Below are 57,405 nucleotides of genomic sequence, written 5' to 3'. Positions count from 1 at the left end.
GTATTGTCCAGTTGATCCGTGGCACTGACCGTCATCAAGCCGGCGCCCGTTTGCGCCAGGCTGCCGGCGCGGTTATCCAGGCTGCCGGCGTGGATGGTCAGCTGGTTGGCGACAGTAACTGCATTGCGATGGTCGAAGCTGGTGGCTGTGATATCGACCTGACCATTGCCCGTCATCTTGCCGTATTGATTGTTGAATTGCCCGGCGTTAATCGCCAGCACGCCAGCACCCGCATGCTCCAGCTTGCCATTAAGATTGGTCAAGACGGTGGCGTTCAAGGCCAGGTTAGCGCTGTTGACGGCGATGCGGCCAGCCGTGTTATCGAGATTGCCGGTGCTGATCACCGTATCGCCAGTACCCGTTTGCACGATTTCGCCACTGGCATTGTTCAGATTCGCTACATTCAGCTGCAATTGCCCTGCCGTCAATTGGCCCTGGGTATTGACCAGCGATTGGGCATTATTCGCATTGGCGGTAATCGCCAGCAAGTTACTGGCTGAAATGACCGCCTTGTTCGTGATCACATCGCCGTTGTTCGCCGTAATGGCAATATTACTGCCTCCCGTCTGGCTACCCGACAGGTCGACCGATGCGCCCGTCAAGACCACGCTGCCCGCCGCCAGATTCTGGCCGCTCGCTTGCAGCACGCCATCGGCGTTGATGGTCAGGTCGCCTGCCGTGCCCAGGCTGCCGTCGGCCTTGACGCCCGCGCCCAGCAAGCCGCTGCTGGTGACTTTGCCGGCAGTAATGCTGGTGTTCTTGCCGGAAACAATCGTGCCTGTATTGTTCAGGTCGCCGCTAATCTTGGCCGTCAAATTTGTGCCGGCGCTGAGCGTGCCCTGCTGGTTCAGCAGGCTGGCCGCATCCAGGCTGAGTGCCCCCGTTCCCGCTTGCAAAACGCCGCGCGTGTTATCGAGCGCGGCGCTGCCCACATGCAGATCCTGCGTGGCAGCAATCACGCCATCGGTATTATTCAGTGCGCCCTGGCTGACGATATCGGCAGTCGCGGCCGACGTAATGCGTCCCTTGCTATTGTCCAGCACACTTGCCTGTACTTGCACCGCCCCATTGCCGGCAATCGTTCCGCTTGTATTATTCAAGCTTTGCGCGACATCTACACGCATCTGTCCGCCACCGGTCTGCTGCAAGACACCATCCGTATTGTCCAGGCTATCGGCGCTTACCTGTACCTGCTGGCCAGACGTCACCGCCTGCCGATGGTCAAGCGTTCCGGCCTCGATAGCGACCAGGCCATTGCCTGTTACCTTGCCTGCCACGTCATCAACGCTTGTCGCTGCAATATGCAAACTACCGGTTCCCGCATGCGCGATACTGCCGCCGCGGTTAATCAGGCTATCGGCATGGAGCGCCAGATTGGCGCTATTGACGGCGATACGCCCGCCGGTATTGTCCAATGTACTGCCTTGCAGCACGGTATCGCCACTCCCCGTCTGGATGATGCTGCCGCTGCGGTTGTCGAGCGAAGCGCTCTGCACGTCGAGCTGACCGGCGCTGAGGGTGCCGTGCACGTTTGACAGCGCCTGCGTGCCGCCCGCCGCCGTGGCCGACAGCAATCCCGTCGTCGTCAGCAGCGCGCCATCGGTCACGATGGCGCCCGCGCTGGTATTGAGGATGATGTTGCCGCCGCTGCTCTGGCTGCCGCTCAGGTCGATGGCAGCAGCATTCAGCGTGGCAGTACCGGCAGCCAGATTCTGGCCATGCGCGGCAATGCCCTGCGCAGCGCTCAATTGCAACTGGCCATGATTGGCCAGGCTGCCATCGGCACGGATACCCGCGCCCAGCAAGCTGCCCGCAGCGCTATCGATACGGCTGGCGTCGATACGGTTATTGCCTTGCGCCGCGATCACGCCGCTATTGCTGACGGCGCCGCTTGCCTGCAGGACCTGGTTGCCAGCCGCGTACAAGGTGCCGCTGTTGCTGATCTCGCTGGCCTGGGTGTTCAGATTAGCACCGGCGAACACGCTGCCGGCCGTATTGTTCAGTTTTGCGACCGACAGGCTGGCATCGCCCGCCGCCGCCTGGATTTGCCCCCGTGTATTATCGACATCGCCGCTAGCGAGCCGCAGCGCACCGCCGGCCGCCAGCGTGGCGCCTGTATTGTCCAGCGCAGCAGTGCTCAAAGCCAGGTCGCCGCTGGCGACGATACGTCCCTGCTGATTCTGGACCGTTGCCGCCGCCAGCGTCATCGCACCGTTGCTCTCGAGCGTGCCGCCACGGTTGTCCAGCGCCGTACGCACTTGCACGCCGGTACTGCCCTGGCCAGTTTGCGCCAGGCTGCCGCCGCGGTTGTCCAGCGCGCCCGCATCGATGCTTAATTGTCCCGCCACCGTGCGCGCGTCGCGATGATCGATCTGCTCGCCCGTCAAGGCCAGCGCACCATTGCTGAGGATACTGCCGCGCTGCAGATCGATCTGGGTCGCCGCAATGTCCAGCGCACCCGTGCCCGCATGCTGGATCAGGCCATCCTGGTTCGTCAGGCTGGCCGCGTGCAACTGCAGGGATTGGCTGTTGGTGGCGATGCTGCCGTGCGTATTGTCCAGCGTACCGGGCAACTGGATCGCCAGATCCGTGTTGCCCAGCTGCGTCAGCTGGCCACCCACGTTCGACAGGTCGTGGGCAGTCAGTGCCAGTTGCTGGGCCGTCACTTGGGCCGCATCGCTGCGCACGGTAGCCGCCGCCGTGAGCTGCAAACGTTCACGCGCCGTCACTTGCGCGTGACTGGCGTCGAGGTCGCCAGCACTGGCGCCCAGGCTGACATTGACGCCGGATATCTGAGCCGCAGTCACATCGAGCTTGCCCGCCAACAAGCTGTTATCGCCACTCGCCGCTACGGTACCGTGCACGGCGATAGTGTCGCTGGCAGCAACGGTCAAATGGCCATTGCCGGACAGCCTGTTGTCCAGGCCAAGTCCAGCCGCCAGCACGGCTCCGGCATTGCTGTCGATGCGCGAGGCCTGTACGCTGGCGTCACCCTGTGCCGCCAGCACGCCGCTATTGCTGAGATTGCCCTGCGCCTGTATGCGGCTGTCGCCGCCCGCATACACGGTGCCGCTGTTGCCCAGGTCACCAGTGACGGCGATGCTGGTCTGGCTGCCCGTGCCGGCCGACTGGATATTGCCGCTATTGCTTAACCAGCCATTCGATTGCAGCACTAGGTTGCCGGCCGTGGCCGCCAGCACGCCCGCATTGCGCACGCCCAGGCCCGCTTCCGTGCCGATCAGGGTAATCTTGCCTGCATACATGCCGCCCAGTTGCGCCACGTCCAGCGCGTAGGTAGGCGCCGGACCGGCGCCGGCCGCCGCAGCGCTGACCGCGTGCGTCGCATCGAGCTGGTTGGCGCCCGTCACCACCTTCAATTCCTGCGCCCAGATGCCGCCATTGATTTGTGCGGCGCGCGCCAGGATGGCCGTATAGTCGCTCAGCGACGTATCGAGTCCGCGGCCATTGATGCTGACCAGGCCGCGCTGCACCATATAGCCGTCCAGGCTGCCGCCATTGAGGATCGGCGTGCCCGTCGTCAGCACCACCCGGCTGGCATTGATAAAGCCGCCGCCGTCGACACTCACCCCGGCCGCATTGGCAATCACCACTTCGGCGCGCTGGCCCGCCACCTCAACGTAACCGCGCAGCTGGCTGGGGTTCGACGAATTGACTTCGTTCAGGATCACGCGCGCGCTGCCGCCCGCCAGCCATGGATTGCCCTGCACCCAGCCGCCCGTCTGCGTCTGCACATTGCCACGGCTATTGTTCAGAATCACGCCATTGGCCTGCACATCGAACTGGCTATAGGTATTGCGCGATACGCCAGCCGAACTAGGCGTCTGGATATTGACTTGCGTGACGCCATTGGCGCTTTGCAACACTGTCGGACGCTGCCCGCCCGGTGCATTCGGATCGGCAATAATCTGCCCCATGACCGGTGTAGTAACAAACATCACCATGCCAAGCGCACCAAACACGGCCAGCGCCAGCGGCCTCAGCCGGGCATGTACACTATCAGCCGCACTGCCTGCCTCTGCCCCCTGTGCTGCACCTTCTCCCCTGGCTGCCTTGCCTTGCGAACTGGCATGCTCGGCCACCACCATCAGTTGACCACGGCGTTTATTGAAGATGATGCGGTACAGGTTCTTGTTCATAATTATCCTAATGACAACTAAGTGAGATGCAGGGAAACAGGCGCGGCCAGGCGGCGCCTTTGGTCTTTAGTAACTGGCGTTCAGGCTGAAGCCAGCCGTATGGCTGGCAGTACGGAATAGTTCGGGTTTATGCACGGGCCAGCCGACAAAGGTGTCGTACTGCACGCCCAGCCACTGGCCACGCAGGCCCAGCACCGCGCCCGTGAGCTTGCGCGCGATCAACCATTCGGCAGATGGCCCCGACACTTGGCCGTGGTCGAGACCGGCATAGACTTGCTGGCCACTGGCGCCCAGGGGCATGCCAATTTCATTGCGCAGCAGCCAGCCACGCTCGGCCGACAGGCTGCTGTCACCATCGTAACCGCGCACCGTGTAGCGCCCGCCGATGGCAAAGCGGTCTTGCGGCACCAGCGGCGTACGGTTGTGCTGCATGCGCCAGTTGCCCGTGTATTGCAATGGCTGGCCAGCCAGCTTGAAAGGAGCAGACAGGGCCGCATCAGCCAGGATCAGACGCATACGTGAAGTGCCTTCGCCGAACGCTTCTTCGGGCGCGGCCATCGCACCCAGCGCCCCCGTGCCGCGCCGGTATTGCAGATTCATATCCAGCGTTGCCTGGCCCATGAATTCGCGGTGGCTCAGGCCCAGCTCCCAGCCGGCCATGCGACGGCGCTGTACCTCCACTTCCGTGTCATCGATAAAGTTGCGCGACGCGCGCTGCCAGCCGCGCAGCGATACGGTGGTCTTGCGCGAGGCATCGCGGTACACCAGGCGCGACAGTTTGACTTCCTTGTTTTCACTGCTGCCGCTGTAGTTGTAGTCCTGGTTGATACCGGCCACCGATTGCTGATAATGGCTGTCGCTGGCCGTAAATGCCAGCAGCCAATAGGCGTAGGGAATCGAATAATGGGCCACCAGGCCACCCGTGCCGCGCGGACCGTTGCGCTCGCCGTCGACGTTCTGGTTGATGCTCAGGTAAAACAAGTCATTCAGGGTCAGCCAGTTGTCATACGACACCGTCACACTGCCTTGCAGCTTGCCCGTCGAGCGTGCACCACTATCGTCAAGCCCCAGCGCCAGGCGAAACGGCATGTTTTGTTGCCACTGGATCGACAGATCGCTTTCACCGGGCTGGGCGTTGCCGCCCTCGGCCGGCTTGATCTGGATATCGGCCTCCGCCGTCGGCACCCGCTTGAAATTTTCCAGCGCCTGCTCCGTATCGCGCACATTGAGCAAGTCGCCGGGACGGGACGGCAGCGCGTTCCACCAGTTGGCACGGCTGGACGTACCTGGCGCAAATGCAATCTGGCGTATGCGCCCCGGTATGACGGTCAACGTCAGCCTGCCCTTGCTCAAATCCTGCGGCTCGGCCAGCACGCGCGTGGTGACATAACCACGTGCAATGATGGCGTTCTGCATGCGCCCCATCACCGCATTGATCGCCTGGGTGCCCAGGCAACGGCCCAGCGGCGTGTCGGCAGCGCCCAGGTCATCGCGCCCGGCGGCCGCCAGCGCCCACTGGAATTGTTCATGCGCGTCGCCCTGCAAGACGAGCTGGTCGATCACAAAACAGGGTGATTCGCCGTCCGGCAGGCGATGGGCGGCCACTGCCGCCGGCGCATCCTGCAGACGCACATCGGGATGGCGCTCCTGCTGCTGGCGCAACAGGCGTTCACGTTCTTGCTGGCGGATCAATTCTTGGCTGGCATCGTCGCGCTGGCTGACGCCAGCTGCAACAGGAATCGGCGGTGCAATGTCAGGACGGGTTTGCGCGGACACGGCCGCGCATAAAGTAGTACTCAACAAAAAAACACCGCACCGTGGCGTCAAGCGCAGGTGCATAAAATCGCCTTAAATAATTATTTATATAAGTAAATTATAAAATAACTATTTCCATATGGCAATTTTATTATTTTTTTGGAACTTTATTTTTATGATAGCTATTTTTAGCAATGAAAAGATGGCGATATGGCTATCTTGATATAGCTTTTATGGCAATTTCGAGAATAAAAAAACCCTGTAAAAACAGGGCTTTAGTGGCTTACTTATTTAGGAAGGCAAAGTTTCCGTTTGAAAACTCACTCCCACTCAATCGTCGCCGGTGGCTTGCCCGAGATATCGTAGACCACGCGGTTGATGCCGCGCACTTCGTTGATGATGCGGTTCGACACTTTGCCCAGCAGGCTGTGCGGCAGGTGGGCCCAGTGGGCCGTCATGAAGTCTTGCGTTTGCACTGCACGCAGGGCCACCACGTATTCGTAGGTGCGGCCGTCGCCCATCACGCCTACCGATTTGACGGGCAGAAACACGGCGAAGGCCTGACTGGTCGCTTCGTACCAGTTCGCTGGCAAGGCTTCCGGGTCGACGGCCTGGCCGGCAACGAATTCGTATGGCGTGTTGCGCAGTTCTTCGATGAAGATGGCGTCGGCGCGGCGCAGCAGGTCGGCGAACTCTTTTTTGACTTCACCGAGGATGCGCACGCCCAGGCCTGGGCCTGGGAATGGGTGACGGTAAACCATGTCATGCGGCAAGCCCAGGGCCACGCCCAGTTTGCGCACTTCGTCCTTGAACAGTTCGCGCAGCGGCTCCAGCAGTTGCAGCTTCATGGTGTCTGGCAAGCCGCCCACATTGTGGTGACTCTTGATGGTCTGGCCTTTCTTGCCTTTGCCTGCCGACTCGATCACGTCCGGGTAAATCGTGCCTTGCGCCAGCCATTTGGCATTGACCAGCTTGCCCGATTCGACCTGGAACACTTCGACGAATTCGCGGCCGATGATCTTGCGCTTTTGCTCAGGATCGGTGACGCCGGCCAGATGGCCCATGAACTGGTCTTCTGCATCGACGCGGATGACTTTTACGCCCAGGTTCTTGGCGAACATGTCCATCACCATCTTGCCTTCGTCCAGGCGCAGCAGGCCATGGTCGACAAACACACAGGTCAGCTGGTCGCCGATGGCGCGGTGGATCAGCGCGGCAGCCACGGAAGAATCGACGCCACCGGACAAGCCCAGGATGACTTCGTCGGTGCCCACTTGCGCGCGGATTTTTTCCACCGCTTCGCTGATGTAGTCGGGCATGTTCCAGTCCGATTTGCAGCCGCAGATTTCATGCACGAAACGGCCGATGATGGCCTTGCCCTGCACCGTGTGGGTGACTTCCGGGTGGAATTGCACGCCGTAGAACTGGCGCTCTTCGTCGGCCATGGCGGCGATCGGGCAGCTAGGCGTATTGCCCATCAGTTTGAAGCCTGGCGGCATGTCCAGCACCTTGTCGCCGTGGCTCATCCACACTTTCAGCATGCCGTGGCCTTCGTCGGTCACGAAGTCGGCGATGCCGTTCAGCAATTTGGTGTGGCTGCGGGCGCGCACTTCGGCGTAGCCGAATTCGCGCACCAGGCCGTTTTCCACCTTGCCGCCCAGCTGGGCCGCCATGGTTTGCATGCCGTAGCAGATACCCAGCACAGGCACGCCCAGTTCGAACACGGCTTGCGGCGCGCGTGGCGAATCGCCTTCCAGCGTCGAATTATGGCTGCCCGACAGGATCACGCCGGCGGCGCCATAGTTGCGCACGAATTCGTCGCTGACGTCATACGGGAAGACTTCGGAAAACACGCCAGAATCACGCACGCGGCGGGCGATCAGCTGGGTGACTTGGGAACCGAAATCGAGAATGAGGATTTTAGAATGCATGGTCGGAGCTTTATTCAGGGTCAATTGCAAAACCGGCGCACTGGGCGCCGGTCTGGACTTTCGTTACCGCTTACTCGGAACGGTAGTTGGGAGCTTCTTTGGTGATCTGCACATCATGGACATGCGACTCGCGCATGCCGGCCGAAGTGATTTCCACGAATTCCGCTTTTTCGCGCAGTTCGTCGATGGTGGCGCAACCGCAGTAACCCATCGATTGACGCACGCCGCCCACCAGCTGGAAGATGATCGCCAGCACGCTGCCTTTGTAGGCAACGCGGCCTTCGATACCTTCAGGCACGAACTTGTCGGCCTTCATGGTGGCGTCCTGGAAATAACGGTCAGCCGAACCATCGGACATCGCGCCCAGGCTACCCATGCCGCGGTAGGATTTGTAGCTACGGCCCTGGTACAGGATCACTTCGCCTGGTGCTTCTTCCGTACCGGCAAACATGGAGCCCATCATGACGGTCGATGCACCGGCTGCCAGTGCTTTCGAGATATCACCCGAGAAGCGGATGCCGCCGTCAGCGATACATGGCACGCCTGTGCCTTCCAAAGCTTCAGCCACGTTCGAGATGGCCGTGATTTGCGGCACGCCCACACCGGCGACGATACGCGTGGTGCAGATCGAGCCAGGACCGATGCCGACCTTGACAGCGTCAGCGCCGTATTCGACCAGTGCCTTGGCGGCAGCAGCGGTAGCAATATTGCCACCGATAACTTCCACTTGCGGGTATTTGGTCTTGATCCACCTTACGCGGTCCAGAATGCCTTGCGAGTGGCCGTGGGCGGTATCGACCACCAGCACATCAACGCCAGCGGCGACCAGCAGGTCGATGCGTTCTTCATCCTTGGCGCCCACGCCGACGGCAGCGCCGACCAGCAGTTTGCCCTGGCTGTCTTTCGACGCGAACGGGTGCGAAGTCGACTTCTGGATATCTTTTACGGTGATCAGGCCGCGCAATTCAAAGTCGTCGTTGACCACCAGCACGCGCTCGAGGCGGTGCTTGTTCATCAGGCGCTTGGCTTCATCGCGGTCGGCGCCTTCGGTGACGTAGACCAGCTTGTCGCGTGGGGTCATCTTGGCGCGCGCTTCGGCGTCGAGTTCCTGTTCAAAACGCAAGTCGCGGTTGGTAATGATACCGACCACGATCTTGCCTTCGACCACAGGGAAACCGCTGATGCCGTATTGCTCGGTCAGGGCGATCACGTCGCGGATTTTCATTTCTGGCGGGATCGTGATCGGATCGCGCAGCACCCCGGCTTCGAAACGCTTGACGCGGGCTACTTCACGTGCCTGGTCTTTCGGATTCAAATTCTTGTGGATGATACCGATGCCGCCTTCCTGGGCCATCGCGATCGCCAGACGGGCTTCCGTCACCGTATCCATGGCTGCGGACAGCAAGGGAATATTCAGGGTGATGTTGCGGGTCAAGCGAGTTTTGAGGGACGTATCGGCAGGCAGAACGTTGGAGTAGGCTGGGACGAGCAGCACGTCATCGAATGTGAGTGCTTTTTGAAGTAGACGCATAGCATTTCCTATTGGCGCAAAAGCAGATTATACAGAAAAAAGCGACTGCCGTCCTTGCAGCATAGAAAAGATATTTGTAGATGGCAAAAAAATATTGTATAAGCAGGGTAGCAAAGTAGCCGCCCTGCCACGCATCTAGGCCTTGGCAGGCTTGCTGCCAGCCCGGCGCCGGCGCGCCTCTTTCGGGTCCGCCAGCAAGGGGCGGTAGACTTCCACTCTGTCATGCTCGCGCAATACGGTATCGAGGGCCTTCTTCTTGCCATAGATACCGACCATATTCACGGCCAGGTCGATGCCGGGCACTGCCTGCAGCAAACCGCTCAGCTCGACTGCCTGCTCCACGGTCGTGCCCACAGGCACGTTTAATGTGCGCAGGAAGGCGCTGTCAGGCAAGGCATGGCATATCTGCACCTGGATGCTGGCCTCAGCCATAGACGGTCTCCGCGCGCTTGCAGAAGGAATCGACCATGCTGTTGGCGATCATGCCGAACACGGGGCCGATGATTTGCTCCAATACGCGGCTGGAAAACTCGTAATGCAGGTCCAGCTCAATCTTGCAGGCGTCGTCGCGCAAGGCTTTGAAGGTCCAGACGCCGTCGAGGGTCTTGAAAGGACCGTCAACCAGCTTCATCTTGATGGACGATGGCGGCACGTTCTCGTTCGACGTGGTGAAGCTTTGGCGCACGCCGTGGTACTGTATACCAACGCTGGCGACAACCGTGTTTTCGCCGCGCTCGCGCACTTCCACCGCGCCGCACCAGGGCAGGAATTTGGGATAATCTTCCACCGCCGCCACCAGCGCGAACATTTGTTCGGCGCTGTAGCCGAGAAAAACTGATTTATGTACTACTGCCATTGAAGAACCATTTGCTATGATGTTGGATACATTGGATTTTATCGCGCTTGCGCGAGACAGTAGTTTAACCGACCCGCGCACATTTACCATCTCATGACCATAGCAGACAACAGAAAAGCATTCCACGACTACTTTATCGAGGATCGCTACGAAGCCGGCATCGTGCTCGAAGGCTGGGAAGTCAAAGCCATCCGCGACGCCCGCGTTCAAATCAAGGAAGCCTACGTCGTCGTCCGTGGCGACGAATTATTCCTGTTCGGCGCCCATATCAGCGCCTTGCCGACCGCCTCCACCCATATCCACCCGGAAGCCGTGCGCACGCGCAAGCTGCTGCTGCACCGCGCGGAAATGGATAAACTGATCGGCAAGGTCGAGCGTTCCGGCTTTACCCTGGTGCCGTTGAACCTGCATTACAAGGGCGGCCGCGTGAAATGCGAAATCGGCCTGGCCAAGGGCAAGAAGCAGCACGACAAACGGGCCGCTGAACGCGACCGCGATGGCGCGCGCGAAGTCCAGGCCGCAATGAAGACGAACCGCCGCTAAATCGGCTTGCCCATGCGGGCATTGCAATACCCCAACCAACCCGGCTGCATGCCGGGTTTTTATTTTGGCCACGCCATAAGGGCTACCGGAATCAGATAACAGGACAATAAAGAATGGGATATAAGGAGCGCCATAGCTGCCGATAATACGGGCAGATAGCTGAAATGCAGGAGTGATGGCTCTGGCGTGGGCGCCAACTCATCAAAGGGGGGGGGAGTTCCGGATGCTTGCGTGCTGCTTTAAGTACATGCTGCAGGACTACAGGACAAGCATCCGAATGAACGGTATTTAAACCTTCAGAAGATCACGTGATTTGCCCGAATCGGTCCATTCCTTGACCCATTTCGGTTGACGGCCACGGCCCGTCCATTGTTGCGACGCATCGTCCGGATTGCGATAACGCACAGCCACGGTACCGGTTTTTGCACGGATACCCGTACCCACCAGATCTTTTACCGAAACGCCGACGCTTTGAGCGATCGCCAGGATTTGCTCGCGCGCTTTGGACAGGTCGTCCTGTTCGCGTTTTTTCATTTGTTTCTTGATGTCGTCTTGCAGCGTGCGCAGTTCGGACAGGGATAAGCTGGACAGATCCATGATATTTCCTTTGCCTGGGTTGAGATTGCGTTAAAAAATATAACTCTACAGTTAAATTCTATCCAATTGTAACGCGCCTGGGGAGATTTTTTTGGAATTTTAATGTTTTTTACAATTATTTTTGCTTAAAACAGTCATTTTCAGCCGATATACGCAAACACCCCGAATCACAGGCAGGCAACAAGTGGTCAAACCTGCAAGCGAACTCCTATCCATCGACAGGCCAGGATTCAACTGCAGTACACCATCATGCCGTTTATTGTCTATCAATTTTTATTTAATTGCAATTTATGGATTTTATAAATTCAAATCCATGAAAAACATTGGGGCAATACGCGAAACAATACATTGGACCAATACTATCTTGTTTCACATCTCATTATCGGAGACATTCTACTGCAGAGTTACGACTGCTTAATCTCCCCCATACGGCCGCCACTTTAATCGAAAACAAAAACAAGCGCCGCACGCCACGCATAATACCCTCATCATGCCCGCCATACGATGAATTAAAAATCCAATAGCGCGCCATCGATCACACACAAGTCATACTGTGAGAATACTGCCGCACTATGCAAACCGCCCGCTATCAAGCGGGCGGAAGTTGCTATTAACTGCGTAGTAAGGCTTGCGCTCAAGGCGAATTACAGCACTTTGGGCTTTTGCGTTTTAACTACCTGCATGGCGGTAGCGATCAAGCTGCTCATGTCACCCAGATTGGCCGGGACGATAATCGAGTTATTCGTCTTGGCCAATTGCGCAAAAGCGCCCACATACTGCTCCGCCACCTTCAGATTGACGGCATCCTCACCACCGGGCTCGCGGATAGCGGCGCCCACCTGGCGCAGCGCCTCGGCGCTCGCCTGGGCCAGCGCCACGATGGCAGCCGCCTGCCCTTCGGCACGGTTGATCGATGCCTGCTTCTCGCCTTCCGAGCGGGCAATTGACGCTTCGCGTTCACCGCTGGCGATATTGATCTGCTCCTGCCTGCGCCCTTCCGAGGCCGCGATCAGTGCGCGCTTTTCGCGTTCAGCCGTGATTTGCGCCTGCATCGCATGCAGGATCTCCTTCGGTGGCGTCAAATCCTTGATCTCATAACGCAAAACCTTGACGCCCCAATTCGACGCCGATTCATCGATGGCATTCACGATGGCTGTATTAATATGGTCGCGCTCTTCAAACGTCTTGTCGAGCTCCATCTTGCCAATCACGGAACGCAAGGTCGTTTGCGCCAGCTGCGTAATGGCGGCGATGTAATTCGACGATCCGTACGAGGCGCGCATGGGGTCGGTAATCTGGAAATACAGGATACCGTCAACCTGCAGCTGCGTATTGTCACGCGTAATACAGACCTGTGGCGGCACATCGAGTGGAATCTCCTTGAGTACATGCTTGTAAGCGATGCGGTCGACGAAAGGCACGACGATATTCAGGCCAGGGCCCAATACCGCATGAAATTTACCCAGACGCTCGACCACCCAGGCGTGCTGCTGCGGCACCACATTGACCGTCTTGAATACAAAGACCAGGGCCAGCAATAACAAGATCAGCGTGACGCTTCCGATGTTTACTTCCATAATTTACTCTCCAGGTTATCCAACAATCAAACGACTGCCGCGTACGGCGCGTATTGTGTACTGGCCCGCTTGCGTATCGCTGCCGGGGGCTAATTCAACATCCCACAGCGCACCGCGATACATCACGCGCGCCACACCATCGACCCAGTGCGCCACTGCCACACTTTGGCCTATATCCAGATTCACATTCGGGTCCTGCGCCGCATCACGGCGCGACGCCTTGCCAAATCGGCTGCGGCGCAATAACAGGGTCGCCACCACGCCAACCACGGCCGCTGCCAGTGCCTGCCAAACGCCATTTGCGCCGGCCAGTGCCACCAATCCGCCCGCACTAATGCCAATGGCGATCATCAGCAAATAAAATGTGCCAGTAAATAACTCCAGGATCAATACCGCACCCGCTGCCACAAACCAGCCTATCCAATCGGCCATGATACTTTCCTTTACTGTATATATTCCCGAAAATATAAAAACCCCCGTAGCCCATATAGGCGACGAGGGTTTTTACGATGACAAACTGAAGATATTTATTTTGCCAGACACCTATATACAAGCAGTCTAACGCAATTCCCGCCTGCGTCAATAGCAAATCAGGAGTTTCTCATTTTATAGCGTTTATTCTTCCAGCAGGCTACGCAGCATCCACGCCGTTTTCTCATGCAGATCCAGGCGTTGCGTGATCAGATCTGCCGTCGGCTGGTCATTGGCCTTTTCCAGCAACGGGAACAAACGGCGCGCCGTGCGTGCGGTGGCCTCTTGCGCGGCCACCAGGTGGCTGACCATTTCCAGCGCCGGTGGCACACCGTCGATTTCCTTGATGCTCGCCAGCTTGACGAATTCCTTGTAGGTGCCTGGCGCCGGATAACCGAGCGCGCGGATGCGTTCTGCGATCAGGTCGAGCGCGCCCCACTGCTCGGTGTACTGGGTCATGAACATCAGATGCAGGGTATTGAACATCGGCCCCTTGACGTTCCAATGGAAATTATGCGTCATCAGGTACAAAGTGTAGCTGTCGGCCAGCAGGCCTGAGAGGCCTTCCGCGATCTTTGCGCGGTCCGTTTCGGAAATGCCGATATCGATTTTCGTTGCCTTGGTCGGTTTCTTGCTTGCCATACGAACTCCTGTCGATTTGTAAGTGAGTGGATTCATTTTAGCTGATCTTGCGCCACCTCATCGCCGGCTGCCGTGCGCCGCTTGCTCCATATGCCGCAGGCGTAAAAAAACCCGCTGCCATGCTCCGGCAGCGGGTTTTTCAGAGAGCTAAAAAGCGCGCTTACGCTTTCAGCGCAGCCAGTTTTTGCCAGGTATCGATCACCGAGTCCGGGTTCAGCGACATCGATTCGATGCCCTGCTCCATCAGCCAGACGGCAAAGTCAGGATGATCGGAAGGACCCTGGCCGCAAATGCCGATGTACTTGCCGCGTGCCAGGCAAGCCTTGATGGCCAGCGACAACAGCGCTTTCACGGCAGGATCGCGCTCGTCGAAATCGGCGGCCAGCAAGGCCATGCCGGAATCGCGGTCCAGGCCCAGGGTCAGCTGGGTCAGGTCGTTGGAACCGATCGAGAAACCATCGAAATGGTCGAGGAACTGGTCGGCCAGGATGGCGTTCGACGGCACTTCGCACATCATGATGACGCGCAAATCGTTTTCACCGCGCTTCAAGCCATTCTTGGCCAGCAGGTCGATGACTTTCTCGGCCTGGCCCAGGGTGCGCACGAATGGCACCATGATTTCCACGTTCGTCAGGCCCATGTCGTTGCGCACGCGTTTCATCGCTTCGCACTCCATGTTGAACGATTCGGCAAAGTCGGCCGACAGGTAGCGCGCCGCGCCACGGAAACCCAGCATCGGATTTTCTTCGTCCGGCTCGTAGCGCGAACCGCCGATCAGTTTTTTGTACTCGTTCGACTTGAAGTCGGACAGGCGCACGATGACTTTTTTCGGCCAGAAGGCGGCAGCGATGGTGGCGATGCCTTCGGCCAGTTTGTCGATGTAGAAAGCCTTCGGCGAAGCGTGGCCGCGGGCCACCGATTCCACCGCTTTTTTCAGGTCGGCGTCGATGTTCGGGTATTCCAGGATCGCTTTCGGATGCACACCAATATTGTTATTGATGATGAATTCCAGGCGCGCCAGGCCCACGCCGGCGTTCGGCACGGACTGGAAGTCGAACGCCAACTGCGGATTGCCCACGTTGAGCATGATCTTGGTATCGAGCTTGGGCAATTCGCCGCGCGACACTTCCGACACTTCCGTTTCCAGCAGACCGTCGTAGATCTTGCCTTCGTCGCCTTCCGAGCACACCACGGTGACAAAGGTGCCGTCTTTCAGCACTTCGGTCGCGTCGCCGCAGCCAACCACGGCTGGCACGCCCAACTCACGCGCGATGATCGCTGCGTGGCAGGTACGCCCGCCACGGTTGGTGACGATGGCCGAAGCGCGCTTCATGACCGGTTCCCAGTTAGGGTCCGTCATGTCGGCCACCAGCACGTCGCCCGGTTGTACACGTTCCATGTCGGCCGGATCGTGGATCACGCGCACGGGACCGGCGCCGATCTTCTGGCCGATGGCGCGGCCCGAAGTGAGCACGGTGCCGGTGCTTTTCAGCTTGAAGCGCTCTTGCACATCGGTGGCTTTTTGCTGCGACTTGACGGTTTCAGGACGCGCTTGCAGGATGTACAGCTTGCCGTCGCGGCCATCTTTGCCCCATTCGATGTCCATCGGACGGCCGTAGTGGTTTTCAATGATGACGGCGTATTTCGCCAGTTCCACCACTTCGGTGTCGTTCAGCGAGTAGCGGTTGCGCATTTCTACCGGCACGTCGACGGTTTTCACGGAACGGCCGGCTTTCGCTTCATTCGTAAATTCCATCTTCAGCAGCTTGGAGCCGATATTGCGGCGGATCACGGGCGACTTGCCCTTTTCCAGCATCGGCTTGTGCACATAGAATTCGTCGGGATTGACGGCGCCCTGCACCACCGTTTCGCCCAGGCCGTAGCTGGAGGTGACGAACACCACATCCTTGAAGCCCGATTCCGTATCGATGGTAAACATCACGCCGGCGGCGCCCAGGTCCGAGCGCACCATGCGCTGCACGCCGGCCGACAGGGCCACTTCAGCGTGGGTAAAACCTTTGTGCACGCGGTAGGAAATGGCGCGGTCGTTGTACAGCGAAGCGAACACTTGTTTCATGGCGTCGAGCACATTGTCGATGCCGACCACGTTCAAAAAGGTTTCTTGCTGACCGGCAAAAGATGCGTCCGGCAAGTCTTCGGCGGTGGCCGAAGAACGCACGGCAAACGACATTTCGGTGTCGGAATCGGCTACCAGCCTGGCGTAGAACTGGTCGATTTCAGCGGCCAGGCGTGGCTGGAATGGGGTTTCCACGATCCACTGGCGAATCTCGGCGCCAGCTTGCGCCAGGGCGCGCACGTCGTCGATATTCAAGCCTTCCAGGCGCTGAGCGATGCGCTCGGCCAGCGGCAAGCCGCCGTTGGCGCTGTACGACAGGAAGTCGCGGAAAGCCTGCGCCGTGGTGGCGAAGCCGCCCGGCACGCGGACGCCCGCTTCAGCCAGCTGGCTGATCATCTCGCCCAGGGAGGCGTTCTTGCCGCCGACGGATTCAACATCCGTCATGCGCAAAGTTTCGAACGAGGCGACGTAGACTGCGTCTGCGTTCCCCTGCTCCTGCTGTTGCAATGCTGCGTTGGTCATAATGACACCCTTACTGATGATAGAAATCTGTAGGCGAGGCGCACCGAACGCTGTTCTTGTTATTCTGGGCGTCGTGCAGCACAATCATACCGTTCCAACCATTTTACCTTGTGCAGCGCAAAATGACGACGCACAATCTTGATCCACAGAAGGAAGACCATGACACAAGAACCACGCCCACAGCTTCCTTCCGCAGCCCGCACCGTTTTCTTCGTTTCCGACGGCACCGGCATTACCGCGGAAACCTTCGGCCATTCAGTACTGACGCAGTTCGAACTGCGCTTTCGCCAGATCCGCCTGCCCTTCATCGACACCATGGACAAGGCGCATGATGCAGCGCGCAAAATCAACGAAGCTTTCGCCGCCGATGGCCAGAAACCCATCATCTTTTCAACACTGGTAAAAAGCGATCTGTCGGCCGTGATCCGCAAGTCCAGCGGCATGCATATGGACTTGATCCAGACTTTTGTGGCACCGCTGGAGCAGGAACTGGGCGTGATGTCGACCCACACCATCGGCCGCTCGCACAATATCGTCGACAGCGAGGAATACAAGAACCGCATCGAGGCGATCAATTATTCGCTGGCGCACGACGATGGCCAGTCGCACAAGAATCTGTCGTCGGCCGACGTGATACTGGTGGGCGTATCGCGCTCGGGCAAGACTCCGACCAGCTTGTACCTGGCCATGCAATACGGTATCAAGGCGGCCAACTACCCATTGATCCCCGATGACTTCGAGCGCGAAAAGCTGCCGACGGCGCTGCACGTCTTCAAGAGCAAGATTTTTGGATTGAGTATCACGCCCGAGCGCCTGTCAGAAATCCGCAACGAGCGCCGCGCCGGCAGCAAATACGCAGCGATTGAAAACTGCCGCTATGAAGTCAACGAAGCAGAAAAAATGATGAAGCGCGAAGGCATACGCTGGCTGTCGTCGACCACCAAGTCGATCGAGGAAATCTCCACGACGATTCTGCAAGAGATCAAGCCGAACCGCCGCGAGTATTAATTGTTACTTGGCTTCGCCGGCCAGAACCGTCAGCGCAGCCACCAGCTGATCGAGGTCGCTGGTAGTCGTTGTCGTGGCCACGGTAGCGCGCAACACGTCGGTATAGCCAATATTGCGGGCGACGGTAAAAATGCCAAAACGCTGCAGCAGCGCCTGTTGCAGCGCTTGCGCAGTCATGCCGTCGATGGCGAACGCCACCAGCGCCGTGCCTTCATCCGCGTCCAAGGGCGACAATAGCTGCAAGCCCGGCAAGTGGGCGACGCGGCTGACCCAGTAGTTGCGCAGCCACGCCAGGCGCGCCGTCTTGGCGGCAGTGCCGCCCACACGATCATGGAAGTCAAATGCAGCCGGCGCCGCCAGGATCGCCCCAACAGCTGGCATGCCCGCATGCAGGCGGCAGCGGATATCGTCTGGCGGATAATCGCGGTCGCCGAAATGCGGCTCGATCTTGTCCAGCTGCGAGGCGCGGATATACACGAAGCCGATACCGGGCGGCGCGCCCAGCCATTTATGCAGGTTGAACCCGGCAAAATCCGCACCCAGCTCTTGCACATCGACCGCCACCTGCCCCAGCGCATGCGCGCTATCGAGCAGCACATCGATGCCGTGCTCGCGTGCCAGGGCCATGATGTCGCGCACGGGCGCCTGCTGGCCGTTGGCCGGATACACCTGCGACAAGAGCAGCAGCTTGGGCCGCACCGCAGCACGCATGGCTAGCCCATAGCGGGCAATCAGCTCATCGCGGCTGATCGGCAAGGTCAAAGGGATTTCTACGGGCACCACGCCGCGCCGCTGCTGCAAGGAATGCATGGCGTAGCGCATGGCGGGATAATCGAGGTTACTCCATAACACGGTATCGCCAGGCTGCAGGCCGTGATACTGGCCGATCAGCACCTGCATCGATTCGGTAGCGCTACGCGTTAATAGTATCTCGTGCGGTTGCGCATGGATCAACTCAGCCAGCTTACAGCGCAACACTTCCACATGCTGGTGCACGAATTCACCGCGCAGAAAAGGACTCAGCTGCTCATTTGCATAGCGTATGCCCTGCTCGTACGCGGCATGCACGGGCGCGGCCATGGCGCCGAAATAACCGTGTTCGAGGTTGATCACGTCCGCTGGCGGGATGGGATACAAGGCCGCGATGTCACGCCACCAGACTTCGTCTTTCAGTTCATATTGAGAAGCAAGTTGCTGCGGCATGGCGGACCTTGTTGTGGAAACAAGGCGATAGTTTAGCACCGTGATTCATTTTGAATAGCCCTGCATATCGTCGGCCGCATCATGGCGGATACCCCACCAGGGCAAATAAGCGTGATTTTCTCCACGCGCGCGGAACCACGGTTTGTCGTGGTCGATGGGGCGCACCTTGGCCGGCGGCGACACCAGCACACCGGTCACGCTGAGGGCGTCGCTGGTGCCGGCCACCAGCACCTGTTTGCCAAGGTGGTTCGCCTGCGCGATGGCCAGCGCCACATTGGTCAAGGCCGTGCCCGCGCCCATTTCGCCCAGCAGCGCCGGCGTATTGAAAGTTTGCGGTATAAAGTCGAATTCCGGCACTTCCAGTGTCAGCGCGTGGGCCAGGTGGGCCAGGCGATCCGACGAGGTAGGCAAGTTCTTGTTGGCGTCGTGGATGACATAGCTGATATCGGTTTCCGTCTTGCCGCCATTACGCGCCGCTTGCGCAAATGCCGCTTGCCATGCCTGCACGGCGCGTGGCGGCTTGCCCTTGGCCAGTGCAAAGTCGCTGATATTTTGGGTAGCCGGATAGCCTATCCACGCCAGCGCCGCCCGCTCGGTCTTGTAGTGCGGTCCGGCCAGCACCAGCAGCACCAGGTTTTCATTGATCTGCATGTCTTTGGGCCGGCTGGGCGCATCCCAGTTCATGACCCACACGGTTTCATTCGGATGCGCTTCCAGGTAGCCGAGCGCCGCCTTTAAAGAAACGAAACCGGCGTTATTGCCACCCATGGTGATGCGCACGTCGGGCGGGGTAGCGCGGGTCCAGAGGGTGGGGAAATGCGTATTGCCGATGTCGAAGGTGCTGATGAGGGTCTGCCGTATAGTTTGCTGCGCTTCTTCGGCATCCAATTTCCCCTCAGGTAGAGCATATTCCACACGTATGCCTGCCAGTTCGCGCCAGTTTTTCTTATCGTCGCGAGGATAGACGTGGTAAAAATACATGGGGCTGGAAAAATAGATGTCGTGAAAATGGGTCATCAATTCTTCCAAATACTTGTAGTGATAACCTTTGAAGGTTTCCCTTCCTTCGTTACCGCCAGCAACGGAAGCCACGGCTTGCAAAGTGGTAAAACTTCTGGGATCCGTGCGCACCATATCGTCATTCTTGTTGGGTTTTGCCAGTCCCAACGTCCATAACAATTGCCATTCGGTCGGATAATCGCGCCGCTGAAGGGGGTTGAGCCATTGCAAGCCGACGACTTGCGCCATGAATGGCGGCTGGGGACTGTTTGCTTGAGGCGCGGTAGCCACGTCATTATGTGTGGCCGTCGTTGTGCATGCCGTCAGGAAGGCAAAGAGGGCCACGCCGGCAAACAAAGGGATAGCAATAAAGCGCTTCATGACTTCTCCATTCGATAAGGTGCTGGAATGCCCGCTTCCTGCTTGCCATGTCAGCCACAATGCGGCGCCGACAAGCAAACTGAAGATCAAACTGAAAAAAAGGTGCTGGCCTGCTTTTTTACTTGCATCACGCATCGTCTGTCCCCAATGCAGAAATACCAGTCGGCGCCGCGCGCACCACAATATTCTGGCGCTCATCCATGATCTTTGCGGGTTTTCTGGCTGGACTGTTTTCAGCGTTTGCCCATTTGAATAAAAATTGCCCCTTGAATTTCCCATTGTTGAAATATTCGAAAAACTCCCTGTGAACGTTAGTCAGTTCCAGGTCTTTTAACAACTGCCAATCCGCAGCTTTTCTCAAAGTATGCAACTCCTCCTGCCTGATCGTGCACACCCCCACCGCCACGTCATACGCCAGCGCCTTTTCCGCATGCATGGCGTTGCTCATGATGGTCGAGTGGTCGGTGGCGTGGGTATCGACATTGGCGGCCAGGTAGTTGTGTATCTCTTTCGTGCGCCAGGCCTTGAATTTGTCTGACGCCGCTTCCGGCTTGTCCACCCCGGTCACAGAGCCGTCTTTTTCAGCCAGTTCGTCACGCCTGGCTTGCATGCGCAGCATGCCATTGAGTTCGTAGCGCAGGGCTGCTTCGTCCTGTGCGCTGCCTTTACCCTGGGCACGGTAAGGCGCATACACATCATCGGCATCAAAAGGGCGCGCGCTGTGCAGGGAATCGGCCGGCGAGGCGCAGCCTTCGTCGAACTGCTCGCTGTGCTTGTCACGACGCTGCGATTGCGGCGGGAATTTCTCGGGCAGTTCGGGCGCCTTCATCGGCAGCTTCCAATCCTTGGGTGGCAGGGCGTTGATGCGCGTGCCTGCAAGTTTGCTGCCGACGATCACGATGGGCGCGAACAGAAAGGTCAGGATCTTGCGGCCGAAACCTTTGCTGGCCCGCAAACCCTTCTTGATGGAATATTCCGCCACCTGTGACAGCGGAAGCCAGAAATCCAGGCTGCCAGGTGTCAAGGGCTGGCCATTGCGCTGCCAGATATCGTAGTCCTCTTCATCCCCTTTCCCCACCAGGTGGTTTTGCGCAAACACGCGCTGGGTAAACACGCCGTCGCCGCCCGTATCAGCAATTTCCTGGGCCGACATGCCACGCCAGCCTATGCCTTGCACGGGCGTGGCGGAAATCACCTGGTCGTGCGGATTGAAATACAGCGTCACCCGCCCATAGCTGGAGCCGTGCAAGCCGTACGCTGCGCGGTCCAGCGCCGCCGTGTAACTGTGCTTGGGGTCAGGTTTTTGATTGGCGGAGAATTCGTCAACAAAGGCGGCGTCCTGCTGCAAGGCTATGCGCGTGCGCAAGATGTCGAAGAAGGCTTTCAGGGTTTGCGTGCGCGCCGCATATTTTTGCCGGCCCGTATTGCCATGTTCATCTTTCAGATTGCCGCTGACCCAGTTCTCCGTGAAATTCCTGTCCAGCAGGCTGTAGGGCGGATTGCACAGCACATAGCTGTCGGCCACGGCGGACGGCCCCAGGGTTTCCCCCAGAAAGGCGGCGGCCATGGAGACCATATTGCCCTGGCTATGGCAAACGATGGTGACGGGCGCGTCCTTCTGGCAAGCGCGTATGGATTGCACCAGCCGCGCCAGGCGCCAGGCGGCGAACACAAAATACGGGCGCGGCGGGCAGGCGTACACTTGCCGGTCGTTGGTCGGGTTCATGTGCTGGATGTGCATCCACAGGAATAGCTCTTCCGACAAGCCATTGCCCCATAAATCGGGCAAGGCGCTGCAGCCATTGGCAAACGGGCCGCCGCCCCAATAGTTTTTTTCGTTCAGGTAGATACCCTCGCCGAATTCCTGCAATTCCTCGCCGTTGGCCTTGTAGCCCCAGCGAAAGCGGATCACGGGTGAATTGGCGTCGTCCGCCAGTAAAAAAGTGGCGGCGTTGCGTTTGGGATTGAGGAAACCGTCATCGGTGAGCTCGCGCTCGTAAGACGCCGCTTTCATCTGTCCGGCGGCCGGCCCGGGGATGGTCAAGTCTTCATCGCGGCGCTTGAGGCGGGTATTGAGCCCGGCGCACAATCCCTGTTCGGCCTGCTCATACCATTCGCCATCGGAGTTCACGCCATGCACGAAGATGATGATGCCGGGACGCGGCAAGCGTTTTACTGCATCGAGCAGGCTGTGGCTGAACAGCGTCGTGCCTTCCGGTTCGGCCAGCAAGATGCAATCGGCCTCAGGTTTGTAGTCTGTCCACATGCAGGCGCTCCATCAGGGGATAGCAGGGAAAAGCTGCGCCAGAGCGAACTCAGGCAATCTGCACTGTATGCGGATTGCCTGGAGTGGGAATTGCGGGGAATCAAGAAGGGAGGTGCGGAAGCAAGGGGGCGCCAGCGCCCCGCCGCCTTACTGCTGGTTCTGGCGTACCTGCTCAAAGAAGCAGACGGCGGCGCAGGCGGCCACGTTCAGCGATTCGATCTGGCCCAGATGGGGAATCACCACCTGGTGGGTGGTCATCGACAGCAAGTCGTCGGCGACGCCCTGCCCTTCATGGCCAAATACCCAGGCCACGGGCTGGCGCAGGTCGACATCATATACGCGCTGGGTGGCGTAGCCACTGGTGGCCAGGGTCGCCACTGTCGAGGCCGATATCAGGGCGGCCAGGTCGACGTTTTCAAAAATATCAAGCACGAAATGGGCGCCCATGGCGGCGCGCAGCACTTTCGGTGACCAGCAAAACGCCGTGCCGGCGCTGCAATACACTTGCGTGATGCCGGCGGCGGCCGCGCTGCGTAGAATCGATCCCACGTTGCCCGGATCTTGCAGATTATCGAGCAGCACGGCCGACACGCTCACCGGCTGCGTGACGGCGTGCTCGGGCGTGTCGATCAAAAACATCACGCCCACGCCATGCTCGACCTGGCTGACGGCCTTATACAACGCGTCGGGCAGACCCAGTACGTGGGCACGCTGTGCTTCGAGCTGGCCGATGATGTCAGCCACTTCCGGGTTTTGCAGCGCGCTTTCGCTGACGATGCATTGCTCCGGCAGGCCCCGCAGCTGCAGATACGACTGGCACAGATGCACGCCGTCGAGCAGGGTGCGGCCGGCCTTGCGGCGCGCCTGCGAACTGCCCGCCAGTTTCAGCAGGTCCTTGTATTGGGCGTTGTCGCGCGAAGTGATGGTCTTCATGCCACCACCTCTTGTCCGCCAAACAGTGCGATCACATTGCGTACCGGTGCGAACGAGCGGCGGTGCACGGGCGAGGCGCCGTGCAGATGCAAACGTTCCAGGTGCAGCTTGGTGCCATAGCCCTTGTGCTGGTCGAAGCAGTATTCAGGGTAAGCCGCGTGCAGATGCACCAGGGCCGCGTCGCGCGCCGTCTTGGCCAAAATAGAAGCAGCGGAGATGGCATCGACCTTGTCATCGCCACCGATAATCGCCAGGCCGCGTATCGGCATCACGGGACAGCGGTTGCCATCGATCAGGGCCAGGGTCGGCACGGTGGCCAAGGCTTCGACGGCGCGGCGCATGGCCAGCATCGACGCCTGCAAGATGTTCAGGCTATCGATTTCTTCTTCTGACGCTTCGGCAATCGCCCACGCCAGGGCCTTGGCCTTGATTTGCGGCGCCAGCAAGTCGCGCTTGGCTTCAGTGAGTTTTTTCGAGTCGCGCAAGCCCTCGATGGGCTGCGCAGGGTCGAGGATCACGGCGGCGGCAAACACGGGGCCGGCCAGCGGGCCGCGCCCTGCTTCGTCGACGCCGCAGATGATTTCATCGAGCGAGAATGGCAAGTCGTCAAACAGGCCCGGATAGAGATTTTTCACGTTGAATCTTTTTACTTAAATGTATCACTACTTGTTGGCGGCGATGACTTGCATCACCGCGTTGGCGCTGTCGTGCGCGCTGTCGCGCAGCAGGCTGTGGTGCATATCCGTGAAACGCTGGACCAGGCGCAGACGGCCAGGCACATCGCTCAATTGCTGCCACATGGCGTCGGCCAGCGCTTGCGGGCTGGCAGCGTCTTGCAGCAGTTCCGGCACCAGGTAATCGCGCGCCAGGATATTCGGCAAACCTATCCACGGCTGATAGCCGAAATGGCGCAGGATTTGCCACTCGGCGGCCATCATTTTGTAGGCGATGACCATCGGCTTTTTGAACAGCGCCACTTCCAGCGACGCCGTGCCCGACGCCACCAGCACCGCATCGGCAGCGCAGATGGCCGTGTGCGAGCCGCCGTCGGTCAGCAAAATCTCGACATCCTGCAGCCCCGCTTGCGCGACCAGCTGCAGGAAATACTGGCGCTGCTTTTCGCCGGCCATGGGCGCCACGAAGCGCAGCGAACGGTCGCGTTCGAGCAGCAATTGACAGGCAGTGACAAAGGCGACGGTATTGTATTTGAGCTCACTCATGCGGCTGCCCGGCATCAGGGTCACCACGTTCGCATCCTCGGGCAAGCCCAAGGCGCGACGCGCTGCCGCTTCGTCAGGCTGCAGGGGAATGATTTCAGCCAGCGGATGGCCCACATACGTGACGGGCACGCCAGCCTTGCGGTAGATTTCTTCCTCGAACGGGAAAATCACCAGCATGTGCGAGACCGCCTTGATGATTTTCTTGATGCGGCCACCGCGCCAGGCCCAGATCTGCGGCCCGATGTAATGCACGGTGGGGATGCCGGCTGCTTTCAGCTGCATTTCCAGGCCCAGGTTAAAGCCTGGATAATCGGCGCCGATGAAGACGGCAGGACGCTCGGCGATCAGCTGGTCGCGCAGCGCGTTCTGGATGCCCTTGATTTCGCGGTAGCGGGGAATGATTTCAAACAGTCCCCGCACCGTCAATTTGTCGAGCGGCCAGTCGGAAATGAAGCCTTGCTGCGCCATATGCTCGCCGCCGATACCGTGGAAGCGCGCGCCGGGCAGCTGCGGCGCCAGGCCAGACAGCAGCCGGCTGGCCAGCAGGTCGCCCGACACCTCGCCGGCGACGATGGCGACCGACAGGTCAGCGGACGATGCCACGCGAGGCCACACCGAGGAATTCGCGCATGGCGCGGATATGCTGCGCCGCTTCCGGCGAGGCCACTTCTTCTTCGAACAGCGCTGCCTTGGCTTCTTCCAGGGTCAGACCTGAACGGTAGATCAGCTTGTAGGCGGTGCGGATGCCGTTGATCTGCTCGCGCGTAAAGCCGCGGCGTTTCAAGCCCTCGATATTGACGCCGTGCGCCTGCGCCGGATTGCCGTTCAAGAGCACGAAGGGCGGCACGTCCTGCGTCAGGCTGGTGCTCATGCCGACGAAGGCATGCGCGCCGATCTTGCAGAACTGATGCACATTCGAAAAACCGCTCATGATGACCCAGTCGCCGATCTCCACGTGGCCCGCCAGTTGCGCGTTGTTCGAGAAAATCGTGTTGCTGCCGACCAGGCAGTCATGCGCCAGATGCACGTAGGCCGAGATCCAGTTGTCATTGCCCAGGCGCGTCACGCCGCCGCCCTGCACCGTGCCGGTGTTAAAGGTGCAGAATTCGCGGATGGTGTTGCGGTCGCCGATTTCCAGGCGTGTGGGCTCACCGGCCCATTTCTTGTCCTGCGGCGCAGCGCCTATCGACGAGAACTGGAACAGCTTATTATCCGTACCAATGGTGGTATGGCCCTCGATCACCACATGCGGGCCGACCTTGGTGCCAGCGCCTATGCGTACATGCGGGCCAATGATGGAATACGGGCCCACTTCGACCGAGCTATCGAGCTCGGCCTTGGGGTCGATGAGCGCCGTGGAGTGGATGGCCGCCATCTTACTGCCCCGCTGGCTGGCTCGCATCGAGCGTACTGCGGATGGTGCACATCAGTTCCGCTTCCAGCGCCACCTTGCCGTCGACCGTGCCGACTGCCTTGTATTTCCAGATGCCACGCGATACGCGCAGGATTTCCACATCCATCTTCAGCTGGTCGCCCGGCTCGACCGGACGCTTGAAGCGCGCATTGTCGATACCGACGAAATACACCACCGAATTTTCATCAGGCTTGACGCCCATGGTCAGGAAGGACAGCAAGGCGGCCGTTTGCGCCAGCGCTTCTATCATCAGCACGCCCGGCATGACCGGTTTGTGCGGGAAGTGGCCCTGGAAGAATTCTTCATTGACCGTCACGTTCTTGATGGCCGTGATGCTCTTGCCCGATTCCCAATCCAGCACGCGGTCAACCAGCAGCAGCGGATAGCGGTGCGGCAGCAGGGATTTGATGGCCAGGATGTCGAGGGTCTTTTTTTCAGTAGTCATTTTTCGTCTTGCTTGGTCAGTGTTTTAATTGTTTTTTCAAGCGCGCGCAGCTTCTCGCGCATGCTTGAGAGGTTGCGCACGATGGCGGCGCTCTTTTCCCAGTCGGCGTTCTTCGCCAGCGGGTAAAAGCCGGTGTACTGGCCCGGTTCCAGGATAGACCGCGACACCATGCTGCCCGAAGAGACATGCACCTTGTCGGCGATCGTCAAATGGCCCAGCACCATGGCCGCACCGCCAAACGTGCAGTACTTGCCGATGATGGCGCTGCCTGCCACGCCGACGCAGCCGGCCATGGCCGTGTGCGCGCCGATATGGCAGTTATGGCCGATCTGGATCTGGTTGTCGAGCTTGACGCCATCCTCGATCACCGTATCGGCCAGGGCGCCACGGTCGATGGTGGTATTGGCGCCGATATCGACATCGTCACCGATCACCACCCTGCCCGTTTGCGGAATCTTGATGTAAACCCCGCCCTCATTGGCGAAACCGAAACCATCGGTGCCGATCACGGCGCCCGAATGGATGATACCGCGCTGGCCGATCACGCAGCGCGCGTGAAACGTCACATTGGCCAGCAACTGCGTAGCGGCGCCGATGACCGCGTCACGGCCTACCACGCAGCCAGGGCCGATCACGCAGCCGGCGCCAATAGTGGCGCCCGCTTCGATCACCGCGTTGGCGCCGATGGACGCACTGGCGTCGACCTGCGCGCCGGCATCGACCACGGCGCTGGCATGGATGCCGGCGGCCGGTTTGATTTCATGCAGGGCGGCGAAAAACTGCGCCGCGCGCGCGAAATACACATAGGGATTCGGTGTGACGATGCGCGCGCCGGCGTATTCATCGCCGATCAGCGCGTTGTCCGCCGGCGTGAGTATCAGCGCCGCGGCGCCGCTGCTGGCCGCCTGCGCGCGGAATTTACTATTGCTGAGAAAGCTGATGTGCGAAGCACCGGCGTCCGTCAGCGGTGCGATGCCTGTCACTTCCAGGTTGGGCTCGCCCGCCAATTGTCCGCCGAAGCGTTCGACCAATGCTCCTAGTCGAGTGCCCATCTGATTACCTTTACTTTATTGCTATTGTTACTATTGTTTATCCAGCGCCTTCAAGACCTTGTCGGTAATGTCGATGCGCGGGCTTGCCCACAGGGCTTCCTGCAGGACGACGTCATAGCCTTCGACATGCGCCATCTGCTGGATGATGGTGTTGGCCTTTTCCGCGATGGCGCTGCGCTCTTCGCTGGTGCGCTGGCTCAGGTCTTCGCGGAATTCACGCTGGCGGCGCTGCAATTCCTTGTCCAGCTCGAAAAATTCGCGCTGACGCTTGGCGCGGTCCGCCTCGCTCAGGGTCGGCATGTCTTTTTCCAGCGCCTCGTTGGCCGTCTTGAAGCGGGCTGCCAGTTCCTGCACGGCTTTTTCGCGCGAGCGGAACTCTTCCGCCAGCTTGGCGCTGGCCAGCTTGGCCATCTTCGATTCGTTATAAATACGTTCGCTGCTGATCCAGGCGATCTTCGACTCTTGAGCCTGCGCCTGCACCGGCAACAGCGCACTCCAGCACAATGCGATCACGGCAAGGGACTTGGGCAGGGTAGCGGATGCGGTATTCATGATACTCCATGGTCAAAAAGTAAATGCTGGCGCCCCTGTTCGAGATGGCCGGTCAGAAACCGGTACCCATCTGGAACTGGAAACGCTCCAGGCGGTCTGTCGGCTTGGCGTTCAGCGGTTTGGCGTAGCTCAGCTTGAGCGGGCCCACCGGCGAAATCCAGCTAATCCCCAGACCAGTAGAATAACGCAATTGCGAGACACGCATTTTTTCGCCTTCCTGGTAGACCTGGCCGCTATCGACAAAACCGAACCAGCGCAAGCTGCGGTCATTGCCCGAACCGGGGAATGGCAGTTGCAGCTCGGCGCTACCGATCATGCGCGACGCGCCGCCGAGTGCATCGCCGGTGGTCGGATCGACCGCGCCCAGCGAGGAGCTCAGGTAGCCGCGTACCGAACCGATACCACCACCGTAGAAGTTCTTGAAGACAGGATACACATGGTCGCCAATACCGTGGCCGTAATCGAATTCACCCTTCAGCGCCAGGGTCATCTTGCTGGTCAGCGGACGGAAATACTGGTGCTCATAGACCGCGCGGAAGTATTTCTGGTTACCGATCACGTCGAATTCCAGGTTGACGCGCTGGTAGCGGCCTACCGACGGCGTCAAGGCGCTGTCACGGCTGTCGCGCTGCCATGCCGCCGTCAGCGGAATCGAGTTGGTGGTAGCGGCGCCGATACCATCGGACGGGCCGCCATTGTCGATCACATACTGGCGGAAGCGCGACGGACTGGTCTGGTCGGTTTCGACGCGGGTACGCTCGGCACCGATACCGAAGAAAATGGTATCAGATTCCGAGAATGGCACGCCGTAACTGACGCGGCCACCGGTTTGCTTGATCTTGTAGCTACCGATGTTCAGCGCCGGCGGTTCGGTCGTACGCAGATACAGTTCGAAGCTGCGCGAGATGCCGTCATCGGTGTAATACGGATTGGTTTGCGACACGGCGATGGTGCGGCTGTAATGGCTGGTATTGACTTCCAGGCCCAGGGTATTGCCGCTACCAGCGAAGTTGGCCTGCGAAATCGACGCCGACAGGGTGAATTTTTCCGATTGCGAGAACGCGCCGCCGATCAGGAAGTTACCGGTTGGTTTTTCCACCACCGTCATGTTGACGTCAACCTGGTCGGTCGTGCCCTGCGCTTCCGGCGTATCGACGGTCACGTCCTTGAAGTAGCCAAGGCGGTCGACACGGTCGCGCGACAGCTTGATCTTGTTGCTGTCATACCAGGACGATTCGAACTGGCGGAATTCGCGGCGGATGACTTCATCACGCGTGGTGGTATTGCCGGCGATATTCATGTGGCGCACGTAGACGCGCTTGCCCGGATCGACGACAAAAGTAAACGCCACTTCGTGCTTTTCACGGTTGATATCCGGATTCGCATTGACGTTGGCGAAGGCATAGCCAAACGTGGCCAGGCGGTCCTGGATGCGCTTGTTGGTGGCCGTCAGGCGCGCGCCCGAATAGATCTCACCGTCATGCATCAGGTTCAGCGCTTTCAGTTCTTCCTCGCGGCCGAACATTTCGCCTTCGAACTTGGTGCCCGATACCTTGTACTTCTCGCCTTCGGTGATATTGATCGTCAGGTAGATGTCTTTTTTATCGGGCGTGATCGATACCTGGGTCGAGTCAACCTGCATTTCGATATAGCCGCGGTCCAGATAGAAGGACTTGAGCGATTCGATGTCGCCCGTCAGCTTGGTCTTCGAATACTGGTCGGCCTTGGTGTACCAGCTGAACCAGCCGCCCGTGTTCAGGGCCAGCTGTTCGCGCAATTCCTTGTCCGAGAATGCCTTGTTGCCGACGATATTGATCTGCTTGATGCGCGCTACTTCGCCCTCGTCCACCGCAAACACCACGTTGACGCGGTTGCGCTCGATCGGCGTGACGGTGGTGGTAATTTTGACGCCATACAGGCCGTGCGACAGGTATTGACGCTTGAGCTCTTGCTCGGCGCGGTCCACCGACGCCTTGTCGAAGATTTTCGCTTCGCCGACGCCGATTTCCTTCAAAGCCTTGACCAGCACGTCTTTTTCAAATTCCTTGGTGCCCGTGAATTCCACGGCAGCGATGGCCGGACGTTCTTCGACCAGCACCACCAGCACGTCGCCATCGACTTCCAGGCGCACATCCTTGAAAAAGCCCGTCGCATACAGCGCCTTGATGGCCGCGACGCTCTTCTCATCGGAGAAGGTTTCTCCCACACGCACCGGCAGGTAGCTGAAGACGGTGCCCGCTTCGGTACGCTGGATCCCTTCGACCCGGATGTCCTTGACAGTGAACGGCTGAATGGCCAGCGCGTGGCCGGCACAGAGGGCCAAGACGGCGCCGCCTATCAGGCTGCGGCGAAAGGAAGGCAAGGCAAAACGAGCAGAATGTAATTTCATTGGGGTTATTCAATGGTAAATCAATGGACAAACATACACAAAGATTACTTGTGCAACTTACACGATAGCCTCAGCTACTGCATTAATTGAGCAATCGCAACACGTCATTAAAGACGGCAAGCACCATCAAGGTCAGCAGCAGACCTATCCCCAAGCGCTGTGCAATGTCAGCTACGCGCTCCGGCAAGGGGCGTCCGGTCAAAACTTCCAGCGAATAATACAGCAAATGCCCGCCATCCAGAACAGGAATGGGTAGCAAATTCATCACTCCCAAGCTGATACTGATGAAGGCGATGAAGCTGAGGTAGCTCATCAGGCCAATCCGCGCCGTCTGCCCTGCATAATCGGCGATGGTAATCGGCCCCGTCACATTCTTCAGAGAAACCTGCCCGGTAATCATTTTACCCAGCATTTTCACGCTCATGGCACTGGTGTCCCAGACTTTTCGACTGGCCTTGGCCACGGCGGCGAACGGTCCGGATGCCATAACGATCATATCCGGCGCCAGCGCGACCTCGGCCTTGATCTTACCAACTGTTACAGCTGCCTCGGTTCCCGTGCCTTTTTCGCTGTCCGGCGTCACCGCCAGGGTCAGCTCCTGCCCGTGGCGGCGCAATAATACCTCCAGGGTCTTGCCAGGCGACGCACGCAGGGTTTCGATCACGGCAATCCCGTCGGCCATGGGCTGGCCATCGATTGCCAGAACCAGATCGCCTGGCAGCAAACCGGCACGCGCAGCGGCGCCGCCAGGCATAATCTTACCGAGCACGGGCGCCGGGCGGGCCAGCACCAGACCCAGCTTGCCCATCGCATCGCCTTCCAGGTCCGACTCCGTCAGGCTGCCAGCCGGCAAGGTCGCTTCCTGCAGACCCCGCTCAGGGCGCTGCACCTCGATCTGCGCAACGCGCTTGTCGAGGGTCGCTTGTATCAATTCCCAGCGCAGCTCGGACCAGCTGGCCACAGCTTTGCCATTGACGGACGTGACGGTATCGCCGCCGCGCAAACCGGCCGCGTAGGCGGCGCTTGGCGCGGCTACCGGGCCCAGCTTGCTCGACGGCTCTTCGATGCCATGCATGAACAAGCCTGCGTACAGCACGATGGCGACCAGGAAATTGGCCAGCGGGCCGGCCGCCACGATGGCAATGCGGCGCCACACGCTCTGGCGCGTGAATTCGCGGCGCAATTCTGCCTCTGGCAAGCCGCTCAGGTCTTGCTCGCGGCTGTCGAGCATTTTGACGTAGCCGCCCAGCGGCAGCGCCGAAATCGCCCACTCCGTCTGGTCCTTGCCAAAACGGCGCGAATACACGACCTTGCCCATGCCGATGGAAAAACGCAGCACTTTTACGCCACACCAGCGCGCCACCAGATAGTGCCCCAGTTCGTGCAGGGTAATCAAGGACCCCAGCGCGACGATAAAGGCCAGCAAGGTGGTAATGAGCGTCATGCAGCCAGCCTGTCGCCGATATACGCCTGCGCTGCGGCGCGGGCCACTCTATCCTGTTCGATCACGGCGTCGATGCTGGAAGCGGCGCCGTGCGGTATGGCTTCGATCACATGGGCAATCACGCGGTCGATCTGGCGGAAACCGATCTGCAAGTCGAGGAAGGCTTGCACCGCCACTTCATTGGCGGCGTTCAGCAAGGCCGGCGCCGTGCCGCCCGCGCGCAAGGCGTCATACGCCAGCGCCAGACAAGGGAAACGGTGGAAATCAGGACGCTCGAATTGCAAGGTGGCGATCTGCGCCAGGTCCAGCTGCGGCACGCCGGAAGCGATGCGCTGCGGGTAAGCCAGTGCATGGGCAATCGGCGTGCGCATGTCGGGATTACCCAATTGCGCCAGCACCGAACCATCCACGTACGAGACCATGGAATGGATCACGCTTTGCGGGTGGATCAGCACGTCGATCTGGTCGGCCGAGGCGCCGAACAGCCAGTGCGCCTCGATCACTTCCAGGCCCTTGTTCATCATGGTGGCCGAATCGATGGAAATCTTGCGTCCCATGCTCCAGGTCGGATGCTTGCAGGCCTGCTCGGGCGTGACCGCGTCCAGCGACTCGACGGCGCGCGTGCGGAACGGGCCGCCCGATGCCGTCAGCAGTATTTTCGCCACGCCAGAGGCGGCCGGCGAGCGGCCATAGGCCTGCGGCAGGCACTGGAAGATGGCATTGTGTTCGCTGTCAATTGGCAGCAGTACGGCGCCGTTGTCGTGCACGGCATCCATGAACAGCTGGCCGGACATGACCAGCGCTTCCTTATTGGCCAGCAAGACTTTCTTGCCAGCACGGGCTGCCGCCAAGGTGGGCGCCAGACCGGCGGCGCCGACGATGGCCGCCATCACGGCGTCGACCTGGGGTGCGCTGGCAATCGCGCACAGCGCGTCCACGCCATACTCGACTTCGGTGGCAAGGCCCTGCCCGCGCAGCAAGCGCGTCAATTCAAGCGCGGCCTCGGCGCTGCCGACGACGGCGCGCTGCGGGCGAAACTGCTGGCACTGGGCGGCCAGCTCGGCCACTTTGCTGTGCGCACTCAGGGCATACACGCTGTATTGCTCAGGGTGACGCGCCAGCACGTCCAGGGTAGAAACGCCGACCGAGCCGGTGGCGCCAAGAATGGTAACGTATTGCATTGTATTTCCTTAAACCCAGGCGCCGACCAGCGCCGCAAATGGCAGGACCGGGATCAGGGCATCGATACGGTCGAGTACCCCGCCGTGGCCAGGCAGCAGATTGCTGCTGTCCTTGATACCGGCGCGGCGTTTCAATTGGGATTCGAACAGGTCGCCGACGATGCTGGCGGCAACCACTACCAGCAAGACCAGCAAGGCCGTCAGCCAACCGTGGCGCAGTTGCAGCTGGACCGCGAAAGTATCTTGCAGCACTGGCCAGGACGGCGCGGCCAGGATGGTGGCCGAAGCGATCAGCAGCACGGCGATGCCGCCGCCGATCGCGCCTTCCCAGGATTTACCCGGAGAAATAGATGGCGCCAGCTTGCGCTTGCCGAAAGCTTTGCCAGAGAAATAAGCACCAATATCGGCGATCCAGACCAGCGCCATCACCGACAGCAAATACAGCGGGCTGTGCAGGAACAGGGCCACGATGGCCACGAAGCAACCGACGATGGTGACGGCGTAGACCAGGCTGAGCAAGGTATTGCCCAAACCTTCCAAAGGTGGCAAGCCCGTTGCCAGCGACGGCACGAAGCGGATCAGCCAGATCGCTACGGACAGGCCGAACCAGAATTTGACCTGGCCCATACCGCCGCTGCCAAAGAAGGCATAGGCAAAGGCCGCCGTCCAGACGGCCGCAATCAGCAGTGCCTGGCGATTTTTAAAGATGCGGAAGCTTTCCCAGACGGCGGCGCCAAAGAACGCCGTGGCGATCACGGCGAAGGCGGGGAAATTATTGAGATACAGAACCGGCAGCAAGACCGCCAACAAGACCAGGGCGGTGATTATCCGTGTTTTCAGCATCAGTTTTTCTTTTCTGTGAGTTGCGCGCTGGTGCGGCCAAAGCGCCGTTCGCGCTGCTGGTAAGACGCGATTGCCGCGTCGAGGCTATCGACATCAAAGTCGGGCCAGAAAGTTTCAGTGAAACATAGCTCAGTGTACGCCAGTTGCCATAGCAGGAAATTGGAAATGCGCTGTTCACCGCCCGTGCGGATGAACAAATCAGGCTCGGGCGCATAGGCCATGGCCAGGTGAGGCGCCAGTTCCTCTTCCGTATACGCATGATCGGCAGGCTGGCCCTTGGCCGCAGCTGCCGCTATCATTTTGTTTGTGGCTTGCATGATGTCCCAACGGCCGCCATAGTTGGCGCAGATGGTGACGGTCAGGCGTGTATTGTGCGCGGTCTTGCGCTCGGCATTGGCGATCAGGGTTTGCAATTGCTCATTGAAACGCGATAAATCCCCGACTACCTTCAGGCGAATATCGTTGGCGTGCATGCGTACCACTTCGCGTTCCAGCATGGTGACGAACAAGCGCATCAACATCGATACTTCTTCTTCCGGACGGCGCCAGTTTTCCGAACTGAAGGCAAACAGGGTCAGGTATTCGACACCACGGTCGATGCAGGTTTCCACCACGCCGCGCACGGCATCGGCGCCTTTGACGTGACCCGCGAAGCGGGGCAGGAAGCGTTTGGTTGCCCAACGGCCGTTGCCATCCATGATGATTGCCACATGGCGCGGCACTCGGCCCACCTCTGGTACCGCCGTTGTCGAACTCGAATAGATCATGAAAACACTAAGACCAAATGAAAAGATAGCTATTATGAGCCAAATAGCACTGCCCGGGAAAGCAAAGCCGTCCCGGGCAGTGTATTTAATTCGCCAAGGCCTAGACCGTCAGCACTTCTTTTTCTTTATCAACCACCATCTTGTCGATGTCGGCGATGAATTTGTCGGTCAGTTTCTGCACTTCTTCCGACGAACGGCGCTCGTCGTCTTCCGAGCAGGCTTTTTCCTTGACCAGCTTTTTCAGCGATTCATTGGCGTCGCGACGAATATTACGCACGGCAATTTTCGCGTCTTCCGCTTCGCTCTTGACCAGTTTGACCATTTCCTTGCGGCGCTCTTCCGTCAATGGCGGGGTCGGTACGCGGATCATGTCGCCCTGCGCCGATGGATTCAGGCCCAGGTCAGCGTCACGGATGGCTTTTTCGATGGTGCTGGCCATCTTCTTTTCATATGGCTGCACGCCAATGGTGCGCGCGTCAACCAGGGTCACGTTGGCAACCTGGGTCAGCGCCGTCGGCGAACCGTAGTAATCGACCATGACATGGTCCAGGATACCCGTATGGGCACGGCCGGTACGCACTTTGGCCAGGTCGGCTTTCAGTGTTTCCAGCGACTTGATCATGCGTTCCTGGGTATTCTTTTTAACGTCAGCTAAGGACATGCTGCTCTCCTGTGGTGACGCCTGTCAAAACCTGCTGCGCGTCGGCATAGGCGGCCTGCGATGCTCACCGTACCTTGGTACGGTTGCGCTTCTCAGCCACCTCTCCCTTCCGCTCGCGACGGTTTTGTCAGGCGTTGTTGATGATAATGAATCTTAAAAATTGCATCTAATATAACGGCGAACAACTTCCGCTCGCCACTTAAAACTTAAACGTGAACCAGGGTGCCTTCGTCTTCGCCCATGATGACGCGCTTCAGGGCGCCGGGCTTGGTGATCGAAAACACCTTGATCGGCAGCTTCTGGTCGCGGCACAGGGCGAATGCGGTGGCGTCCATCACTTGCAGGTGCTTGGCGATCGCTTCGTCGAAGGTAATCGTGTGGAACAGGGTGGCGTTCGGGTCTTTCTTCGGATCGGCCGTGTAAACGCCATCGACCTTGGTGGCCTTCAGGACGATTTCAGCGCTGATCTCGGAACCGCGCAGGGCTGCTGCCGTGTCGGTGGTAAAGAAAGGATTACCGGTACCGGCCGCGAAGACGACGACTTTGCCTTCTTCCAGGTATTGCAGGGCTTTGGGACGTACATACGGCTCGACCACTTGTTCGATGCCGATGGCCGACATGACGCGCGCGGTAATGCCTACATGGCGCATGGCGTCAGCCAGGGCCAGTGCATTCATTACCGTGGCCAGCATACCCATGTAGTCGGCAGTGGCACGGTCCATGCCTTGCGCACCAGGCGCGACGCCGCGGAAGATATTGCCGCCACCAATCACGATTGCCAGTTCCACACCCAACTTTGCCACCTCGGCCACATCGGCCACCATGCGCTCGATCGTGGCGCGATTGATGCCGTAGGGATCATCGCCCATCAGGGCTTCGCCGGACAACTTGAGGAGGACGCGCTTGTAGGCTGGTTTTGACATGAGCTGGGGCTCCATAAATGAGGTTATTCGAGTATGACATGGCGCAGTACCGTGCGGCGCCGGTCAGGCGCGCGGGACTGCCCATGCCACCGCCCGGCATGCCTTGATGCGGGCGGGCCAAAAAAACGGGCCTCTCGGCCCGCTTTACTTACGCTCCCTGGGAGGCAGCGATTTGTGCTGCGACTTCTGCTGCGAAGTCGTCTTGCTTCTTCTCAATGCCCTCGCCTACCACGTACATGGCAAAGCTCTTGACGCTGGTGTTAGCGGCTTTCAGCATTTGCTCAACCGACAACTTGTCGTTTTTCACGAAAGCTTGGTTCAGCAGGGAAACTTCTTTCAGGTATTTCTGTACCGAACCTTCCAGACGCTTGGCCAGGATTTCTGGCGATTGCGCTGGTTTGCCTTCGGCGGCGGCTTTGACTGCATCTTCTTCAGCTTTCAGTTTTGCAACCGAACGCTCTTTTTCGATCAGTTCCGCTGGCACTTCGTCGGACGACAGCGACACTGGCTTCATTGCAGCGATGTGCATGGCCACGTCTTTACCAACTTGTTCATCAGCACCGTCGAATTCGACGACCACGCCAATGCGCGCACCGTGCAGGTACGATGCCAGCTTGGCGCTGGTTTCGAAACGCTGGAAGCGGCGGATGGTCATGTTTTCGCCGATTTTGCCGATCAGAGCCGAACGCACTTCGTCCAGGGTCTTGCCATCGAGTGGCAGAGCCAGCAGGGCAGCGACGTCAGCTGGGTTGTGTTCTGCTACCAGGCGGGCTGCGCTGTTTGCCAGTGCCAGGAAGTCATCGTTTTTAGCAACGAAGTCGGTTTCCGAGTTCACTTCAACCAGGGCGCCTACGCCGTTGGCGATATAAGTTGCTACCACGCCTTCAGCGGTGATGCGTGCCGATGCTTTCGATGCCTTGCCGCCCAGTTTGACGCGCAGGATCTCTTCAGCACGTGCCATGTCGCCATCGGCTTCGGTCAGTGCTTTTTTGCATTCCATCATTGGTGCGTCGGTCTTGCCGCGCAATTCGCCTACCATCGCTGCTGTAATCGCTGCCATGTGTTTCTCCATTCGGTGAGTCGACAGTCGCGGCCCGGGCTTGCACCCCGCCAGCGTGTACCATCGTTTTTTTGTTAAAAAAAAGGGGGAGCTGCTGCCACCCCTTTTCCATTACTGCTGCGTCCTACAAACCGCTATCTTGCGATAGCGCGGCCATTAAGCCTGTTCGTTGACTTCGACGAATTCGTCGCCAGCGGCTGCTTTAACCAGTTCGATAACTTCGTTACCGGCAGCTGCACGGCCTTCGATGATTGCGTCAGCAACACCGCGAGCGTACAAAGTGATGGCTTTCGAGGAGTCATCGTTACCTGGGATCACGAAGTTCACGCCTTCTGGGGAGTGGTTGGTATCGACCACGCCGATAACAGGGATACCCAGTTTAGCTGCTTCAGTGATCGCACCTTTGTGGTAGCCAACGTCAACGACGAAGATTGCGTCAGGAACGCCGCCCATGTCCTTGATGCCGCCGATCGATTTTTGCAGCTTGATCATCTCACGGGAGAACATCAGCGCTTCTTTTTTCGACAGCTTTTCGATCGAACCGTCTTCGATCATCGCTTCCATGTCCTTCAGGCGCTTGATCGAGGTTTTGATCGTTTTGAAGTTGGTCAGCATACCGCCCAACCAACGTTGATCAACGAAAGGCACGCCAGCGCGTTGTGCTTCAGCAGCGATGATTTCGCGAGCTTGACGCTTGGTGCCGACCATCAGGATGGTGCCACGGTTTGCAGCCAGTTGACGCACGTGCTTCATTGCGTCCTGGTACATCGCCATGGTTTTTTCCAGGTTGATGATGTGGATCTTGTTGCGATGACCGAAGATGAACGGTGCCATTTTTGGATTCCAAAAACGGGTTTGGTGACCAAAGTGGACACCGGCTTCCAGCATTTCGCGCATTGTTACGGACATTATTAACTCCAGGGTTGGGTCTGGAATCCGATCAGTCACCATACAGGCACCCTTGTCGACCGGATTCGCTTGTTTATATAAATTAAAGTCAGCCCAGCTACAGGCCGCTTGTTGCATCGCTCAAAATGGAATTCAAGCAACCCGGGATTCTACACCGAAATGACAAGGGCATCAAGTGCGCGCTGCAAATGAAAAAGCCCGCCAGGCGAACCTGGCGGGCTTTGCGCATACTTGTCAGACTATCACCCTAGACTCCTTGCGGAGCGCGGGATCAGAAAGCCTGGTTGTAGCGTACGTAGAACACGCGGTCGATCGGTGCGTTAGGATCAACTGCGGACGAGGAGGAAGTACCCACGCCGAGGCTGGTCGCTGCGTACATCAGACGTGGTGCACGGTTAAACAGGTTGTTGGAGCCGACAACGATCTCACCCTTCCACGGCGTTTTGTACGCCACGCTCAGGTCGACATAGGTGGTCGAACCACGCTTGTTGTAACCACCGCCATCATAACTAACACCTTCATCATCAGGATTCGAGCACTGGATGTCTGCTTCCAGGCACAGATCCTTCACACCGCTGGTGTAACGGCCGGTCAGCGTAGCCGCCCAGTTACCCATCATCCAGTCAAGGCTGATGTTCGACTTCAAGCGCGCATAGGTGAACTCGCCGGCATATTCCTGCCAGTCGCTGGTCGCCGACGCTTTTTGCTTGAACGAACGCAACACGGTCGACTCCGTACGGATGGCAAAGTTACCATACGCGGTGCGCGGCAGGCGGTAGCCCAGACTGATATCGAAACCTTCGGTCGACAACTCACCTTTATTGATGGTGCCACGCGACAGACCGGTGATGGCACCAGTCGCGTCACGAACAACGTCGCCGCAATACTTCTGGATATTGTCAGTCACGCAGTTGCCGATGACTTCTGCAGCGGTCCAGCCCGAGATCTGGTTTTGCACATTAATTTTGAACCAGTCCAGGCCAACCGTCAGACCAGGTACATACGATGGGTTATATACAAAGCCCAAAGTTTTGGTTTTGGCAGTTTCAGGTGTCAGCGTATCATTGCCTACGCCGCCATTAAAAGGAACGGCCGACTGCGCACCAGAAGCACCCACCGCTACGCTACTTTGATTGAGCTGGCGGTAACCGGCAGGCACACCGGTCGCTGCGCAACGCTGAGCGACAGCCGGATTACGTGCAGCCAGACCATAGCGGCTGTCGCACGGATCGAGGTAGGAATCGAAACTCTGGCTACCGCCACCAAAAGTGTCGCCCAGCGCAGGGGCACGGAAACCTTGCGCCCAGGTGCCACGTACCAGCAAGTCAGTGACAGGCTTCCACATCAGGCTGGCTTTGCTATTGGTGGTGCTGCCAAAGTTGCTGTAGTCCGAATAGCGGCTAGCCAGATCCACGGAAAGGAATTTGGCAAACGGCTGGTCTTTCAACAGCGGAATGTTCGCTTCCAGGTAAATTTCTTTGACGGTATAGCGGCCTTGGGTCGTATTGGCCGCCAGATCGGTGGAATAGCCCGATTGCTCGAACTGACCAGGACGGTCATAACCACGCACTTCGCGGTGCTCCACACCACCGGCAAAACCAACTGCACCAGCCGGTAATGTAAACAGTTCACCCGACAGATCGGCAGTTGCACTGTTAATAGTGCTACCGTAGGTACCCTGACCCGTCGACATCACATAGGCGATTGCGTCCGGATTAGATGCCGATGGACCTCCCAAAATATTAAATGGCGTACATTGGCTAAAAGCAATCGGGCTGGCAGCCGTACCACATTGCACCACGCCGTTTGCATTGAGGAACGATGGACCTAAGGCCTTTTTCAGGTTCAGCAGGTTCAAGTTGCCGGTGCTGACGTTGGTGCCTTGCAGCGAGCTATGGTTGTAGCCAGCGCTCCAGCTCCATGGCAGGCCGCGCAAGGTGAATTCGCCTTCCAGAGTTGCATCAACGTGCAAAGTCTGGTTGCTATTATCAGTTACGCGTGGCACCTCAACCATGCGGCGTGCGAAGTACAGGTCCTGGCCCTGACCGGCGCCAGCAACTTGGTTGCCGTATGGATTGAAATAGCTATCCTTATCAATAAACACACGATAATTAGGCTGCGACGCGCTATTCAATGGATAGCCAGCGACTTGACGCGATGAGTTGCGCTCCGAATACATGGCCGTCGTCGTGAAGCGCATATCCATAGGCAATTCAATCGTGCCTTTGGTAAATATCGTCGTCAGCTTGGTCGGCGCCGTAAACATCATTTGCTGCGTCGAATTGTACGTATCTGCTTGCGCACCAGTGTAGGCATGGTAGTTGGCCGGATTGCGGGCATCGGCACCAACGCCGGAGCCATCAAATGAACCAGTGTGATTCAGGTAGCGGTTAAAGCCAGCAGGATTGCTGACACCAATCGAGCTGATCGGCGTAATACGGCCCCATGGGCCCGCGCCGAAACCGGCACCAAAGAAATCGCCCGTGCCATAGCTTTGCGATGTGATATCGCGCTTGCTCGCCCATACCGGATCGGTCTGGCTATGCGACAGGCCGAACATCATCGAGGCTTTTTCGCTATTCGCGCCATACGACAGCGAGTAGTCACTGGTTTTGCCATCGCCCTTTTGGTTAACGCCCTTGTAGACGCTGACGGCACCGCCTTCGAGGCGCTTTTTCAGAATGATATTGACCACGCCAGCGATGGCATCGGAACCATAGATCGATGAGGCGCCATCTTTCAAGATATCGATGCGCTCGATCATGGAAGCAGGTACAGTCGACATGTCGGTATAGCCATCAACCGATTGCGTCCAGCGCTTGCCATTGACCAGCACCAGCAGGCGATTGGCGCCCAGATTGCGCATATCGATGTATTGACCGCCCTGTTCGCGGTTCGAGGTCAGGACAGCGCCCTTGCTGAACGCAGGCGTACCGGCCGAAGTCATCTGATTCAAAATATCGCCGACAGTGATCAGGCCGGTAGCCTGAATTTGCTGAGCAGTGATTTTTTGCACAGGTTGCGCAGTCTCCAGATCAACCTGGCGAATACGCGAGCCGGTAATTTCTACACGTTGAGGGGCCTCTGCTTCCGCTTGCGCCTGAGCAAAAGCGGTCAGCGTATTCAATGCCATTGCCACCGCGATAGCAATTTTAGTGCGTTGATGCATACATTCTCCGATTTGAAATATTACTTACCGACCTAGTTTGGTCAGATTTTTATAAACATAAAATGAATTATGTCCAATGCCATTTGAACTCCATGCCATCGCCTGTACTTCCAGACGCCCTTCGCCTTGTGAGCAAACCAGCAAGATTTCCATGGCTGCCCAACATCAAACCATTTCCAAAGCAACACTGTCAATATGACAGGAAAGTGAATTCAACAAAGAAACAACACATTTAAAAAGCCACACAAATTTGGTGTCCTTAAGAAAAAAACGTTGTTATGCTACATAGCAATTGTGCATGTGCCAGCTCGATGCAACGGCACAGCCGCTGCATGTGCACACGCCATCCCAAGGCGCACCAGCCTCATTTTTCTGGACTGGGCTACAAGCCTTAAATCATCTGAAAATTTACTACGCAGATATTTACTGCAATCCGCCCTCTGCTTTTCAATGCTTTTCATCACGCACCAATCTGGGGCATTGACATTGCACCACTATCCCCTCCGGCAAGGACAGGGCGAATTACATCTGCCTCGTTTATAATTTCGGCATATTTGCGGATTTCTCCTTATTACAGGACTCATCTGTGCTTTTTTTACCGAATACCTTGCAGATTGCGACCCATATCATGTCCACCATCCGTATCAATTCCGCCGCCGACATCGAAGGCATGCGCGTCGCCGGCAAACTCGGCGCCGAAGTGCTCGACTACATCGCGCCATTCGTCAAGGTAGGCGTGACCACGGGCGAACTCGACCGCCTTTGCCACGAATACATGGTCAATGTGCAGGGCACCATCCCTGCCCCGCTGAACTATTGCCCACCGGGCTACACGCCCTACCCGAAAGCCATCTGCACCTCCGTCAACGACGTGATCTGCCACGGCATTCCGGGCGACAAGGTGCTCAAGAGCGGCGACTCCGTCAATCTCGACATTACCGTCATCAAGGATGGCTACCACGGCGACAACAGCCGCATGTTCCTGGTCGGCACGCCGTCCATCCTGTCCAAACGCCTGTCGGAGATCACCTACGAATGCATGTGGCTGGGCATCGCCCAGATCAAACCGGGCGCCCATCTGGGCGATATCGGCCATGCTATTCAGCAACATGCGGAAAAAGCCGGCTATAGCGTGGTGCGCGAATTCTGTGGCCACGGCATCGGCAAGGTGTTCCATGAAGAGCCGCAAGTGCTGCATTACGGCAAGCCTGGCACCCTGGAACGCCTGGAAGCGGGCATGATCTTCACGGTCGAGCCGATGATCAATGCGGGCCGCCGCGAGATTCGCGAAATGAACGATGGCTGGACCATCAAGACCAAGGATCGCAGCCTGTCGGCGCAGTGGGAACACACGGTGCTGGTCACGGAAACCGGTTTTGAAGTGCTGACGGTGTCGCCAGGCATGCCACCGCCGCCGGCCATCGTCAGCGCGGCCTGATTTTCGCCATTAACTATCGTCACCCGCCAGCCACACCTTCAGGGCACAGATGAACAAGCACCTCCGGGAACAGCTTAAACAGCAACTGAAAGCCGACCGCCAGGTCGTCATACTGGCCTTCCAGGCCGACGGCAAGCCCGAGAAACTGTTGCGCAGCCTGCGCCATAGTGTCGATGGCGTGCTGGCGCGCGCCTGGCAAGAGGCGCAGTTGCCGCCTGGCACAGCGCTGGTGGGCGTGGGCGGCTATGGCCGCGGCGAACTGTTTCCCTATTCCGATATCGACCTGCTGATCCTGCTGCAACAGGCGCCCGATGCTACTACGCGAGGCAAGCTCGAAGAGCTGGTGCAACTGCTGTGGGACCTGGGCCTGGAAATCGGCCACAGCATCCGCACCGTCGACGAGTGCATGAGTGAATCGAAGGCCGACATCACGGTGCAGACCAGCTTGCTCGAAGCGCGCCTGGTGTGCGGCAACGCCGAGCTGTTTGCGCAGTTGCAGCAGCGCTACCAGGCGGCGATGGACACGCAGGCGTTTTTCCACGCCAAGACGGCGGAAATGCGCCAGCGCCACGCCAAGTATGAAGATACGGCCTTCAGCCTGGAACCCAATTGCAAGGAAAGTCCGGGTGGCTTGCGCGACTTGCAGGTGATCCTGTGGGTAGCCAAGGCGGCCGGCCTGGCGAACTCCTGGCGCACCCTGGCCACCAGCGGCCTGATCACCTTGACCGAAGCGCGCCAGTTGATGGAGAAAGAGCGCGCCTTCAAGGATATCCGCGTGCGCCTGCACTTGCACGCAGGCCGCCGCGAAGACCGGCTGGTATTCGACGTGCAGACGGCGATTGCCGAATCCCTGGGCTTGCAGGCCACAGGCAGCGGCCCGCATATGCGCCGCGCCAGCGAATTCTTGATGCAGCGCTATTACTGGGCCGCCAAGACGGTGACCCAGCTCAACACGATCTTGCTGCAAAACATAGAAGCCCGCTTGTTCCCGCAAGATGACAAACCGGTGCGCATCAATGACCGCTTCAATGAAGTCAACGGCCTGATCGATATCAGCGCCGACGATACATTTGAAAAAAATCCTTCAGCCATGCTGGAAATCTTCGTGCTGATGACGGAGCGGCCAGCCCTGAAAGGCTTGACCTCGCGCGCCACGCGGGCGCTCTGGCACGAGCGTTTCAAGATCGACGCCGCCTTCCGCCAGGACCCTGTCAACCGCGCCCTCTTCCTGCGCATCATGCAGGCGCCCGTGGGCATCATCCATGCGCTGCGGCGCATGAACGAGATGAGCATCCTGGGGCGTTATTTGCCGAATTTCCGCCGCATCGTGGGCCAGATGCAGCACGACCTGTTTCATGTCTACACGGTCGACCAGCACATCCTGATGGTGGTGCGCAATATGCGCCGCTTCACGATGAGTGAACACGCACACGAATACCCGTATTGCAGCCAGCTGATGGCCGATTTTTCGCAATCCTGGCTATTATATGTCGCCGCCCTGTTCCACGATATCGCCAAGGGCCGCGGCGGCGACCATTCCAAGCTGGGCGTGGCCGACGCCACCCAGTTCTGCCAGGAACATGGCTTGTCCGATGAAGACACGGAACTGGTGGCCTTCCTGGTGGAAAATCATCTTTCCATGTCGCAAGTAGCGCAAAAGCAGGATATTTCCGACCCGGACGTGATCGCCGCGTTTGCCAAAGTCGTCAAGGATGAGCGCCACCTGACGGGCCTGTACTTGCTGACGGTGGCCGATATCCGCGGCACCAGTCCCAAGGTGTGGAATGCCTGGAAAGGCAAGCTGCTGGAAGACCTGTACAAAGTCACCTTGCGGGTGCTGGGCGGCGAACCGCATACGGCCGACCGCGAGCTGAAAAACCGCCAGCACGAAGCGCTGGCCACCCTGCGCCTGTACGGCCTGCCGCCTGACGCGCATCAAAAACTGTGGCAGCAGCTGGACGTGGCGTATTTCCTGCGCCATGACGCCTCCGACATCGCCTGGCAGACGCGCTCGCTGTACGATAAGCTCGACAGCAAATTGCCGGTGGTAAAATGCCGGCTGGCGCCGATCGGCGAAGGCTTGCAAGTGGCCGTCTACGTGCCTGACCAGCCAGACCTGTTTGCCCGCATCTGCAGTTATTTCGACCGCAAGAACTTCAGCATTCTCGACGCGAAGATCCACACGACGAAAAACGGCTATGCGCTCGACACTTTCCTGGCTACCGAGCAAAGTTTCGCCAAGAGCTACCGCGACATCATCAGCCTGATCGAGCATGAACTGGGTGAACTGCTGCAGTCGCAAGCGCCGCTGCCGCCGCCCGGCAAAGGCCGGCTGTCGCGTTTGTCGCGCACCTTCCCCCTGCAGCCCACGGTCGACTTGCGGCCCGATGAAAAAGGCCAGTACTACCTGCTGTCGGTGGCCGCCAATGACCGCACCGGCTTGCTGTATTCGATCGCCAATGTGCTGACCAAATACCGGGTCAACTTGCATACGGCCAAGATCATGACCCTGGGCGAGCGGGTCGAAGACGTGTTTCTCGTCGATGGCCCCACGCTCAGCAATGCCCGCAACCAGATATTGCTGGAAACCGATTTACTCGATGCGCTCAAGGTCTGAAGTATTCACTGTTCAAACCAAGCGCATCGCCACTCTTACCGACACTGAAACACACACCATGACCGAAGAATTATTACGCCTGTCCAAACGCATGTCCGAACTGGGCCTGTGCTCCCGCCGCGAAGCCGATGAATGGATCGCGCGCGGCTGGGTCCGCGTGGACGGCAAAGTGGTGTCCGAACTGGGCAGCAAAGTCTTCCCCAGCCAGCGCGTTACCGTGGAACGCCAGGCCGCCGCCGAACAGTCCAAACGCGTTACCGTCCTGATCAATAAACCGGTCGGCTATGTCAGCGGCCAGGCCGAAGATGGCTACACGCCAGCCGTGGCGCTGATCAAGGCAGAGAACCGCTGGGCGGAAGACCGCAGCCCCGAGCAATTCCACCCCACGCAATTGCGCAGCCTGGTGGCGGCCGGCCGCCTGGACATCGATTCGGTCGGCTTGCTGGTGCTGACGCAAGACGGCCGGGTGGCCAAGCAGCTGATCGGCCACGACACCGATATCGACAAGGAATACCTGGTACGCGTGCAATACACCAAGGGCGGCACCCTGCCCGACAGCGATTTGCGCAAACTCAACCATGGCTTGTGGCTGGACGGCAAGCCACTGTTGCCCGCCAAGGTGCGCTGGCAAAACGAAGACCAGCTGAGCTTTACTTTGCGCGAAGGCAAGAAACGCCAGATCCGCCGCATGTGCGAAGCCGTCGGCTTGAAAGTGCTGGGCTTGAAACGCGTGCGCATCGGCAAGGTCAAGCTGGGCGACTTGCCCGTGGGTCAATGGCGCTACCTGAGCGCGGACGAGCAATTTTAATCCGATAAAACACGGCAAAGAGTTACGCAGAGCAAAGCGCTGCGTATATCAGCCGGTACGGCGCATTCCGAAAAATTGCTGCAAGAAAAGCAATCATTGTGATTTGATTAGCATATCTTGCCTTAAGCCTATACACTATTGCCCATCAGAACATAAGAGATAAGCTGTCGTGAACGATCCCATTCCCAATCCCCTGCGCAAAGGTGCGCCCAGCCTGGCCGACATAGCCGAGCCCATGGCGCCAGGCACCAAGCCGCACCACATGAGCGACCCGTGGGATATCGGCGAAACCCTGTGCAGCCTGGCTGACAATGGCGACGCCATTTCGATCTACCCGAACGGTGGCGACGATGTGCTGATGGCGCGTGTATTGTCGGTCGATGACGACTTGCCGCAATTCATACTCGAACTCAATGAAGGCACGACCCTGCCCGACGGCAGCGCCACCTTTGTTTCGTGGGTGCACAATGCGAAGCTGCAATTCACCATCAATGGCGAATGGGAAGCCCATCCCGAGCGGCCGCATGTCTACCAGGTCAACTTCCCCAGCCATTGCCTGGTGCTGGAACGACGCGAATCAACCCGCCTGGAAACACCGCTGGGCGTGTATTACCTCGCCGCTTTCGTGCTCGAGGGACGTCCTTATGAATTGCAGCTGTATGATTTCTCGGCTGGCGGCATCGGCATGCGCGCCCATCCGCGCGATACCGTGGGCCTGTACGTGGGACGCAAGCTGTTGCGCGTGCGCCTGGAACTGGGTCCCAGCAAGGTCATGATCGCCGACCTGGAAATCCGCTTGTCGCGTACCTTCCGCTCCTTCCTCTTGGGCGAACAAGTGCAGATCGGCTGCCGCTTCCTGAACCTGACGGAAGCCATGCAGGACGAATTGAAAGTGCTGCTCGATCAGCTGGGCAGCAGCCGCAAGGTACGCTAAGCAGCGGCAGCGGCAGCGGCAGGCGCCGCCACAATGGCCCCCTGAATATGATGCCGCTGCAGCGCCTGTGCGACAAAACCACTGGCCTTCATGCGCTCGACGAAAGCCGCGAGGAAATCGGCGGCTTCCTGGCCACGGCTTTTTGGCAGGCCCATCGCCTGTTCAATCACCATAAAACGCTGATCGAGCAAACGCAGGCCGTGATGTTTTGCCGCATCGGCCTGCAACTGCTGCCTGACGCCAGCGGCCACCTCGGCGCCATCGCGCAAAAAAGTTGCCACCACCGTTGGCGAGGTGGCGCTGCGCAGCAGCGTGGCGCGCTGCAAGGTGCGCGTCAGGAACAGGTCGTAGGCGCTGCCCTTGCCCACCACCACCCGATTTTGCAACACATCCACCTGCGCATTGCTGGTGATCGGCGAGTCCTTCCTGACCAGGTAAAACCCTTCGATATCGACATACGGCGCGGTAAACGCGATGCCTGCCCCGCGCAGCGGATCGACCGCGAAAAAGCCGATATCAGCGCGTTCGGCCAGCACGCCCTCGACCGACTTGCCGGCGGCCTGGACCACGACAAGTTCCAGTTCAGCCCCCAGCAGCGTGGCGAACGCCTGCGCCAGATCGACTGAAACGCCGACCGGACGCCCCTCCGGGCCAGCCTGCGCCAGAATGGGATTACCCAGGTTGATGGAAGCGCGCAGTTTTCCAGTTGGCAAGAAGGCAGCGCGGATAGCCGGCGGGACGGCAACGGCCGGCTGCGGCGCCGCATGCGCGCCTTGTGCGGCCATGCCGCCAGCAAAGACCAGGCCGCTGCTACTGAGCAAGGTACCAATAAAGTGACGACGATTTAACACAGCAATCTCCTTGAAAACATCTTAGCGCTGCGCCGAAGATACCACCGGCGGCTGCTTGTAAGGCTTTTTACGCTCGCGGGCAACATCGGAAGCACTGATGCGCGGCGCCTGGTTGCCCCAGCTATTGCGCACGAAGTTGACCACCTCGGCCACATCCTGGTTGTTCAGCGAAGCGCTGAAACCCGGCATCGTCAAGGTCGACGGCGAGCTGGCGGTTGCCGGCACGCTCGCGCCCATCAGCACCAGATGCACTATCGATGTCGCATCCTTGCTCTGTACCACCGGATTGCCCGCCAGCGCAGGAAACACGCGCACATAGCCTGCGCCGTCGCTGCGATGACAGCCAGCGCAGCGGTTGACATACACTTGCGCGCCGGGCTGGCGAAGATCGCCGGCCCGCAAGGCCAGGGTGGCGGCCGCATCATCAAGGTGCGGCTTGCTGGCCGGATCGGTAGGCGCCAGCGATTTCAAATAGGTCGCCAGGGCCAGCAAATCCCTATCATTCAAGTGCTGGGTACTGTTGGCCACCACCTCGGCCATCCCTCCAAACGCCGAAGCGTGGCGGTTGCGTCCGTTACGCAGGAAGGCCATCAAGTCGTCCAGCGACCAACTGCCCAGGCCATCGCGGTGGTCGCCGCGCAAGTTGCTGGCGACCCAGCCGTCGAGCGGCGCCGCGCCGGCCAGGAAACGGGGATCGGCATTGCTCATCGCCTTCTCCTCCATCGTCACATGACGCGCCGTGTGGCAGGCGCCGCAGTGCCCCAGGCCTTCTGCCAGGTAGGCGCCGCGTTTCAGCAGCTGCTGGTCTGACGGCGCAACGGCAGGCGCCTGATAGTCGGCGACGAACATCTTGCGCCACACCGTCAACGGCCAGCGCATGGACAGCGGCCAGATGATGTCCACCGGCTTGTTGGCTTGCGCAACCGCTGGCACGCCGTGCATGAAATACGCGTACAGCGCCTGCATATCCTGGTCGCTGACGCGGGCGTAGGATGGATACGGCATGGCCGGGTACAGCGTCTGGCCCGATGGCGTGACGCCATGGCGCACGGCGCGCTCAAAATCGGCATAGGAATACTTGCCGATACCATGCGCGCGGTCCGGTGTAATGTTACTGGAGTAAATATCGCCTATCGGCGTGCCCATCTTCAGGCCGCCGGCAAAGGGCTGGCCGCCAGACACCGTATGGCAGGCAATGCAGTCGGCCGCCTTGGCCAGATAGGCGCCGTGCTGTATCAGGTCGGCAGACGGTTGCGCGATAGCAGCACCCGGCAGCGCAAGCAGGCCAAGACAGGCTGCAAGCAAACTGGACATTAATGGCATTTTCATCATGGGAATCCGTGTGATGGTTTAGCCCGCAATCAACTGATGGGGCGACTTCAGGTAGTGGGCCTTGATCGCCGCTGCCGAGTAGTAAGTCAGCGCCGCCACCAGGCCTGTAGGGTTGTACGCCAGGCCATTGGGGAACGCCGACGCACCATGCACAAACAGGTTCGGCACCTGCCACACCTGCAAATACTTGTTGACCACGCTGGTCGAGGGATCGCTGCCCATGATGGCGCCGCCGTTCAGGTGCGTGGTCTGGTAAGTGCGCGTATCGAAATGGGCGCCCGGCTTGCGTAGCCCGGAGGATATTTCTACCGGCTCAAGCGCCCTGGCAATTTTCATTGCCTGCTCACCAACATAGGCCATCATGCGGGTATCGTTATCCTTCCAGTCGAAGGTCATGCGCAGCAGCGGTAGACCGTTGACGTCACGGTAAGTCGGATCGAGGTCGAGATAGCAATCGCGGTAAGCCATGCAGGAACCCTGCAGCGCCACTGCGGTCGAGTGCAGGTACGACTGCTTGAGCTCTTTTTTCCACCCGCTGCCCCATTGTGGCGCACCGTGCCGTATCGGCTGCGCCGCGATCGGCTTGTTACCGCCATGCGCAGACCAGATGGCCGAACCGCCAACAAAACCTAGCGGTCCGTGATCGAAATGGTCGGCATTAAAGTCGTCGATTGCCACGCCGGCGCCGTCGGAACCGATGAAGGAATTGGTGTAGCGTTCCTGGTCGAGCTGCAGATTGATCTTCGCCACGTTCTGGTACGTAAAATTCTTGCCGACCACGCCAGTGCCGCTGACCGGATCGTAAGGCTGGCCTATTTCCGACAGCAGCAGCAAGCGCACATTATTGTAGGCAAAACTACACACCAGTACCATGTCGGCGGTCTGCTCGACGCTGCGCCCGGACGCATCAATATAGGTGACGCCGGTGGCCTTGCTGCGGGTGCTGTCGAGATTAATTTTTTGCACAGTGGAGCGGGTGCGCAGTTCAAACAGCGGCTGCAGCTTCAAGGCTGGCAAGATATTCAGGTTGGGTGTCGCCCGGGACGAGTTGTAGCAGACATAACCGCTGCAAAAGCCACATAAATTGCACGGCCCCATCTGGGCGCCGTAGGGATTGGTATAGGGTCCGCCGGCATCGGCCGAAGGAATCGGATACGGGTGAAAACCGAGATCGGAAGCCGCCTTGCGGAACATCGCGCCGGTGTACATCTCCGGCATCGGCGGCAGCGGGAAATCATGGGAGCGGTCGGGCGCAAACACATTGCCCTTGCCGACCACCTTGCCCTTGACCGTATAGGCCACGCCGGAGGTGCCGAACACCTTTTCGGCAAAGTCGAAATACGGTTCGAGCTCGTCGTAAGTGATGCCGAAATCCTGCGCCGTCATCCCTTCGGGGATGAACTTCTTGCCATAGCGCTCAGTGTAATGGCTGCGTATGCGCAGTTCGTCCGGCGACACCCGGAAATGCACGCCGCCCCAGTGCAAGCCGGCACCGCCCACGCCGTCGCCGGGCAGAAAGGCATGCAGTTGCCGGTACGGCACGGCAGTGCCATTGGCGGCATGGCGAATGGTGACCGTCTCGCGGCTCAGGTTTTGAAACAGCTTGCCGCGCGTGCCATAGGTCAGCTCATCGATCACGCCCGGGTACAGGTCATCGGTGCTCAAATCGCGGTTCACGCCCCGTTCAAGCGCGACCACACGCAGGCCGGCATCGCTCAATTCCTTGGCCATGATGGCCCCCGTCCAGCCAAAACCGACGATCACGACATCGGTATGTTGCATCTTAATCTCTGCCATGGTGTTCTCTACATTGCCCTCAGGCTTTAGGATTGGCATCGCCGATCGATACCGGCGGCATAGGGTATTTCGCGCCATTCTGATTGGCGAAATCCATGAAATCGGCACGTGCGCCTGGGAAACCCAGCAACTTCCAGCCGACCATATTGCGGTTGCCGCCATGGATGGGATCGCTGAAAAAGCCTTCCCGGGTAATTTGCAGCATGAAGCCGAAAAAGAGCTTGGCCGGCACATCGGCCAGTGCAAGCTCGCCCTGTTGCAAGGCGCGCATGAATGCCTCTTGCCGCGTGTGATCGAGTTCGGCGAAATGTTTCTTGAACTGGCGCTGGCACGCATCGTTGGCCGCAGCAATCCCCAGCCGCACGATATCGCGCGGCACCAGCTTGAGCTGATATCCCATCTCCGGCGCCGCCGCCATGAACGGCCCCTGCATATACCACAGCGCACCATGCGCATAGGGCGTCTCCATTTGCCGGTCGACAAACTCAGGCACCCCGGCCTCGACCGCACCCGGCCCCATCGCGTCGGACGGAATCAGGCGATCGCTCATGGCTGCCACAAAAGCCCATTCGGACTTGCTCAGGAATACGGGAACATAATTGGCCCCAGTGGGACCAGGGGGGCCGGCACGGCCTTCCGGACTGGCAGCCGTACCACTGGGCAAGTCGCAAGCTTGCAGGCTTGCCAGCGGAACCAGCCACAGCGCCTTGCCCAGGAAGGAGCGGCGGGTGTTTGGCGTATTCGGAATCGACATAAAACTCTCATGAGATAGAAAGGATAACAGCTTGGCGGCAAGTCATATAATCAACTAAACATATATATGAATATGACGATCGAACTGTACCCTATTTTTTCCTTCCTTGCAGCGTTAAGCAGACTGATGTAACAAAAAATCCGGCGGAACTGGCAAACGGGCAAGTCTTCGTAGCGACGATGGAAACGACCTTTCCTGTCGGAAAGGTTGCACGCCTCGCGAATGTGTGACGCCCCTTGTCAGGAGACTCAGGAGACTCAGGGGTATGGGAAGCAGGTGAAAAAGCTGCTATGGATGCAGATGTAATGCAAGGAAGTTGCGAAGATAAAAAAACACCGCGTCAAGACCAGCAGGTCTTGCATCGCGGCGCTTCAGTGACAATCAACGATATCAGTCGTCGTCGTTCGGGTCCAGCTCGGGAAACATGACCTCGGTAAAACCGAACTGCGTGAAATCAACGATACGCATCGGATATAAAATGCCGTGCAAGTGGTCGACTTCATGCTGCACCACGCGCGCGTGGAAACCGTCGCAATCGCGACTGATGGCGTTACCGAACTGGTCCACGCCTTCATAGTGCAGTTCGCTCCAGCGCGGCACGCTGCCACGCAGGCCAGGCACGGACAAGCAGCCTTCGAAACCCTCTTCCTTGCGTTCCGACAAGGGCGTCAGCACGGGATTGATCAGCACGGTTTCCGGCACTTGCGGCGCGTCGGGGTAACGCAGATTCTGCTTGAAGCCATAGATCACCAGTTGCAGATTGACACCGATCTGCGGCGCCGCCAGGCCCGCGCCGTTGGCGGCATGCATGGTGTCGAACATATCGGCGATCAAGGCGTGCAGCTCGGGCGTATCGAACTCGCGCACGGGTTCAGCCATCCGCAGCAAACGCGGATCGCCCATTTTTAAAATTTCACGTACCGTCATATTGATTCCTGATTCGATTGCAATTGCTGCAAGTAAGTGCGGAAGGCGGCGCCCGTTTCCGGGTGTTTCATGCCCATCGCCGTGGTCGCCTTCAGATAACCGAGCTTGGAACCGCAATCATAGCGCTGGCCCGTGTAGCGGTATGCCAGCACGCGCTCTTCACGCATCAGCGCGGCGATGCCGTCCGTCAGCTGAATCTCGCCGCCCGCACCGGCGCCGATTTTTTCCAGGTGATTGAAGATGCGGCTGGTTAACACATAGCGGCCCACCACGGCCAGGGTCGATGGCGCTTCTTCGGGCAGTGGTTTTTCCACGATGGCCGACACCAGTTCCAGATCGGGCTGGTAATTTCTGGCAGAAACGATGCCGTATTGCCTGGTTTCCGCGCGCGGCACATCCTGCACCGCCAGCAACGAGCAATTCTCATACTGGAAAACATCGGTCATCTGCGCCAGCACCGGGCGCACGCCCTCTTCCACATCCATGAAGTCATCGGCCAGCAGCACCGCAAACGGTTCATCGCCGACCACAGGACGGGCGCACAGCACGGCGTGCCCCAGGCCCAGTGGCGCCGACTGGCGGATATAGATGCAATTGACATGCTTGGGGATCACATTTTGCACCATCTCCAGCAACTGGCGCTTGCCGGCTGCCTCCAGCTCCGTTTCCAGCTCATAGGCCGTATCGAAATGGTCTTCGATGGCGCGCTTGTTGCGCCCCGTGATGAAGATCATTTCCGTGATACCCGCCGCGACCGCCTCTTCCACTGCATACTGGATCAAAGGCTTGTCGACGATGGGCAGCATTTCCTTGGGCTGCGCCTTGGTCGCGGGCAAGAAACGGCTACCCAGGCCCGCGACGGGAAACACTGCTTTTCTGATTTTTTTCATGGATTCATCTGCAAAATGTTAAATAAATGGCGTCACGCCTGAGCCAACAGTGCCAGCAAGGCCGCTTCATCGAGCAGGGCCACGCCTAATTCTTGCGCCTTGGCCAGTTTGCTGCCTGCATCGGCGCCGGCCACGACGTAGCTGGTTTTCTTCGATACCGAAGCACTGACCTTGCCACCGGCCGCTTCGATCAGGGCAGCGGCGTCATCGCGCCCCATGGTGGGCAAGGTGCCCGTCAAGACAAAGGTCTTACCTTCGAACTTGCCGCCGGCGGCAGGCAGTTCGGGTAATTCTGCCAGCAATTGCGTGCGCAACTCGTCCAGTTGGCGCAATTGCGCCACATGAGCCGCGTCCGCCAGCCAGGATGACAAGGCGTCGGCCACGCCAGCCGGCAAGCCCGCCTGGAAACCGCTACCCTGGGCCGCCAGGCTGGCCAGGGTCAGACCCCGCTCCACCAATTGCTTGCTGCGCGCTTCGGTCAGCTTGGGGATGCCCACGGCAGCCAGCAAGGTGGTTTGCTCCAACTGCGTGCGCAGCTTGGCGCTCGGTGGATGTTCGCCCTGCGGCGCCACACCAGCAGCCAGCAAGGCGTCGAGCGCCTGCTGGTTTTTCGGTTCGGCAAAAAAGTCGGCGATGGACAAGGCCACCGTGCCGCCGATATCAGGCAGCACGCGCAGCAGGGCCGCTGGCGCGCGGCGTACGCGCTCCAAGCTGCCCAGCCATTCAGCCAGGGTCTTGGCCGTCGATTCGCCCACATGGCGTATGCCCAAAGCAAACAAAAAACGTTCAAGCGGCGGCTTCTTGCTCGCGGCGATACCAGTCAGCAGGTTTTCCGCCCATTTGGTGGGAATCTTGCCTTGCTGTACCGTTTCCGGCGTGGCGCTGTCACGCTCATCGGCGCGCACCTTCATTTCCAGCAATTTATCCAAGGTCAAGCCATACAGATCGGCCAGGCCATGGACATAATCAAGTTCGACCAGGGTATCGATATAACGTTCCCCCAGCCCTTCGATATCCATCATGCGGCGGCCCGCGAAATGGCGGAACGCTTCCTTGCGCTGGGCCGAGCAGAACAGGCCGCCCGAACAGCGGGCAATCGCCTCGCCCTCTTCGCGCACCACGTGCGAATCGCAAACAGGGCAATGTTCCAGCATCTTGAATGGCGCCGGCGCCGGTTCCGGGCGCTTTTCCAGCACCACCGCCAGCACTTCCGGGATCACGTCGCCGGCACGGCGCACAATCACCGTATCACCCACGCGCACATCTTTGCGCAGCACTTCATCTTCATTATGCAAGGTAGCGTTGGTGACCGTCACGCCGCCTACGGAGACAGGCGCCAGGCGCGCCACCGGCGTCATCGCGCCCGTGCGGCCTACCTGGATATCGATGCCCAGCACCACCGTCATGGCTTCTTCGGCAGGGAATTTATGCGCCAGCGCAAAGCGGGGAGCACGCGACACAAAACCCAGTTCCTGCTGGTCTTGCGTGGCGTTGACCTTGTACACCACGCCATCGATTTCATACGGCAAATCAGGACGGCGCGCGCCGATGTCGGCGTAATAGGCCAGCAAGCCCGGCGCACCCTGCACTACCTGGCGCTCTTTCGACACGGGTATGCCCAGGGTGACGTACCAGTCCAGCAAGGCCGAGTGCGACTCTGGCATGGCCGCGCCTTCCAGCGCGCCGATGCCGTAGGCGTAAAAGCGCAGCTTGCGCTCATTGGTGATACGCGAATCGAGCTGGCGCAGGCTGCCGGCGGCCGCATTGCGCGGGTTGGCGAATTCTTTTTGGCCAGCATTACGCTGGCGTGCATTCAAGTTCGCAAAATCCGACTTGAACATCATCACTTCACCGCGCACGTCCAGCAATGCAGGCACGGTGTCGCCATGCAGGCGCATCGGAATGCCACGAATAGTCTTGATATTGGCGGTCACGTCTTCGCCCGTAGCGCCATCGCCGCGCGTGGCTGCCTGTTCGAACCGGCCATTCACGTAACGCAGGTTGATCGCCAGGCCATCAAATTTCACTTCGGCCGCATAGTCCACCAGGCCGGTATCGAGGTCCAGCCCTTCACGCACGCGGCGGTCGAAGTTGACGATATCGTCTTCAGAGAAACCATTGTTGAGCGACAACATCGGCACCGTGTGCGTGACTTGCTCGAATTGCGGTAAGGGCGCCGCGCCCACGCGCAAGGTGGGCGATTCAGGTACCTGCAAATCGGGATGCGCCACTTCCAGCTGCTGCAGTTCGACAAACAGTTTATCGTACTCCGCATCGGGAATGCTTGGGTTGTCGAGGACGTGGTAGGCGTGCAGGTGCCGGTTGAGTTCGGCAGTGAGTGCCAGGACGCGTTGTTGCGCGTCCTGGAGGGAAAGTTCAGTCATGTTGTTGCGGGATTCTTAGCTAAATAAACGCAGGGCGCGGGTGGAACCGGCCGGAATGTCGGCCGCGTCCATTTCCTGGTAAAACTCTTGCACCTGGCCAGCGATCTCGGCCAGGGCCGCGTCCGACAGGGCCTGGTTGTAATCGTCGACGATGGTGGCGTCCAGACGACCCACCAGCGAACGGGCGCAAGCAACCATGGCGCCAAAACCGTCGCGCGCAGGCGCCACGCAAGGCACGTCGAGCAGCAGGGTCAAACGGGGCGTGGTTTCTTCGGCCAGGGTGACATTGGTCGACAGCGAGAACAAATGGCCGCCTTCGCCGTCCGGCATCACGAAACGGCCATCCGGACGCACGTCGAAACCTTGTTTTTCCAGCGCGAACAGCAAGGTGGAAATCGCCCATGGCGCGCCGTTGGTGTGCAGGTTGACGCCCAGTTGCGCGTCGTGGCCGGTAACGAAGCGGTGCAGATTGCGCGCTTCGGCCATCACTTCCATCATGTCCGGCACTTCCGGTTCGGCGCCGATTTCATCGGCCACGCCACGCAGACGCGTAACCAGTTCCGAGTATTCCAGCTCATTCAAGGCCGTGGTGCGGCTTGCCAGCTGCACGCCGCCCTGCATCTTGGTGTAGACACCGCCATGCATGATCGGTTCCCAATCGCCATTCACATGCAAGCCGATGAAATGCACGGGCTTGTTGCCCACCAGGCGCAAGGTTTGCAGCACCGGCAGGATTTTTTCACCACGCACGGGCGCTTCCAGCGACAGCGGCAGCAGGCAATCGATCAGCGGATCGACCAGGCTGGTGGCTTGCTCGCTGGCAGTGCTGACCTCTTCCTGCGGCGCTAAGGCAACAGGCGCGGCGGACGTTTCCAGCAAGGGTTCGGCATGCACGGGCGCCGGGGCCGGCGGCGCGCTGAATGAAGGTTCTGTCTTGACGGCCGGGGCCGCATCGAAACGCGGTTCCTGGCGCACCACGGCTTCCACGGGCGCGGCTGCGGGCGCAGCCACAGGAGCCTCGCCTTCGCGCATCAGCACGTCATCGTGGTCGGTGGAAAATGCCCGTTCCACGCTTTTCTTGGCCTTGTATTCCTGCCATTTGTTGTAAGAGAAAACGGCAACGATAAAGACGCCGCCGGCGCCGAACAAGGTAATTTGGAGATCTGTCATGCTGCTTGTGCCTCGGTAGCAAAAT

The 57,405-nt window shown here is 59.1% G+C and carries 46 protein-coding genes (1 of these 46 cut by a window edge); 6 read left to right on the top strand and 40 right to left on the bottom strand.

From position 1 onward, the window contains the following. The 6 genes from HDE72_RS22520 to HDE72_RS22495 form a co-directional block, all read right to left on the bottom strand. The coding region (locus HDE72_RS22520) for a two-partner secretion domain-containing protein (protein WP_183746034.1) at positions 1-4,157 on the bottom strand (4,157 nt) is incomplete at its 3' end. Between the two features lie 66 nt (positions 4,158-4,223). Beyond that, positions 4,224-5,996 carry a ShlB/FhaC/HecB family hemolysin secretion/activation protein gene (locus tag HDE72_RS22515; RefSeq protein WP_183746032.1) on the bottom strand — a complete coding sequence of 591 codons (1,773 nt, stop codon included), beginning with the start codon at positions 5,994-5,996 and terminating at the stop codon, positions 4,224-4,226. Between the two features lie 236 nt (positions 5,997-6,232). Beyond that, entirely contained in the window at positions 6,233-7,843 is a 1,611-nt protein-coding gene (gene guaA, locus HDE72_RS22510) for a glutamine-hydrolyzing GMP synthase (RefSeq protein WP_183746030.1), read from the bottom strand. Between the two features lie 70 nt (positions 7,844-7,913). Next, positions 7,914-9,374 (bottom strand): IMP dehydrogenase, encoded by a 1,461-nt coding sequence (gene guaB, locus HDE72_RS22505; RefSeq protein WP_183746028.1) that lies wholly within the window; start codon positions 9,372-9,374, stop codon positions 7,914-7,916. A gap of 135 nt (positions 9,375-9,509) precedes the next feature. Beyond that, the gene (locus tag HDE72_RS22500) at positions 9,510-9,806 is read right to left on the bottom strand and encodes an RnfH family protein (protein ID WP_183746026.1); all 297 of its coding nucleotides are present in this window, start codon (positions 9,804-9,806) and stop codon (positions 9,510-9,512) included. Further along, positions 9,799-10,230, bottom strand: coding sequence for a type II toxin-antitoxin system RatA family toxin (locus HDE72_RS22495; protein WP_183676541.1), 432 nt, complete (start codon positions 10,228-10,230; stop codon positions 9,799-9,801). The genes HDE72_RS22500 and HDE72_RS22495 overlap by 8 nt, the downstream gene beginning before the upstream one ends. A 93-nt stretch (positions 10,231-10,323) precedes the next feature. Between HDE72_RS22495 and smpB the strand changes: the two genes are divergently transcribed. Beyond that, a complete protein-coding gene (gene smpB / locus HDE72_RS22490) occupies positions 10,324-10,773 on the top strand; it encodes an SsrA-binding protein SmpB (protein ID WP_183676540.1) in 450 nt (149 codons plus the stop codon). 288 nt (positions 10,774-11,061) lie between these two features. On the opposite strand, the gene HDE72_RS22485 is transcribed toward smpB, so the two are convergent. The 5 genes from HDE72_RS22485 to ppsA all read right to left on the bottom strand — a co-directional run bounded on the left by HDE72_RS22485 (position 11,062) and on the right by ppsA (position 16,659). Then, positions 11,062-11,370, bottom strand: coding sequence for an H-NS histone family protein (locus HDE72_RS22485; RefSeq protein ID WP_183746024.1), 309 nt, complete (start codon positions 11,368-11,370; stop codon positions 11,062-11,064). Positions 11,371-12,014: 644 nt separating this feature from the next. After that, positions 12,015-12,947, bottom strand: coding sequence for an SPFH domain-containing protein (locus HDE72_RS22480; protein WP_183746021.1), 933 nt, complete (start codon positions 12,945-12,947; stop codon positions 12,015-12,017). A gap of 15 nt (positions 12,948-12,962) precedes the next feature. After that, positions 12,963-13,379: an NfeD family protein gene (locus HDE72_RS22475; RefSeq protein ID WP_183746019.1), complete on the bottom strand. Its 417-nt coding sequence runs from the start codon at positions 13,377-13,379 to the stop codon at positions 12,963-12,965. 183 nt (positions 13,380-13,562) lie between these two features. Then, positions 13,563-14,060, bottom strand: a complete 498-nt coding sequence (locus tag HDE72_RS22470; RefSeq protein WP_183746017.1) for a Dps family protein — start codon at positions 14,058-14,060, stop codon at positions 13,563-13,565. Positions 14,061-14,220: 160 nt separating this feature from the next. Then, positions 14,221-16,659 carry a phosphoenolpyruvate synthase gene (ppsA, locus tag HDE72_RS22465; RefSeq protein WP_183746015.1) on the bottom strand — a complete coding sequence of 813 codons (2,439 nt, stop codon included), beginning with the start codon at positions 16,657-16,659 and terminating at the stop codon, positions 14,221-14,223. Between the two features lie 159 nt (positions 16,660-16,818). On the opposite strand from ppsA, the gene ppsR reads away from it, so the two are divergent. Beyond that, positions 16,819-17,667 (top strand): posphoenolpyruvate synthetase regulatory kinase/phosphorylase PpsR, encoded by an 849-nt coding sequence (gene ppsR / locus HDE72_RS22460; protein ID WP_183746012.1) that lies wholly within the window; start codon positions 16,819-16,821, stop codon positions 17,665-17,667. A gap of 3 nt (positions 17,668-17,670) precedes the next feature. Here the strand turns inward: ppsR and HDE72_RS22455 are convergent, their stop codons facing one another. The 20 genes from HDE72_RS22455 to HDE72_RS22360 all read right to left on the bottom strand — a co-directional run bounded on the left by HDE72_RS22455 (position 17,671) and on the right by HDE72_RS22360 (position 41,478). Next, positions 17,671-18,870 (bottom strand): aminotransferase class V-fold PLP-dependent enzyme, encoded by a 1,200-nt coding sequence (locus HDE72_RS22455; protein ID WP_183746009.1) that lies wholly within the window; start codon positions 18,868-18,870, stop codon positions 17,671-17,673. Between the two features lie 45 nt (positions 18,871-18,915). Further along, positions 18,916-20,250 carry a virulence factor gene (locus HDE72_RS22450; RefSeq protein WP_183746006.1) on the bottom strand — a complete coding sequence of 445 codons (1,335 nt, stop codon included), beginning with the start codon at positions 20,248-20,250 and terminating at the stop codon, positions 18,916-18,918. Positions 20,251-20,377: 127 nt separating this feature from the next. Beyond that, the gene (locus tag HDE72_RS22445) at positions 20,378-22,516 is read right to left on the bottom strand and encodes a T6SS effector phospholipase Tle3 domain-containing protein (protein WP_183746003.1); all 2,139 of its coding nucleotides are present in this window, start codon (positions 22,514-22,516) and stop codon (positions 20,378-20,380) included. A gap of 147 nt (positions 22,517-22,663) precedes the next feature. Next, positions 22,664-23,449: a TrmH family RNA methyltransferase gene (locus HDE72_RS22440; protein WP_183746001.1), complete on the bottom strand. Its 786-nt coding sequence runs from the start codon at positions 23,447-23,449 to the stop codon at positions 22,664-22,666. Beyond that, entirely contained in the window at positions 23,446-24,084 is a 639-nt protein-coding gene (rnhB, locus tag HDE72_RS22435) for a ribonuclease HII (protein WP_183745998.1), read from the bottom strand. The genes HDE72_RS22440 and rnhB overlap by 4 nt, the downstream gene beginning before the upstream one ends. A 27-nt stretch (positions 24,085-24,111) precedes the next feature. Next, a complete protein-coding gene (lpxB, locus tag HDE72_RS22430; RefSeq protein ID WP_183745996.1) occupies positions 24,112-25,272 on the bottom strand; it encodes a lipid-A-disaccharide synthase in 1,161 nt (386 codons plus the stop codon). Continuing rightward, a complete protein-coding gene (gene lpxA / locus HDE72_RS22425) occupies positions 25,256-26,044 on the bottom strand; it encodes an acyl-ACP--UDP-N-acetylglucosamine O-acyltransferase (RefSeq protein WP_183745993.1) in 789 nt (262 codons plus the stop codon). The genes lpxB and lpxA overlap by 17 nt, the downstream gene beginning before the upstream one ends. A gap of 1 nt (position 26,045) precedes the next feature. Then, positions 26,046-26,528 (bottom strand): 3-hydroxyacyl-ACP dehydratase FabZ, encoded by a 483-nt coding sequence (gene fabZ / locus HDE72_RS22420; RefSeq protein ID WP_183745990.1) that lies wholly within the window; start codon positions 26,526-26,528, stop codon positions 26,046-26,048. After that, on the bottom strand, positions 26,525-27,580 hold the full coding sequence (lpxD, locus tag HDE72_RS22415; RefSeq protein ID WP_183745987.1) for a UDP-3-O-(3-hydroxymyristoyl)glucosamine N-acyltransferase: 1,056 nt from the start codon (positions 27,578-27,580) through the stop codon (positions 26,525-26,527). Before lpxD ends, fabZ begins: the two co-directional genes overlap by 4 nt. A gap of 30 nt (positions 27,581-27,610) precedes the next feature. Continuing rightward, the gene (locus HDE72_RS22410; RefSeq protein ID WP_183745984.1) at positions 27,611-28,132 is read right to left on the bottom strand and encodes an OmpH/Skp family outer membrane protein; all 522 of its coding nucleotides are present in this window, start codon (positions 28,130-28,132) and stop codon (positions 27,611-27,613) included. Between the two features lie 52 nt (positions 28,133-28,184). Then, positions 28,185-30,521: an outer membrane protein assembly factor BamA gene (gene bamA, locus HDE72_RS22405; RefSeq protein WP_183745981.1), complete on the bottom strand. Its 2,337-nt coding sequence runs from the start codon at positions 30,519-30,521 to the stop codon at positions 28,185-28,187. An 82-nt stretch (positions 30,522-30,603) separates the two neighbouring features. Then, the gene (rseP, locus tag HDE72_RS22400; protein WP_183745977.1) at positions 30,604-31,965 is read right to left on the bottom strand and encodes an RIP metalloprotease RseP; all 1,362 of its coding nucleotides are present in this window, start codon (positions 31,963-31,965) and stop codon (positions 30,604-30,606) included. Further along, positions 31,962-33,146, bottom strand: a complete 1,185-nt coding sequence (gene ispC, locus HDE72_RS22395; protein ID WP_183745974.1) for a 1-deoxy-D-xylulose-5-phosphate reductoisomerase — start codon at positions 33,144-33,146, stop codon at positions 31,962-31,964. The genes rseP and ispC overlap by 4 nt, the downstream gene beginning before the upstream one ends. Positions 33,147-33,155: 9 nt before the next feature. Continuing rightward, the gene (locus HDE72_RS22390) at positions 33,156-33,989 is read right to left on the bottom strand and encodes a phosphatidate cytidylyltransferase (RefSeq protein WP_183745971.1); all 834 of its coding nucleotides are present in this window, start codon (positions 33,987-33,989) and stop codon (positions 33,156-33,158) included. Continuing rightward, on the bottom strand, positions 33,989-34,756 hold the full coding sequence (gene uppS / locus HDE72_RS22385) for a polyprenyl diphosphate synthase (RefSeq protein WP_183745968.1): 768 nt from the start codon (positions 34,754-34,756) through the stop codon (positions 33,989-33,991). Before uppS ends, HDE72_RS22390 begins: the two co-directional genes overlap by 1 nt. A 100-nt stretch (positions 34,757-34,856) precedes the next feature. Next, positions 34,857-35,417 (bottom strand): ribosome recycling factor, encoded by a 561-nt coding sequence (gene frr / locus HDE72_RS22380; RefSeq protein WP_183745965.1) that lies wholly within the window; start codon positions 35,415-35,417, stop codon positions 34,857-34,859. A gap of 206 nt (positions 35,418-35,623) precedes the next feature. After that, complete coding sequence (gene pyrH / locus HDE72_RS22375) at positions 35,624-36,340, bottom strand: UMP kinase (RefSeq protein ID WP_183676517.1); 717 nt, start codon at positions 36,338-36,340, stop codon at positions 35,624-35,626. 148 nt (positions 36,341-36,488) lie between these two features. Next, a complete protein-coding gene (gene tsf / locus HDE72_RS22370; RefSeq protein WP_183745962.1) occupies positions 36,489-37,400 on the bottom strand; it encodes a translation elongation factor Ts in 912 nt (303 codons plus the stop codon). Between the two features lie 156 nt (positions 37,401-37,556). Then, positions 37,557-38,309: a 30S ribosomal protein S2 gene (gene rpsB / locus HDE72_RS22365; RefSeq protein WP_183676515.1), complete on the bottom strand. Its 753-nt coding sequence runs from the start codon at positions 38,307-38,309 to the stop codon at positions 37,557-37,559. Positions 38,310-38,580: 271 nt separating this feature from the next. Beyond that, positions 38,581-41,478, bottom strand: a complete 2,898-nt coding sequence (locus tag HDE72_RS22360; RefSeq protein WP_183745959.1) for a TonB-dependent receptor domain-containing protein — start codon at positions 41,476-41,478, stop codon at positions 38,581-38,583. Positions 41,479-42,106: 628 nt separating this feature from the next. On the opposite strand from HDE72_RS22360, the gene map reads away from it, so the two are divergent. The 4 genes from map (at position 42,107) to HDE72_RS22340 (ending at position 47,275) form a co-directional block, all read left to right on the top strand. Further along, positions 42,107-42,916, top strand: coding sequence for a type I methionyl aminopeptidase (map, locus tag HDE72_RS22355; RefSeq protein WP_183745956.1), 810 nt, complete (start codon positions 42,107-42,109; stop codon positions 42,914-42,916). Positions 42,917-42,965: 49 nt separating this feature from the next. Beyond that, positions 42,966-45,533 carry a [protein-PII] uridylyltransferase gene (locus tag HDE72_RS22350; RefSeq protein ID WP_183745953.1) on the top strand — a complete coding sequence of 856 codons (2,568 nt, stop codon included), beginning with the start codon at positions 42,966-42,968 and terminating at the stop codon, positions 45,531-45,533. A 58-nt stretch (positions 45,534-45,591) separates the two neighbouring features. After that, a complete protein-coding gene (locus HDE72_RS22345) occupies positions 45,592-46,341 on the top strand; it encodes a pseudouridine synthase (protein WP_183745950.1) in 750 nt (249 codons plus the stop codon). Positions 46,342-46,510: 169 nt separating this feature from the next. Further along, positions 46,511-47,275, top strand: coding sequence for a flagellar brake protein (locus tag HDE72_RS22340; RefSeq protein WP_183745947.1), 765 nt, complete (start codon positions 46,511-46,513; stop codon positions 47,273-47,275). On the opposite strand, the gene HDE72_RS22335 is transcribed toward HDE72_RS22340, so the two are convergent. The 9 genes from HDE72_RS22335 to smc all read right to left on the bottom strand — a co-directional run. After that, positions 47,272-48,060: a transporter substrate-binding domain-containing protein gene (locus HDE72_RS22335; RefSeq protein ID WP_183746058.1), complete on the bottom strand. Its 789-nt coding sequence runs from the start codon at positions 48,058-48,060 to the stop codon at positions 47,272-47,274. The two genes, HDE72_RS22340 and HDE72_RS22335, sit on opposite strands and share 4 nt — an antisense overlap. Positions 48,061-48,147: 87 nt before the next feature. Next, positions 48,148-49,440, bottom strand: a complete 1,293-nt coding sequence (locus HDE72_RS22330; protein ID WP_183745944.1) for a c-type cytochrome — start codon at positions 49,438-49,440, stop codon at positions 48,148-48,150. Positions 49,441-49,476: 36 nt separating this feature from the next. Further along, positions 49,477-51,255: a GMC family oxidoreductase gene (locus tag HDE72_RS22325; protein ID WP_183745941.1), complete on the bottom strand. Its 1,779-nt coding sequence runs from the start codon at positions 51,253-51,255 to the stop codon at positions 49,477-49,479. Positions 51,256-51,274: 19 nt separating this feature from the next. Continuing rightward, positions 51,275-52,009 carry a gluconate 2-dehydrogenase subunit 3 family protein gene (locus HDE72_RS22320; protein ID WP_183745939.1) on the bottom strand — a complete coding sequence of 245 codons (735 nt, stop codon included), beginning with the start codon at positions 52,007-52,009 and terminating at the stop codon, positions 51,275-51,277. A gap of 390 nt (positions 52,010-52,399) precedes the next feature. Further along, a complete protein-coding gene (gene def, locus HDE72_RS22315; protein ID WP_183745936.1) occupies positions 52,400-52,936 on the bottom strand; it encodes a peptide deformylase in 537 nt (178 codons plus the stop codon). Beyond that, entirely contained in the window at positions 52,933-53,826 is an 894-nt protein-coding gene (gene galU, locus HDE72_RS22310) for a UTP--glucose-1-phosphate uridylyltransferase GalU (RefSeq protein WP_183745933.1), read from the bottom strand. The genes def and galU overlap by 4 nt, the downstream gene beginning before the upstream one ends. Before the next feature lie 32 nt (positions 53,827-53,858). Beyond that, on the bottom strand, positions 53,859-56,210 hold the full coding sequence (ligA, locus tag HDE72_RS22305) for an NAD-dependent DNA ligase LigA (RefSeq protein ID WP_183745930.1): 2,352 nt from the start codon (positions 56,208-56,210) through the stop codon (positions 53,859-53,861). A gap of 15 nt (positions 56,211-56,225) precedes the next feature. After that, entirely contained in the window at positions 56,226-57,380 is a 1,155-nt protein-coding gene (locus tag HDE72_RS22300; RefSeq protein WP_183745926.1) for a cell division protein ZipA C-terminal FtsZ-binding domain-containing protein, read from the bottom strand. Next, on the bottom strand, positions 57,377-57,405 hold the 3' end of the coding sequence (gene smc / locus HDE72_RS22295) for a chromosome segregation protein SMC (protein ID WP_183745923.1). It continues 3,499 nt past the right edge of the window; only the last 29 of its 3,528 coding nucleotides appear in the window; its start codon lies off the right edge, out of view — the gene reads right to left on this strand; it ends in the stop codon at positions 57,377-57,379. Before smc ends, HDE72_RS22300 begins: the two co-directional genes overlap by 4 nt.

Origin of the sequence: Janthinobacterium saanense, from assembly GCF_014200675.1 — a bacterium.
Taxonomy (GTDB): Bacteria; Pseudomonadota; Gammaproteobacteria; order Burkholderiales; family Burkholderiaceae_D; genus Janthinobacterium.
This window is presented reverse-complemented; position numbering and strand designations above follow the sequence as displayed.

Bases quoted from the DNA above. Each gene is read 5' to 3' on its own strand.
- HDE72_RS22455 (WP_183746009.1), bottom strand. From the start codon at position 18,870: ATGCCGCAGCAACTTGCTTCTCAATATGAACTGAAAGACGAAGTCTGG.
- bamA (WP_183745981.1), bottom strand. From the start codon at position 30,521: ATGAAATTACATTCTGCTCGTTTTGCCTTGCCTTCCTTTCGCCGCAGC.
- ligA (WP_183745930.1), bottom strand. From the start codon at position 56,210: ATGACTGAACTTTCCCTCCAGGACGCGCAACAACGCGTCCTGGCACTC.
- uppS (WP_183745968.1), bottom strand. From the start codon at position 34,756: ATGATCTATTCGAGTTCGACAACGGCGGTACCAGAGGTGGGCCGAGTG.
- ispC (WP_183745974.1), bottom strand. From the start codon at position 33,146: ATGCAATACGTTACCATTCTTGGCGCCACCGGCTCGGTCGGCGTTTCT.
- HDE72_RS22390 (WP_183745971.1), bottom strand. From the start codon at position 33,989: ATGCTGAAAACACGGATAATCACCGCCCTGGTCTTGTTGGCGGTCTTG.
- def (WP_183745936.1), bottom strand. From the start codon at position 52,936: ATGACGGTACGTGAAATTTTAAAAATGGGCGATCCGCGTTTGCTGCGG.
- HDE72_RS22480 (WP_183746021.1), bottom strand. From the start codon at position 12,947: ATGGAAGTAAACATCGGAAGCGTCACGCTGATCTTGTTATTGCTGGCC.
- HDE72_RS22300 (WP_183745926.1), bottom strand. From the start codon at position 57,380: ATGACAGATCTCCAAATTACCTTGTTCGGCGCCGGCGGCGTCTTTATC.
- galU (WP_183745933.1), bottom strand. From the start codon at position 53,826: ATGAAAAAAATCAGAAAAGCAGTGTTTCCCGTCGCGGGCCTGGGTAGC.
- HDE72_RS22470 (WP_183746017.1), bottom strand. From the start codon at position 14,060: ATGGCAAGCAAGAAACCGACCAAGGCAACGAAAATCGATATCGGCATT.
- HDE72_RS22335 (WP_183746058.1), bottom strand. From the start codon at position 48,060: ATGGCCGCACAAGGCGCGCATGCGGCGCCGCAGCCGGCCGTTGCCGTC.
- ppsA (WP_183746015.1), bottom strand. From the start codon at position 16,659: ATGACCAACGCAGCATTGCAACAGCAGGAGCAGGGGAACGCAGACGCA.
- guaA (WP_183746030.1), bottom strand. From the start codon at position 7,843: ATGCATTCTAAAATCCTCATTCTCGATTTCGGTTCCCAAGTCACCCAG.
- guaB (WP_183746028.1), bottom strand. From the start codon at position 9,374: ATGCGTCTACTTCAAAAAGCACTCACATTCGATGACGTGCTGCTCGTC.
- HDE72_RS22515 (WP_183746032.1), bottom strand. From the start codon at position 5,996: ATGCACCTGCGCTTGACGCCACGGTGCGGTGTTTTTTTGTTGAGTACT.
- HDE72_RS22475 (WP_183746019.1), bottom strand. From the start codon at position 13,379: ATGGCCGATTGGATAGGCTGGTTTGTGGCAGCGGGTGCGGTATTGATC.
- pyrH (WP_183676517.1), bottom strand. From the start codon at position 36,340: ATGTCAAAACCAGCCTACAAGCGCGTCCTCCTCAAGTTGTCCGGCGAA.
- fabZ (WP_183745990.1), bottom strand. From the start codon at position 26,528: ATGACTACTGAAAAAAAGACCCTCGACATCCTGGCCATCAAATCCCTG.
- HDE72_RS22500 (WP_183746026.1), bottom strand. From the start codon at position 9,806: ATGGCTGAGGCCAGCATCCAGGTGCAGATATGCCATGCCTTGCCTGAC.
- HDE72_RS22445 (WP_183746003.1), bottom strand. From the start codon at position 22,516: ATGTGGACAGACTACAAACCTGAGGCCGATTGCATCTTGCTGGCCGAA.
- HDE72_RS22440 (WP_183746001.1), bottom strand. From the start codon at position 23,449: ATGAAGACCATCACTTCGCGCGACAACGCCCAATACAAGGACCTGCTG.
- map (WP_183745956.1), top strand. From the start codon at position 42,107: ATGTCCACCATCCGTATCAATTCCGCCGCCGACATCGAAGGCATGCGC.
- rseP (WP_183745977.1), bottom strand. From the start codon at position 31,965: ATGACGCTCATTACCACCTTGCTGGCCTTTATCGTCGCGCTGGGGTCC.
- HDE72_RS22495 (WP_183676541.1), bottom strand. From the start codon at position 10,230: ATGGCAGTAGTACATAAATCAGTTTTTCTCGGCTACAGCGCCGAACAA.
- rpsB (WP_183676515.1), bottom strand. From the start codon at position 38,309: ATGTCCGTAACAATGCGCGAAATGCTGGAAGCCGGTGTCCACTTTGGT.
- HDE72_RS22345 (WP_183745950.1), top strand. From the start codon at position 45,592: ATGACCGAAGAATTATTACGCCTGTCCAAACGCATGTCCGAACTGGGC.
- lpxA (WP_183745993.1), bottom strand. From the start codon at position 26,044: ATGGCGGCCATCCACTCCACGGCGCTCATCGACCCCAAGGCCGAGCTC.
- smpB (WP_183676540.1), top strand. From the start codon at position 10,324: ATGACCATAGCAGACAACAGAAAAGCATTCCACGACTACTTTATCGAG.
- lpxD (WP_183745987.1), bottom strand. From the start codon at position 27,580: ATGGGCACTCGACTAGGAGCATTGGTCGAACGCTTCGGCGGACAATTG.
- HDE72_RS22350 (WP_183745953.1), top strand. From the start codon at position 42,966: ATGAACAAGCACCTCCGGGAACAGCTTAAACAGCAACTGAAAGCCGAC.
- HDE72_RS22320 (WP_183745939.1), bottom strand. From the start codon at position 52,009: ATGTCGATTCCGAATACGCCAAACACCCGCCGCTCCTTCCTGGGCAAG.
- HDE72_RS22330 (WP_183745944.1), bottom strand. From the start codon at position 49,440: ATGTCCAGTTTGCTTGCAGCCTGTCTTGGCCTGCTTGCGCTGCCGGGT.
- HDE72_RS22450 (WP_183746006.1), bottom strand. From the start codon at position 20,250: ATGAAGCGCTTTATTGCTATCCCTTTGTTTGCCGGCGTGGCCCTCTTT.
- frr (WP_183745965.1), bottom strand. From the start codon at position 35,417: ATGTCCTTAGCTGACGTTAAAAAGAATACCCAGGAACGCATGATCAAG.
- HDE72_RS22325 (WP_183745941.1), bottom strand. From the start codon at position 51,255: ATGGCAGAGATTAAGATGCAACATACCGATGTCGTGATCGTCGGTTTT.
- tsf (WP_183745962.1), bottom strand. From the start codon at position 37,400: ATGGCAGCGATTACAGCAGCGATGGTAGGCGAATTGCGCGGCAAGACC.
- HDE72_RS22410 (WP_183745984.1), bottom strand. From the start codon at position 28,132: ATGAATACCGCATCCGCTACCCTGCCCAAGTCCCTTGCCGTGATCGCA.
- HDE72_RS22360 (WP_183745959.1), bottom strand. From the start codon at position 41,478: ATGCATCAACGCACTAAAATTGCTATCGCGGTGGCAATGGCATTGAAT.
- ppsR (WP_183746012.1), top strand. From the start codon at position 16,819: ATGACACAAGAACCACGCCCACAGCTTCCTTCCGCAGCCCGCACCGTT.
- HDE72_RS22485 (WP_183746024.1), bottom strand. From the start codon at position 11,370: ATGGATCTGTCCAGCTTATCCCTGTCCGAACTGCGCACGCTGCAAGAC.